Raw genomic sequence first — 57,428 nt, forward strand, 5'->3', positions numbered from 1 at the left:
TTTCTTGCGCTCAAACAATGGCGTGGTATTGCCACCCGCTATGCCAAGAACCTCTCTTCATTCATCGCCATCGTCCAGATTCGTTGTCTCGCACTATGGCTCAAAGTCTCGTGACGACACTATCTAGGAAAACCTAAGTATACTTTTTGAGAGGCTATATTGCGCTTTTTTCATAGCCATAACCTTTTTATGTATAGCAATATCCAATAACAAGGTGACAAAATTTACTTCCCTTAGCCAGAAGTCAAACTACCAATCATGCTTTGTCATAGCGAGTTTACCTAGAGACTCTGGGAAAAACGCCAGAATTAAAATTTCCCAATGCAAGTTGAGCAAGGTTCGATTCCATTAAATTAGGCAAATGGAAGCCTTGGCATCCCAGACCTGCCTTGATACTGGCTCATAGCTTTTAGTGCAATACTATGAAAAAACCCAGATGAATACCACTGAACAATGATCGACAACCATAGCCGGTACTGGTAAGAACTCAGGCCTAAATGATATGAATGAGATGACGCATTCTCTACATCCGGTATTTTATATATCAAGATAATTTATCATGAATCGGCTGAATCAATTGCGCTCCTTCATTGCTTGATCGCCCTACAGCCGGTGACACTGGCCATAGCTGCAACTGCTCCCCAGAATAGAACTGTAGAAGCGACAATAGAATATCGTCGGATTGCTGGGTTGGGGTCAGCCAGGCATTCCATACTTCAGGCGAAAGAATGACGGGCATGCGATTATGAATCGAGCGCATCAAGGCATTGCTTGCTGTGGTGATGATCGTGCAGCTATCGATAGTTACATCATCGACTATTGCAGTCTCCCATAGCCCTGCAAAGGAAAGTGGACCATCTTTAGCAGAGATATAGAACGGCTGTTTGCTTTTGCCATCTGGCAGCAACTTCCATTCGTAGAAGCCCGAAGCTGGAATGAGACACCGCTGACGACGGAAGGCATGTTTGAACATGGGTTTGATAGCCAGCGATTCAGCGCGGGCATTGAACAGCAAGGGCAGTTTCTTGGTATCTTTAACCCAATGAGGTATTAGCCCCCAACGCATCGTCGATCCCGCCCGACCCTGGTCACTATCACGAATGACCAGAATATCGTCGGTAGGCGCAATGTTATAACGTGGCTCGATCTCCGGTATAGACACCGCATGATACCAATCGGTCAGACTGGAACGAGGATAAGCTAGGGCAAAACGTCCGCACATATATCGTCACATTGTTATTCGTCAAATGAGTGTTTTATACTGTGACTCTCATCATGACCTAAAGCATACACCACGACAACCATTGTATCCCTCGATCCATCAAGTTCATCGACGCTGCCTTTCCTACAGCCAACTGTCATCGATCCGGCTGCAATTGAATCATTTTATGTGACTTAGGTTATATGACAATATTTTTGTTGAACGACTCTGGCGAACAGTTAAGTACGAACTTTTATATACCAGAGAATTCAATAACCTGAAGGAGATAAAACAGAATTTATCGACATGGTTTGAATGGTAGAATCTTGAAGGCTGGCCGTGGAATAGTCATCTGGCAATGACAGGTGATGCGTCAAGAGCTGAATGGTTAACAACGGACTGGATATTATCTTTGTTTGGTAAGCGAAAAAAGATTGCAATGGAGCAATACCGTCAATTCGTCCAGAAAGGCGTGCAGCATCAATCTGAAATATAGTCGAATTTGAAAGATCAGATTTATTTAGGAGATGAAGCTTTCGTCACTGAAATGCGGAAAAGAATTAGGAAAGAAAAAGACGATTTAAATATCCCCAAGCAGCAAAAACAGCCGATGACAAAACCTTTGTCTGAAATTGCAGCGCAATATAAAGACCGCAGCACGGCGATTATTGCTGCTTACAAAACAGGTGTATACAGCCAGCGAGAAATCGGAGCGTTTTATCAATTGCACCCAATGACAACTGGGGCTATTGTTCGTAAGAACAAGCATTCATGATTCTGGACGTGAACATCCCATCTGCGTGTACCCCTTCTGCGTGTTTATCCGGAAAATAGCCTTCCTGCTGCGCCAATCGATGGAATATTGGATAAAATATTTTCCTTGTTGATACAGGCCAAAAGGAACTGCAGCATGTGTAATCGACGTGACCTGACGGGCGCAAACATTCACCTGAATAAAAACCGGAACAAACAGCAGGAGCAGGCAGATTTGGATAAGCGTTCATTTCTAAAACTGGCAGGGGCTTCTGCCATCAGCCTGGGTTTTGCCGGTACAGGAATCGCCAGCGGCATGGAAAACAAAGCCGCAGAGACCCCTGCTCAGACCATTCCCAAACCCGAGAATGTCCTGACGCCTGATCAGGCATTGGAGCGGTTGATGGCAGGAAACGAACGCTATGTTTCAGGCAAATCAGAACCGCTGGATTTTCATGATGTCGAAACCGCGCTCATCAAGGGGCAGAACCCTTACGCAACGATTCTGAGTTGCTCCGATTCCCGGGTAAGTCCCGAACATTGTTTCGATGAAGCGCTGGGCGATTTGTTTGTGGCACGCGTCGCGGGAAACTACTTGACGCACGATAATCTGGCTACCCTGGAATATTCAGTGGCCGTGCTGAATACCCCATTGATCATGGTGCTGGGTCACGAAAGCTGCGGTGCAGTGAAAGCAGCGATCGATGCGGTCGATCATCACCGGGATTTCCCTGGCCACATCCAGCTACTGGCAAGCGCCATCGCACCCGCGGTCAGAGCCGTGAGCGACACCTCCTCCAGCCGCCTGATCAATGTCACCAAAGCAAATATCATCATGACCGTAGAAAAGCTGAGAACCAAAACGCCTGTGCTCGATTATTATCACGATCACAAGAAAATCCGTATTGTTGGCGGTTTATATCATCTGAGTACTGGTAAAGTCGAGTTAATCGCATGAAGTCATTAATCTCAACTATGCTGCAGAATTATGAATGCTTCAGCGCCTGAGGAATAGCTGCTTTTAAATAATAAATCATCGACCACAGCGTCAGAATTGCAGCCAGGTAAATAAGCCAGGTTCCTATTACCTGAGAATCAAACTGCTCTCCGATTTTTTCGTGATAAAGCAGGAGTGGAATCGCAACCATTTGTGAAGCTGTTTTTATTTTTCCCAAAAAAGAAACGGCGACGCTTTTGGCTTTACCGATATGCGCCATCCATTCACGCAAAGCCGAGACGGTAATTTCCCGGCCGATGATAATCAGCGCAATCGGCGCATCCAGCCTTTCCAGGTGCACCAGCACGATTAAGGCAGCTGCGACCATTAATTTATCTGCGACCGGATCAAGAAAAGCGCCAAAGGCCGACATCTGATTAAGCGTGCGGGCTAGATAGCCATCCAGCCAATCAGTGATGGCTGCACTGCTAAAAATGATAGTAGCCACCAGATTCTGGCCGAAGGGCGATAACCAGGTCGGCGGCAAATAAAAAATTCCGACAAATAAAGGAATAGCAAGTATCCGCAGCCATGTCAGCAGATTAGGAAGATTCATTGGCATAATATAAAAAATATCAGTTCTGTTTTTTTAATAAGCAACAGCCATTTCACTACATTTATTTTATGGGCAAGCTCAATGCAGCTCTCGGTATATCCTTTCTGCCAGCGCCCGGCTGATGCCCTCCGCCTGCTGCAACTCCTCCACGCTTGCCGTCAACACACCCTTCAGCCCTCCGAACCGGCCTAACAAACTTTGCCGCCGTTTGGCGCCAACACCAGCAATCTGTTCCAGGCTTGAAAGCGTACGTGCTTTATTGCGCCGAGCACGATGACCCTGAATGGCGAAACGATGTGCTTCATCACGAATCTGTTGGATCAGGTGCAAACCAGCATGATCAGCAGGTAATTTTAACGGCTTTTCAGCCAATGGAAAAATCAATTGCTCCAGACCAGGCTTGCGCCCTTCCCCTTTGGCCACCCCCAAAAAGGGAATATCATTGAGCCCCAGTTCAATCAGCACTTCCTGCGCTGCGCTGACCTGCCCTTTACCGCCATCGATCAGAATCAGATCAGGCAATTTACCCTCCTCTTCAGCCAGCTTGGCATAGCGCCGCAGCAATGCCTGACGCATGGCGCCATAATCATCACCCGGCATAATATCGGTGATGTTGTAACGGCGATACTCGTTGTTACGCAGAGAGAAGTTGTCATAAACCACGCAGGAAGCCACCGTCGCTTCACCCATGGTATGGCTGATATCGAAACACTCGATCCGGCCAAGACTGGGCAGATTCAGGGCAAACTGCAAAGCTTGCACGCGCTCTTCCTGATTGGCTTGCCTTTGCAGTCTCTGCTGCAGCGCCAGGCGTGCATTCTCAGCCGCCATCTTCAACCATACCCGCCGCTCACCGGCCGGATTGAGCACGATAGCGACCTTGCGCCCGGCCTGCTCCGTCAGCAAAGGTTGCAGAATATCCAGGCGGATGTTTTCACCGATGACAATCAGCGGCGGCACCGGCCGATTAAGATAGTGCTGAGTAATGAATGCTTCCAGAATATCCGGCAACTCATAACCCTGCACATTTTGTGGAAAAAAGCTCTTATCGCCCAAATGCCGTCCACCTCTGATCATGACCAGGTTGACGCAGACGCTTTCAATACTCTCATGCAGGGAAACACAGGCGATGACGTCCGCATCCAGCGCTTTGCCGCTATCCACAAACTGTTTCTCCTGGATTTTGCGCAGCGCCTGCATCTGGTCGCGAAAAATCGCGGCCTGCTCATATTCCTGTTGCTCGGAAGCGAGCTGCATTTTTTCAGCAATCTCTTTCAGCACTTCATTCTGCTTGCCTTGTAAAAAAAGGGAAGCACTTTTGACATCTTCACGGTAATCCTCCGGTGAAATCAGGTTGACACAAGGGCCGCTGCAGCGCTTGATCTGATAAAGCAGGCAAGGCCGGGTACGATGATTGAACACACTGTCTTCGCAGGTGCGCAAACGAAATACTTTTTGCAAAAGATGAATGCTTTCTCTGACAACGCCAGCATTGGGAAAAGGGCCAAAATACTGATGCTGGTTTTCCAGCGCACCGCGGTAAAAAGCCAAGCGTGGATAAGCGTGCTGGCTCAGCATCAAATATGGATAAGACTTATCATCCCTGAATAAGATGTTGTAACGAGGCGCCAGGCTCTTGATCAGATTGTTCTCAAGCAACAAGGCTTCTGCTTCCGAACGCGTGACAGTCGTTTCAATTGCCGCAATGTGCGAAACCATGAGCTGGATACGCGGACTCAGATTGGATTTCTGAAAATAGGATGACACCCGTTTCCTGAGATCAATTGCCTTGCCGACGTAAATGACTTCCCCGGCTGCACTCAGCATACGGTACACCCCCGGCAAAGCAGGTAAGGCCGCTGAAAAAACTTTGCCGTCAAACGCGGTTGCTGACAAAATGCTTATTTCCCGTTATTCGTCGTCACCAAGCAATGTTCCGGCAATTGCCCAGTTTTCATGCGGTATCTCATCAAAGGATATATAGGTATAGGACTTGGGTTTATTGCCTACCCGTTCCAAGGTATCGGTAATTTCCTCGGCAATCTGCTTTTTCTGTTCGCGGCTCCATGTGCCAGCAATACGGATATTGACATAGGACATCTTAATCTCTCTCAAAAAGTTAATCAGGTTGGTAATGCCAGATCTGCACACACTCTGGCAATGACTTGCTCGAACATTTCTGCTGTCAAGCGTTTAGTTTGTGTATTGTAACGGCTGCAGTGATAACTGTCATAAAGTCTCAGTCCATTGGGAAGGCTATGAACAGCGCCATGGCGAAAAGGAAAACTTTTCATTGTCAACCCTAAAGCCATCAAGCCAGCCTGATGGGCCACATTACCCAAAGCCAGTACGCCCTGCCCGCCATGCGCGGTAAAATCTGCCAGTTCGGCTGATAAATAGGCGTTACATTGCCGCACTTCGCGTGGCTGCGGCTTATTTGCAGGCGGCAGGCATTTGACAGCATTGGTAATACGACAATTGCGCAAACGTAAATCATCATTCACGGAAATGGATTCGTTATGACTGGCCAGGCCAAATTTGTGCAGCGTCTGGTATAGCAGAATACCGGCAAAATCACCGGTAAATGGTCTACCCGTGCGGTTTGCGCCGTGCATGCCCGGCGCCAGGCCGATGATCAGCAGCTTAGCGGACAAATCACCGAATGCTGGCACCGGTTTGGCATGGTAAGCCGGATATTGGATTCTGACAGTATCCAAAAATTCAGTCAGACGTACACACTGGCGGCAATTCTCGTCAAAGGAGGTTAAAGTGGGATTACAGGTTTTTTGGTGTAAAATGGTCATTTTTTAATAAAAAAACAATGGCAAAAGTTCTCGCAACTGAAATTCGCGTTGGTAACCTGATCGAATGGGACAAGCGCATCTGGCGTGTACTGAAATGTTACCATGTTCATGTTGGCGGCCGTGGTGGCGCATTCATGCAGGTGGAGATGAAAGATATCGAAGCAGGCACTAAAACCAATCAGCGTATACGTACTGAAGACAAGGTCGAACGCACCATTGTCGAGCCTCGTGAAATGGTCTTTCTTTATCAGGAAGGCAGCGATTATATCTTTATGGACAAGCAAACCTACGAGCAAATGAGTTTGTCACAAGACTTTCTTGAGGGGCAAAGCGAATATCTGCTGCCCAATACGGAGGTACTGGTTAACTTCCATCATGATCGCCCGATAGGCGTACAGCTTCCCCCTAGCGTGATACTCACCGTAGTCGATACCGAGCCGATTCTCAAAGGCGCAACGGCCACCAGCTCCTATAAACCTGCCACCACGGAGACAGGATTGGTCGTCATGGTACCCTCTTTTGTGTTACAGGGTGAAAAAATTAAGGTCAATACTGATAATGGTGAATATATCGAGCGCATTTAGATAATTCATCATTCATAAGATTGAAATATTAATCTGCCAAACTTGATATGAATGGCCGGGGATTAGGTTTAGGCGATATTGCATTGTTACCTCCTGTCAATGACAATCGATTGCTTAACCCGATCTCCTGTTAATTCCTCAATTTCCTTCCATGCTGTCCGCTGGACCCTGCTGGTGTTGTGTATTGCATTGAATTTGTTTTGCCACACGCCTGCTGCTGCACAGACGATACAAAATGCGGACAAACAATCAGAGCCGACTATCATCAAGCTCTCCGCACCCAAATCTGTCAAGAAACTCATAAAAAAACACCTCACATTTCCTGATGAACCTTTTGCCAGTGACACAGCGCAAGCAGCTTATGCCCGCAAGGCAAAACAGGAAATCAAAGAGCTACTCGCAACCGAGGGTTATTTCACTCCTGTCGTTACCCTGGAAAGTGGTGTAAATGGAGAAAAACTGATCCTGAAGGTAGTTCCGGGAGCGCAGACAAAAGTGACCGAAGTCACCATCGAATTTCAGGGTGATCTGGCCGTTGAAACACCCGAGCATCACCAGCGAGTAGAACAATTACGCAGGCATTGGCAACTGGGAGCGGGCGAGCCATTTCGCACTGCAGTCTGGGAAGAGGCCAAAGCAGCCTTGCTCGCCAGCGTTGCGGAAAGGGAATATGCTGCTGCCCAGATTACCAGCAGTCAGGCCGAAGTTGATCCTGCAACAGCCAGTGCCAAATTGCACATCGTGATCGATTCAGGGCCGGTATTCTACTTCGGCGACTTACAGATTAGCGGACTGACGCGGTACGATCAAAGCATAATAAGCAACTACGCACCTTTCCAAAAGGGCGATCCTTATCGCCGGGATAAACTGCTTGCTTTCCAGACCACGTTACAGAATATCCCTCACCTTAGTTCGGTCTCAATCAGTATCCACCCCGATATTGCGTCTCACCAGGCCATTCCGGTAGAAGTCATCCTGACTGAGGCTCGCTCGCAGCAAATCGCTGTAGGCGTTGGCTATAGTACCAACACGGGCGCCAGAGGAGAAATTAATTACCGTAATTACAATTTTCTGAACCGGGCACTGAGTATGAGCAGCCTGCTGCGTTATGAGCAAAAGCGCCAGCTCTTCTCGACAAGAATCGACACCATCCCGGATGAAAACAATTATCTCTATAGCCTGGGAGCAAAAATCGAACGGACCGACATCGAAGATTTGAAAACATTCAATCAGAGAGTCGGTCTTACCCGCGAACGCATCACCGAAAAAATGCGCACACAGGTCGGTATTGCCTGGCAAAGGGAAGAAAGACAGCCGGCAGGCGCACCCGATACCACAACCTATGCGTTAGCACTGGACACGTGGTGGCGCTACCATAATGTAGACAATCCGCTACATGCCAGACGGGGTCATATTTCAGAAATACGCATTGGCGGCGGCAGCCAATATATGCTCTCGAAACGGGATTTCGTGCGCACTTATGCGCGCCATCAACATTGGTGGCCAATTGGAGCGCGTGATGTGCTATTTCTGCGGGCAGAAATTGGCTATACCATAGCCTCATCCCGTGACGGCATTCCTCAGGAATATTTATTCCGTGCAGGCGGCATCAATTCAGTGCGGGGATATGATTTTCTCAGCCTGGGGGTGCGTGAAGGTAATGCTATTGTTGGTGGACGCGCACTTGGTACTGGCACCCTTGAATATGTACGCTGGTTTACCGAGAAGTGGGGAGCTGCCTTGTTCACAGATGTTGGTGATGCAGCAGACTCCTGGCAGTCTTTCAAACCATCATTCGGCTATGGTAGTGGTATCCGCTGGCGCAGCCCTGCCGGCCCGCTGGCACTCGATTTAGCCAGACGGCACGATACTGGCACACTACGGGTACATTTCTCCATTGCAGTCGCTTTCTAGTCAGTTGAAAAAATGAGCAAACAGCATACCGATGCCAACCCCAACCAGAACAAAGATAGCAAAAGATCGTGGTTACTGATTTTCGTCCTTTTTCTGACCATTACCCTGACTGCAGGCGGCATTTGGATAACAAGCAGTAACTCCGGCCTGCGGTTCCTGCTGTCCATAGTATCGCGCGTCAGCGGTGACAGTATTCTGTTTGAGCATGTTAATGGCACGCTACGCGCATTAAGCGTGCAAAAAATGAGCTATAACAGTGACGATCTCCGCGTCAACATTAACGGCATTGAGCTGCAGTGGCAGCCCCAGCTCCTATTTTCCAGGCAATTATCGATCACAATGCTGACAGCCAATGCGATCGAGATACAGTCGTCACCTGCTACAGAATCAACCGAGGAACCATTCACTCTGCCCGAGAGCTTGCAGCTGCCGCTGTCACTGTCGCTGCATAAACTGGAAATCGGCACCTTGCAAATGCTGACGATAGGCCAGGAAACACCTGATTTAACAGTTACCAACATTACCACCCAGCTGCAAAGTGATGCTCATCGCCATCTTCTGCAGCAAATCTCGCTCGAGCTGGAATTGGGAAAGCTGACTGGATCACTGCTGCTAAGCACAGAGCGGCCTTTTAATGTGAATGCCCAGGTGACGCTGGACAATCAGCAACATGCTGCCACCAATACCGAGATGCCAGTGACCGCCGTTTCAATCGATCTAACCGGCAGTCTTGAAGAAATCAATGGGAATATCACCGCAATGAGCGCAGGTGCTCAAGGCAAGGGAGAATTTATATTGCATCCGTTTGCGGCCATGCCGCTTGCCACGCTCCAATTATCAATAGCGCAACTGAATCCGCAAGCCTTTTTGGCTGATATGCCTAAAGCCAATCTGTCCATCCAGGCAGATTTAAACGAAGACACTGCTGGAAAGCTGCAAGGCAGCATGATTATTAAAAATAGTCTCCCCCAACCATTGGATCAAAACGGTTTACCTGTGATGGAAATACGGGCGCAACCTTGCATTTCGCCGCATGAAATCCGGCTTGATGAGATGGTTCTGAAAACGGCCGGTAACGCAACCATTAGCGGCCGTATCGCCTGGCAACGAGCGCAAGCAACAGGATCTGTCGATCTCAAAGTGAATCAGCTTAATCCTGCCGCCCTGGATACGCGTCTGCAAGCAGCAAAAATCAATGGTTATCTCAAACTCACTGGCGACACCGCAACCCAGCAAGGAACGATTTCACTCCGTGACAAGGCATTATCGCTTGAAATGAACTTGACTCGTACCGAAACTACCGTAAGTTTGGAAAAATTCACCCTGCGCCATCATGCTTCTACCCTGACTGGGCAAGGTCAGCTCGCTCTGAAAGAATCCCAATCCTTTCATTTTGAAGGCACGCTCAGCCGGTTTGATCTTGCTTCATTCATACAGGCGCCTCAGTCAAATTTGAACGCCACGCTCAAATTGACAGGGAACCTTGCGCCGCAAGTCAGCGGTGCCATTGATTTTACCATCGCAAAAAGCCAGTTCGCCAGGCAACCAGTTATGGGCAAAGGTCAAATATCATTTGATGCTGTCAAGCGCATCAAAAGTGAAATCAACTTGCAGATAGGCAGCAATCAACTCAGTACCAAAGGTGCTTTTGGTAACAAAGGTGACCAGCTACTACTGAATATTGCCGCACCTGCGCTGGCACAACTGGGGTTAGATATGCAAGGCGATCTTAATGCGCAGATCACCCTGGCAGACACGTTAGAGTCGCCTCGATTACTCATCGCAAGTAGCGCAAAACGCTTAACATTTAGCGGCAAGCAGCAACTATCAGATTTCACCATTACTGGCAACCTGCACAAAACAGCTGTGGCGCTTGCAATCAAAATGGCGAACTATCGTTCGAATAGTGAAGATTATCTGCAAAACTTAACAATCGCATTGGCTGGCAATCAAGCCCGGCATACGCTGAGCATAGAAACAGGTTTGCCGCAGGATTCGCATCTTGTATTCCAGACTACAGGCAAACTCGTTCTTCCTACAGAAAATCTACAGAATTTTCAGTGGCATGGTGCGCTGGAAAAATTATCGGCAACAGGCTTCCTGCCTTTTCACCTGCTTAATCAGCCTACACTTAGCATCAGTCAAAAACGGATTTCTTTAGAATCGACCCGCATCGCTGTCGCTGAAGGTGAAATCAGCATACTCGATGCCCATTGGACCCCGCAGCAGTGGTCAACTCGTGGCACATTAGCAGGCATTACCCTGCAATCAGAAAATGCGCCTGTGCAAAACGGTACAGCCCTGCAACTGGGAGGTGAATGGGATATCACTGCCAGCAAGCAATTGAAAGGTCATCTACGTATCGCCCGCGAAAAAGGCGATTGGGCGTTTTTACTGGATGATGCTCCTATTCAACTGGGCTTGCAGCAATTGCAATTCGATGCCCGTGCGCAGGATGGTAACCTGACGGCAGGTCTGGTGATTCGTGGTGAACGCACGGGAGAAACAATGGCAAATGCAACGCTCCCTTTAGTCCATAAAAATGGCAACTGGCAAATAGCACATGAGCTACCGTTGAGTGGCAAAATGAACTTCAGCATTGCCGATTTATCCTGGATTGGGCCGCTAGTGAACAGCAACTTAAAAAGCAGCGGACAGCTTTCCATGCAAGCCAATGTATCCGGCACTTTTGATCACCCTCGCTTAGACGGGACCATCCTCGGGGAAGAACTTGCGCTTGCCCTGCTGGATGAGGGCATCCATTTACAGCAAGGAAATCTTAAAGCCCATTTTGATCAAACCTCATTGCAAATCAATACCCTCACGTTCACTTCGCCTCATCAAGCCCCCCCCAAGGATCGCCTCTTGTCCAAGATAAAACTGGCCAAAGACTCGGGTCAGCTTGCGGTAACAGGTGCCATCGATTATCAAGATCAGCGCAGTTATTTAACCATTGCAATCGATCACCTGCCTTTGGCGCAACAGCCTGATCGATGGATCATTGTTTCCGGTAATGGCCAGGTAAGTTTGCATAAGCAACAACTTGCCATCGATGGCAAGCTAACTACGGATGCCGGCTTCTTACTCCAGCCTGAGGCTGGAAAACCGCAACTATCCGATGATGTCATTATTATCACTGGGGAGTCTGCTCCCCCTGCCGACGCTGAGAAACTCCTGGTCAATCTCAATGCCACCCTGGATTTAGGTGAATATTTCTACTTGCGTGCTTCCGGCTTGGAAGGCCGTCTAGCCGGGCAGTTGCAGTTAAGCAGCAAACCAGGGCGGGCACTGAGTGCAATTGGAACAATTAGCGCACGTGATACAGTCTTTAACGCCTATGGTCAGCAGTTAACGGTACAGCGTGGTATCGTCAGTTTTGACGGTCCGCTGGGCGATCCTGCCCTCAACGTCCTGGCAGTACGCAAAAATTTACCTGTCGAAGCAGGTGTTCAAGTGACCGGTTCAGTCCGCAATCCGATCATTAAACTGGTATCTACGCCTAACGTCCCTGATTCTGAAAAATTATCCTGGATTGTACTGGGACGTGCATCCGATGCCAGCGGGATGGATACTTCGCTATTGCTCGCTGCCGCCAGCTCCATCTTGAGCGGGCAATCCGGCGGTGGTGTGATTGATCAGATTGGCCAGGCGCTGGGTGTGGATGAATTTTCGATTAGGCAACAGACAACCAGCGGCACATTCGGCAGTCCAATCGGCAGTACAACCGGCAGTACAACCGGCAGTACAACAGACAGTGCATTAGGCAGCCAGATCGGTGTCATTGGCAAACGTCTTTCCACGCGCGCCTATCTGAGTTATGAACGAGGACTCACTACTGCCGCCGCTGGCATCACCAAACTCACCTATAGTCTGACGCGACATATTACTATCGTAACGCGTGCGGGTGACGATAATGCAATCGATCTGTACTATACCTTCCAGTATGATTGAGAATTTGCAAAAAACCTGGATTAAAAACATCCACCCCTCGCACGTACCTTGATAGCGCCTAGTTATGAAAAAACCCGTTAGCCGCATTCTCCTGATCAATGATGAAAAACTGATTCTGAAGGAACTTATCAAAGGACTCAGTATTGCTGCCAAGTCGATGGACAATCCGCTGGGGATCGCGTTTGCAGGAGTTACCACAGCGCATGAGGCCTTGCAAGCAATTGAACAAGATGGCGATATTCAGGCGCTGGTAGTCGATGATAAGCTGTATACCCTGCAAAGTGAACGAAAAGGCTCGCGCAATTTGCAAATGAGCGCATTAGAGCTGGTGCAAAAAATTTCCCGCTTCCGCCCCGAGCTGAATATTTATGTGTTAATCGCGCAGGAACAGGAAGATGAAGTGGTTGATATCCTCTTTTCCGAAACGGTGGATGGTTATTTCTACCGTGAGGAACGTGACTATCGCGGCATGTATCGCATTCTCAATGCGCAACTGCAGGATAAGGCGCGCACACCGTTCTATGACCAACTCAAGCACTATGTCTTGATGGCCAAGGATGCCTGGCATACACCTGGCCATTCTTCCGGCGATTCACTGCGAGATAGCCCGTGGGTAAGCGATTTCTATAAATTTATCGGTGAGCATATTTTCCGCGCTGATCTGTCTGTATCCGTTCCCATGCTGGATTCGTTGATGGAACCCACGGGAGTCATCGCAGAAGCACAGAAAATTGCTGCCAAAGCATTTGGCGCACGCCGTACCTTTTTCGCCACCAACGGTACTTCCACTGCCAACAAGGTGATTTTTCAGACCTTACTTGCTCCCGGTGAAAAATTACTGTTGGACCGGAATTGCCATAAATCGGTGCATCACGGCGTGGTGCTGTCAGGCGCCCATCCGGTTTATCTCGACTCATCAGTCAATAAAAAATTCAGTATCTACGGGCCGGTACCGAAACAAACTTTATTTGATGCCATCGAACAGCATGCTGATGCAGAAGCCTTGATCTTGACTAGCTGCACCTATGATGGCTTACGCTATGATCTGCCGCCGATCATTGAAGCTGCGCATGCCAAAGGGATCAAAGTCATTATTGATGAAGCCTGGTATGGTTTTGCCCGTTTCCACCCAGCCTTTCGCCCCACTGCGCTGGAAGCAGGCGCGGATTACGCCACGCAAAGCACCCACAAGGTGCTGTCTGCCTTTTCCCAGTCCAGCATGATTCATGTCAATGATCCCGATTTCAACGAGCACTTGTTCCGTGAGAATTTCAACATGCATACCTCCACCAGCCCACAGTACAGCATGATCGCGAGCCTGGATGTAGCGCGCAAGCAAGTCATGCTGGAAGGATATAAACTGCTCTCGCGCACGCTGGAACTTGCCAGAGAGGTACGTGCACAGATCAATTCCACCGGCGTATTTCAGGTGCTGGAACTGCCCGAACTGCTGCCTGATGACATCAAGCAAGACAATATCCAGCTTGATCCTACCAAGGTGACGGTGGATATTTCGCGCTGCGGCTTTACAGTGGAAGAGCTGATCCGGGAATTGTTCGAGCACTACAATATTCAGGTGGAAAAATCCACTTTCAATACCCTTACCCTGCTGCTCACCATTGGCACTACCCGCAGCAAGGTATCGCGTCTTTATGATGCGTTGATGCGCATTGCGCGCGAAGGCCGCGCGCCGCGGCGGCTCTACCAGACATCGGAAATCCCTCATTTTACGGAGCTGAGATATCTGCCGCGTGATGCCTTTTACTGCGGTGGGGAATTAGTGCCGTTACTGGACGAAGAAGACAAGGTCAATAAGAATCTGGAAGGAAGAATCTGCGCTGACCAGATCACACCCTACCCTCCTGGCATACCGGTATTAGTACCGGGGCAAACCATCACTAACGGCGTAATACACTATTTGGTCAGCATGCTGCGCTCACAAAAACGCGTGGAGGTACATGGCATCGTCTACGACGGCTATCTGCCATGCCTGAGGCTGCTCACCGCTGCCGAGGAAGGAAGTTTAAAACAGCTTTCTTAACAAGCATTACGGTAGCGGCGGAAGGGTTTGATCTGGCAATATTGAATCGGTGTCGCCGGCTGGCATGGGGCGTACTGTACTCTTTACCAAACGTTTTGCTGGAAACCAGGCTTTGAAAATACTCCCTTTGCCTGTTTCGCTGACAATTTCCATACGTGCCTGATGGCGGCCTAAAATATGCTTGACGATAGCAAGCCCCAAACCGGTACCACCGGTTTCACGGGAACGGCTGCGATCAATCCGGTAAAAGCGCTCCGTCAGGCGGGGGATATGCTCAGGGCTGATGCCAATGCCACTATCCTGGACATAAAACAAGCCTTGATCCTGTTCTTCCGTCCAATTCAATGATATCTGCCCGCCTGTAGGCGTATAACGCACGGCATTACTGACAAGGTTGCCAAATGCACTGCCTAGTTCATCGACACTGCCTAATAGTTGCGCATCCGTTAAAATATTCAACGTAATGTGATGGCGTCCTGCACTGAGCGATTGCGCCTCCTGAAACAGACTAGTCAGTAATTCTATAATATTGACGTTTTCTTCATGCAGGATATTCTGGGCATTTTCGAGCCGCGACAATGTCAGCAAATCTTCCACCAGACGTTGCATGCGCTTTGCCTGATCAGCCATTAAAACCAGTGCACGCTTTTCCATTTCGCTATCTTTGATTTCTTCTTCCAGCAGCGTTTCTAGAAACCCGCTGATAATGGTCAAAGGTGTACGCAGCTCATGGGAAACATTGGCGATGAAATCCCGGCGCATAATTTCCATCTTCTCAAAGCGGGTAATGTCTCGACTGATCAGCAGCTTCTCCTTATCTCCATAAGGCACCAGCTGGAATGAAAGCACCATCTCCTCGTAACGTGATTGCTTGATCACCAGTGGTTTGCTGTAATCCCTGGAAGCCAGATATTCTACAAATGGCGTCTGTCGCACCAAATGAGTGACATGCTGACCAATATCGAGTTCCAGATTCAAACCCAAGTGCTGCTCAGCGGAGAGATTACACCATTCAATTCGATCAGCTTCATCCAGAATGACAATGCCTTCCGGCATGGCTGATGTTGCACGCTGCAATCGCTCCAGCGCCTTGCTCAGACTTTGCCGGCTTCGATAATAACGCCGGATAAACCGCGCCAGGCGTATGAACACATCCCCCCATGCACCAAAACTTCTGGGTACATTAGGCATGGTGGATGAATCAAAAGCAGTGTGATTAAACCGTTGAAACCATTGATCCAGGATAGCAAGGCAATAGGTATGATATATTGTCAATCCCAGCAGCACAGAACTGGATAAAATCAATGCGGCCACTGTATCCAGCGCGACCCAGACAATGGCAGTCACACCTATCAGCAAAATAATACCGCTAAAACGTCGGCAGAGATCAAACACGTTAATATCACGGAGAGGGATAAAAAATTGCTTCTGGATATTCCTGAGATCCACATCTTTCCAGGCAGAAACCTTGGGAAAAGCTTTCGTGCTGCGTATTATGCTTGAAAAAGCAGACCGGTATGGAAGAAATATTCGAATAGAAGGAATATCTCAAGATAGACACTGTCTACAGCTATGTAAGATGTTGTATTGATTTGGTTTACTTATGAACTCATCAGTCCAGCGCACCTTTATTCAGCACCTGCCTCACATCGGGTAGAAAAACGATAACCTGCTCCCCTCACTGTTTGCACCAATTCATCTTTTCCTGCTTCTTCGAGCGCTCTGCGTAGTCTTCGTATATGAACATCTACTGTGCGGTCTTCGACAAAGACATGGTCTCCCCATACGCGGTCAAGCAGTTGCCCGCGTGTATGCACACGCTCGGTATGTGTCATCAGGAAGTGCAATAGACGAAATTCAGTCGGACCGAGTGCGATTTCTGATGATCTTGAGTCATCTTCCAGATCATTCACAGTTACCCGGTGTGTTGTCGGATCCAACCTTAATCCCCCCACTTCAACCAATTCATCTGATGCTTCTGGCAAGCGCCGACGTAGCACTGCTTTAATTCGCGCAATGAGTTCACGAGGCGAGAATGGCTTGATGATATAATCATCCGCACCAATTTCCAGTCCGGTTACTTTATCACTCTCCTCCACGCGCGCCGTTAACATGATGATAGGCACCATTTTGGTGCGTATTCCTTGCCGCAGCATGCGCGCAAACTCGATCCCGCTTATATTCGGCAGCATCCAATCAAGCAGCACCAGATCAGGCAGTACATCATTCACCATATCCTTTGCCTGTTCTGCGCTTCCTGCGCACAACACAGCGTATCCCGCATTACGTAAATTATATGAAATCAACTCCTGGATGGCGGGTTCATCTTCCACGATCAGTATTGTTGCAGCCATTAGTGACCTCACTCAAAATATTTTAAAAATATCTGAGATAATATAAAGGAAGCATTGCATTTTTGTGACAAACAGTACAATTGTCATATATCGTCAACCTCAATTTTTCAATAGACATCAATGGCAGGACTAAATAAACATACTCCCGTTCCTACTGAAATAAAGCTGCATAAAAAATCCAGGTTACTGGAAATCTCCTTCAATGACGGCAAGACTTTTCAGCTACCCTGTGAATTTCTGCGTGTCTATTCTCCTTCAGCGGAAGTGCGCGGCCACGGACCCGGACAAGAGATTCTGCAAACAGGCAAGCAGAATGTGTCCATCACCCATATTGAGCCCGTAGGCCGTTACGCCATCCAGTTGAATTTCTCTGACGGTCATAATACTGGACTGTACTCCTGGGATTTACTTTATAATTATGGCCTAAATCAGGATAAAATGTGGCAACACTATTTGCAACGGCTAAAAGAAGCTGGCATTAACCATGAAACAGCATAACGAATACATTAAACTAGCGTATCGTTTCATTAACGCCGTTCAGCCTGAATCTGTTAAAGACAAGGTGAGTTCTTAGCAGCTCGACAGGCTCACCGCAAACGGTAAGAGTTTTACTGGAACGAGATAGTAGTTCTCATGAAGCTTCATCATTCTTCAATTCTGTGATAATCATTTGAAATGACAAAAACTACCCATTTCGGCTTCAAAACTGTTTCAGAAACAGAGAAAGCACATAAAGTTGCCGATGTGTTTGACTCGGTTGCTGCACGCTACAATCTAATGAACGATATGATGTCGCTCGGACTGCATCGGCTCTGGAAGCGGTTTGCTGTGGAAACAAGCGGGGCAAAAGCAGGAGACCGGATTCTTGATATCGCGGGCGGCACAGCAGATTTGACCGCATTGTTTGTTGAAAAAGTGAGTGAAACAGGCCAGGTCTGGCTAACCGATATCAATAATTCCATGCTGACAATCGGGCGTGATCGTATGCTGAATGAAGGAATAACTATCCCGGCAGCACAGTGTGATGCAGAAAAACTGCCGTTCCCTGACAATTATTTTGATCATGTCAGTGTCGCATTTGGTCTCAGAAACATGACCCACAAAGATATCGCGCTCAAAGAAATGCTGCGTGTGCTCTGTCCAGGTGGGTCGCTGATCGTGCTCGAATTCTCGAAAGTATGGAGACCATTGCAGCCTCTTTATGATACTTACTCCTTCAAGGTGCTCCCGATCATGGGAAAATTAGTCGCTAAGGATGAAGGCAGTTATCGCTATCTTGCTGAATCAATTCGTATGCATCCATCGCAAGAAGAACTGAAACAACTGATGCAGCAAGTTGGATTTGAACGGGTGGAATATTTCAATTTAGCTGCCGGCGTGGTCGCGCTCCATCGGGGCTACAAATTTTAGGGCGCTGCTAAAAAACTATTTATTCCATTTCCAAATCAAAAATGACGCGAAGGCGAGCCGCAGACAGTATAAATAATACGGCAAGGTGAAGCCGACAATGTCAGTTCTGATTTGGAAATGGAATTACAGGTAAATCGCAGTGTCACGCGCCGTTCATGTTAACGGTTATCTGTCCTGATATGGCGTTTCGCTACCTGGCTGGGCAGCATTTTCACCATCTTCTGTGAGTGAACCCCCGACCTGCCCATCGACATCCACCCATAGATGGGGTAAATCAAGCTCTTTAAGCCAGTCTTTACTTTGATTGTCTTTAAGCATCCCGATCGTTGAAGCGCTGCCTGCAATGACGCAGAAATCACCAATCACACTAACTGCAGCCATCCGCTTGACTGGCCAGCCTGTTTTCGGATTCAGCACGTGACCGTAACGAATGCCATTTATGGTAATACAGCGCTCATAATCGCCGCTGCTGGCAAGTGCGCCTGAGTAGAGCTCCAGTGTCTGTAACAGGACATCCGGGTGACGAGGATGCCGTATGCCGATGCGCCAGGGGCTACCATCTGCATGCGGGCCAATAATCTTGATATCCCCTCCCAAGTTAACCATGCCGTGTTGAATGCCCATATCCCAGCATATCGTAGCAGCACGGTCGACCGCATATTCTTTGACCACGCCACCCAAGTCGATCTCCATGCCTGCCAGTGGAAATTCAAGCACAGGTGATCGCCAGTGCAATTTATTCCAGCCTATTCTAGCCAACAAAGTTTGAATAACTGTCTCATCCGGTAGCTGATTCGATGTGAAATCCCAGACCCGGCGCAGAATACCTGAAGTAATATCAAACAGCTCATCACTTTCCTCATAGCAAGTTTCAGCATAATCGAGCAAACCGGCTGTTTCGTTATCAACCGTAATACACCCTCCTTTCGCTGCCACACGATTAATTTCGGACAAAAAGCTACTTTCACGATAACGTGAATAGACCGACTCTAATCGCTGAATATCTGCAATTGCTGCATCCACAACACGCCCAGCTTTAATCTCGGTGATAGCATAAAGCTGTATCTCACAGGGCGTACCCATTGCCTTAAAGGGAAAACGGTAAAGTTTCATTAAAATGAGTACTCAAACAATCATTCTCAAGGTATCTGCATCCTTATTTTTGCCTAAATATCATCATCATACGGTCATAATCATCCAGACCTTTCAACGAATAAGTCGGGATAAGACTGGTAATTCTGTTAGTCAGCATATTTCTGATCAGGGATATCTGTCAGAAACTGTAGTGCCAAGTAGCTGACAGCGCCCCTTCTCGCTCAAGCTGGAAACCATTGACATCATCACGTAGCGGTTGCACCCATTCAAAAGCAAAGTGATTGCCAGCGAATTTGCCACTCGGCACAGAAGCATTCACGCCAATGCCTATATCCCAATATTGTCCGCCATGATTGGCAGGAAAATCCATCGGGCCAATTCGTGCGTTAAACTTATTGAAATCGCCATGTATCCTGTCACGGTAAGTATAAACACCCCGTACTGAAGCGGCCAGCCAATTAGACAGATGATAACCTCCCCAGGCAGATGCCTGAAAAATGTCACCAAGCCGATAACCTGATTCATTGCTGCTTTCCATCCGCTTGACCCCATAAAGCTGGCCCCCCCAGTACCAACGATTGCTTGTGCCGCTATAGGTCAGGTTAGGTAAAAAATCCCAGGTACCGCTTCCTAATTGCATGTCAAAGTGAAATAACCCCCCATCAACCTGAAACATGCGCCTCATTTTCAAGTCTACTTTTCCGGTCGGTGCGCTGATACCTAAACCCACATGCAGCCTGTGCCCGGGTATTTCATATAACTTAATGAGTGATGACAAGATGGTATCGCCAACACCGCCAGTCGTATGACCGCCGGTACCAGTATGCTCATGAACACCCGGGTCGCGTGGCGGACGCCCAGCAAGTTCACGCAAATTCATGTCCATATCCATGAATTGCGGCATAATCATCAGATTCAACCAGCGTGTAGGCGCATACATGATATCGAGCATGTGCATTTTCATATTCATCTCAGTGTGAGTAAAGCGGCACAAAATCACGTCACTACAGCCTTCGTTGACAATCGCCAGATCGCTGACCTGATGCGCACCACGCAACATATCACCCGCCTGGCGAGAATACATGAAACGATATCCCACCATCAGTTCGCCTGGATTATCCAGCATATGGCCAAACATGATGCCGGCTGGGACAGGGGACGCACCGTGGGCATGCTGCTGGCCATGATCATGGTGCGCATGGTCGCGTCCGGTTGCGACATTCATGCGCGAATGTATGGCTTCCATATCAACTTTAATTGCGGCATTGGCCACGTAAAAATCAAAATCAGCAAAACTGTTATGACCACTCCCGCCGAGCTTCAATGAACTGGCACGAGTGTAATATTCAAAAGCCGCCTCCAGCTCGACTCCTTTGCTGAATCTCTTATTGAGTATTACGCCCCCGCTTAATGCACCAAAGCCAGATAAACGATGATCACTGGAAAAGTTTTGGGGTAATTTAGCAGCATCAAACGATACCAGCTGGGGTTGTAGGTTAAGTTCAGTGGCATCAACCGGATTGCCGTCAGTATCAAAAAAATTACCATTGCCGTTACGAAAAAATTGTTCACTTGGATTATTCGCGTCAACCCAGATTTGCCGCCCTGAAGCATCGGTGGCCGTTTTACGAAATGCCTGATTGGAAATGAGATACGGCTGATAAAAATCAGCTGAATCCTGCGAGTAATAGCGGATTCGCGGAGTAATGGTCCAGCCATGACCCAACGGTTGCACCCAATCTGCTTCAAAGGTATGCGCATTAATTCCCCAATCACCGAAAGAAAATTGGTAATTCAGATGTAAAGCAGCATCCAAAGGACTGATATGCTGCACATATTTACTGCTTAAAGCCAATTGGTTGCGTATATTCGGCCGCTGCTCCAGTAAGGCGCGCGCATCGCCGACGATGGGCGTATTCGCATCAGGGTTAATGAATTCCGGGTTAATAAAAATAACCGTCATGGCTTTGTATGGATTTTCCATGAACCCACTGCTATGGGTATAACCGATGTTGGTATCGAACAACGAGTTCTTACCAAGAACTTGCGTCAATCCCAGCGTGGCTGTCCAGTCCTGACGATCGCCCCGTAATATTTCCGAGCCATCGCGCCGTTCAATTTGATTGGTGTAGGCAGTGCGTGTTAAATAAGGCAGAAGATCCGGGTCCAGGATGGCAGATGTTTGACTGCTGGTATAACCTGCTCCGAATTTCAAGCTGGTTAACTTCTGATTAAAATCCAGCCGGCCACTGAGATTGCCATAGCTGGATTCATAATCATTTTCTAAGGAAAAACCGCCACCTGCATTAACAGCCGCTTCATTCCATTCATAACCCAGTCTGAAATTTGCCTGATTACGTGTTTCCGGCGATGCAGACGAAAGAATTAGTACAGTGCGCGGATCGACTACCTGTCCCCCCTCGGGTGTCAGCTTGAGTGGATTCAGATTCTGATCCAGCAGCACCCGAGTATTGACGAGAGGAGATGCACCGACAGTAATCACTCCATCAGGTGAATTTGCCAGAATAGGCCGATTGCCATTGGCGACTAACGGTGCTGAAGTGACTGGCGTCGCACCTGACCAGGTATCCTGAGTGTAACTAAAAGAAAATTTTACCCGGTCATGAAATGTGAAATTGCCGCTGCCATGTACAACATCCACTCTAATGGGGTCCAGATTGCTGGACACGTTGTAAAGATTACGCTTCCCTTCCTGATAACGGTTATATTGAAAACTAACGCTGTCGGTACTGATACTTGCGGCCTGTGCCGGCGATAACAACAGACCCGGCAGGACAAGTGCTGCAGATGTCAATGCCTGCAGCGTTGTTTTCGCGGTAGCACCCGGACCGGTTTTTGAATCGCTACATTCTGGATTATTGACTGACTGGTGTGCCAGACCAGTTAAGCATGAATCGTTTAGACCTATCATCAAAACATCGCTCAGAAGCAGCCACAGCCACCGCCGCCTCCTGCAGAATTAGTGCTGGCAGCAGCTTCGCGGCTACCATAATTATGGGCCTGAACAGCACTTTGTAATGGATGAGGATCCAGCGCCATATGCGGTTTGGCAAGATTACCACGCTCCCAGGGAGCCACCTGCACACAACCCGCTAAAGCGAAGATAATCAATAACAGGATGAAAATAACAGCAAAACGGGTTATTTTCATCGCCATCATCAAACTGAGCATTTTTTGCAACGGCACCAACAGTATTTCTCTAAATTTTCTCTATCAGAAGCTGCTCAATCAAAATACGTAACTCGCCCGCTTCCCCCGCGCGGAAACCACGATGGATATGCCGCACCAAGCCTCTTTTATCAATGAGATAAGTGGATGGCATGGCTATCACTCCAAAATCTTGTGCGCACTGCTTGCTGGCATCGAGCAAAACAGGAAAATTGGCTGGATGCTTGGCAAGAAATCCCTTGGCATCTTCAACGTTCTCATCCAGATTGATCGCTATCACTTTCAGGCCCTTGTCTTCAAAATCGCGCATTAACTGACGCATGAAAGGGAATGATTTGACACAGGGCGGGCACCAGGAAGCCCAGAAATCCACATAAATCACTTCACCTTTCAGTGCTTCCCAATTTTCAGCCGATTTTCCATCCAAATGAGTCAACTGGCAAGATGGCGGCGGCGTATTTCCTTCCAGATGCGCCTGTACAGGGGTCACCATAGCAAGGCAGCACATGAGGCCAGCTGACAACAATAAATTGGCTAGCTTAATCATTTTCGAAAGACCTCCACCTGATTATCGCCAAAACAGCGGCTATTCGAATTGATCCACCACAATATCTGTCCCCGTATGCACACCGGTAGCCGTGTTGCAGTGCCATTCGACTTCAAAATTACGCGCACCGGCCACGGTTTTGTCTGCCATCATAAAATATACGCCATTACCTGCCTGCAGCGGAACGAACGGACTGAATTGGGCATCACCTGGTGTAGTATCGGTAATGCTGATCGCTTTGCTGCCTTTAAGTAACTGGAGGCTGACAAACATGCCAGGTACGGGGGCAGAGTTATCGCGAATACGCGCAATAAGATGATCTGCCGGCCCATTACCATCATCAAAACAAGTCACGCGCGCCAAAGCAGTAAATGTTGCTTTGTTGCCAGCAGGATCAAGCGTCGCACCTCCGCCATGTGCACTGATCGAGGCGGCATAACCAGTGGCAAGGATGATACTTGCCAACGTCAATATTTTTTGCAGAAATGGATGATTGTTTGTCATGTCGTATTCTCCTCTCTCTTACTTTCTTCCGGGTATTCAGTTTAAACGCGAATACCTCGGCAAACGTGTTATCAAATCATTTCTCTGCTTTCGCACACTATTTGCGCAACCCGCAAGCATACCCCTTTTCAGTGCTGTGAGAAATCATCTATTGTTGCTGCTGTGAACAGGATCATAAATCCTGTTCACAAATGTCAAGTATAACGCTTATTGTGGCCAGACTTGCTGACTGTTGAACTTGATCGGCATATCACGATTGATCTGAGCTGCAGAAGGCCTTACTTCAACATCGACACCCTCGCCACATGATCCCGGCAGCGGATTCTTGGTCACATCACGCGTAATTGTCAGTGAAGCAGGACCATCATCCGTGGTACTGACACGATCATACGGTGTTCCCAGGTTATTATGCGTCCACAGGTTGGCAACAGCACCCGCCTCCCCTTCACCGCTGCGTAATGCATCGACTCCGCTAATTTCACAAATATCAGCAATGGAAACAAAAAACTTCACACTCTTGGCGCAGGAAGTCGGTTCGATATTAGTCGCACTGACTCTGAAAGGAACAAATGCATTCATGTGAGCTGGCATACCTGATCCGCCGCCAGACCAGAACCCAACAACGTTACCCGTCGGCCCTTGCTTCTCATCCACAAAATCAAATACCGCCCGTGTCTGGAGAGGCTGAACGTTAGGTCCCCAGTTTGCAACAAAGTCAGTCAACGGTCCATTATGCGGCTGACCACCGACAGTAATAGTTGAATCAATGCCATCCGGAAAAACCACTGAAGTACCAATAATTGCTTTCTCACCACAGCCGTGCCCAATGGTAACATTGTTCGTCACCCTGACGCCTTCTGTGACTGTCGGCATTTCCAACCGGGTATGCGCCAGCGCACTCTGTCCTACGCCTGCCAGCATGGCTGCAGCTAAAGCCAGCGTTAGTGTTTTGAATTTATTTTTTTTCATTCTGACTCCCTTTTCTAATGATCTAAAATGATGAATGTGTGATTTATTCGAGACAACATTCAAAATGACATATCCCGATTACCCGGTTAATTTATCAACAAAGATAAATGCAATGCGTCTGTCCAACTCCTGTTCACAACGAATGGGTGAATAGTCGCAAACCATTATCTGGTCTAATCAAACAAATAACAATGTGGCAAATTGTCGCACCTGCTATTCCAGCTATATCGCAGAAACCATCATTGGTTTCCAAAATCATTTTGAAATCAAAGTGATCTGAACAAAACTTATTTGCTTAGAAGTGAAAGCCATTTATCAATGCTGGCAAGGCTGTTTTAAGTTTTTATCCGCAGGCCAATGCGTATGGATTTAATTTTATGAAGAAAAAATTTGAACTAGATGCTTGACAGCAAGCTTGTTGATTGTAGTTGCAGCGCTTTCTCTCATCCCGGATGAACTACAATAGACTCCACGGGAACACCCGCCCTGCTTACGACAAGAGGCGGGGTTTCTGCACAGAAAAAACCAACTCAGCATCCGCAAAATCCAGCTGATTTGGCATTGATCAATGGCTAATTAATTGTCGACTTTGACAAAAGCGCCATTCTGCTTGATCCATACCTCATTAGTAAACGCATCGTGAATCGTGCCGGCATTAGTAGCGAAACAGTCCGGAACCACCTTACTCGTGGAAGTAGATTTAGCTGCCAGCGTGATGGGCGGATCGACAGTAGCGACTCCCAGTACAATCAGATCCTTTAATGAAGCCTCGAGTTGTGTTGTCATATCCACGCAGACATCCGTGTTAACGACTAGATTGGCTTGTTCTGCAGGTGCATTGATGGTGCAATAGTCGGTACTAGGTGGTGAAAATTTCGATGGATCAACTGGTGAGTTAAATGTGACGCCACTTAATTTTATCAAAGGAATACCGCTGGTCCTGAGTACAGAAATGCCTGTCGCTGCAGGCTGTGCAGGTGTTTTGCAAAGATTGGTATCACCAGAAAACTCAATACATTTCCCATTGGTGGTGACATTGACGACGTTGTCACTTTGCGTGAAAACCATTTCGGCAGGAACATTGGCTATATTGCAAGCTGGAATGCTGCCATTGCCGCCTGTGTTGGCAATATGATTGATCAGACCGGGTAGTGTATCAATGAATGTTGGGTTATTGCCCCAAGATCCGCCCAATACATAAACGCCATTATCATTTTTATTGACGCCAGCATAAGTATTTGTTTCAGGATAGAACCGGTATAGCCAGGGTTCGGTGCTTTGCGTAGTCCGGTGATTAGGGAAGAATTCTGGATAAGTGTTCTCAGCCCAGTTGAGCAGCGTTTCAGTATCGCTCGTAACATCGGCGGAAGCAAAGCTGATGTTGCCAAGCAAAGTAATCGCGCAGGCAGATAACATTAACTGTTTCATACGGAATTTCATATTTTTATTAACTCCTGTTTTTATTTGATGAAATGAATTTTTAACTTAATTAGATGGCGTATCACATCCTTCTCAAGATGGGATACTGTAAAAATATTCTCATGTTATTCCATTTCCAAATCAAAAATGACGCGAAGGCGAGCCGCAGACAGTATAAATAATACGGCAAGGTGAAGCCGACAATGTCAGTTTTGATTTAGAAATGGAATTATATGTCGAATCACTACTGTCCGGTTAGCTATAACCCTCTGAGAGATAAAGCCTGAGTGAACTTGGAGATGGAGTAAGATTGATGTGCTCGAAACAGCAATTTTCCAACCCAAGGACTTAAGCCTGAAACATATTAACATTGTATTTCACTTATTTTTCTGCAGCATTTCAGCGGCATGCTGGCGTGTCGTGGCAGTAATATTCACTCCTCCCAGCATACGCGCGATTTCCTCCACCCGCTGCTGCTCATCCAACGCGCGGATAGCACTCAATACCGTCTTGTCAACTGCCGGCCCGGCTGCTTTGAACACCTGCCAATGCTGATCTCCCATTGAGGCAACCTGGGCTAAATGCGTAATGCACAGTACCTGCCGCGTTTTACCGAGTTGCTTGAGCAGCTTGCCGACAATTTCAGCGACTCGCCCGCCTATACCAGTATCCACTTCATCAAATATCAGAGTGGGTGCTGTACCAACCTGACTGGTAATCACCTGGATTGCCAGACTGATACGAGACAATTCACCTCCCGAGGCAACTTTTGCCAGCGGGCGCGGCGGTAGCCCCTGATGAGTGGAAACTTGAAATTCGATCTGCTCGAATCCATGTGCGCTGCCAGCAATATCGCGGTCATTAAGAGGCGTCAGCAAGATGTCAAAGCATCCCCCTGTCATTGCCAGCGTCTGCATTGCTGCAGTGACTTCTTTTGCCAGCATTCCGGCTGCCTTGCGGCGCGCTATGCTCAGCTTGCTGGCAAGTTCGTTATAAGCTTGCTTGGCTGCTGACTCTGCTTCAGCCAGGCTATCTGCATCTGCAATATCACCGAGCTCCTGTAAGCGTTGCATAGTGTTGTGCAATAACTCGGGGATCTCTTCCGGAGTGATGCGATATCTTCTGGCCAAGGCATGAATGGCTGCAATGCTCTCCTCAGCGATCTGCAGGCTTTGCGGATCAAGATCAAGACGCTGCTGGTAATGCTTCAATTCATAAATCGCTTCCTGCAACTGGACTTGGGCAGTTTCCAATAGATCATAAGAAGACTTGAGATTGCTATCGTAATCCAGCAAATGACGCAGGCGGGCAAGCACGCTATGAAGTTGTCCCGACGCAGCGGATTCACTCTCGGCTAATATTGCCAGACTTGATTCAGTCGCTTCCAGCAAACTTGCCGTATGAGACAAACGATTATAATCAGCCTGTAATGTTTGCCACGCTTCCATTGAAAAATTTAGCGCGGAAAGCTCCTGAGACTGCCATTCCAGTTGTTCGCGCTCCTGCAAGAAACGGGCAGCGTTCTGTTCCCGCGCCAAACGTTGCTGATGCAATTGCTGCCAATGTTGAAAAGCTGCTGCGACTGCCTTGGCAAGCTCGCCGTTACCCGCATAGCCATCCAGCAAATTCCGCTGTATATCACTCCGTAACAAAGATTGATGTGCATGCTGTCCATGAATATCAACGAGCTGCTCACCAGCGGCACGAAGCTGCTGCAAGGTGACGGCGCAACCATTGATATAGCTGCGGGAGCGTCCATTGGCGTCAAGTATGCGGCGCAGCAAGCAGATGCCGGGATCAGCCTGCAGATCATTTTCCCGCAGCCAATTTTGCATCATGGCGAACTGACTGATATCAAACTCGGCAATGATTTCTGCACGTTCACAGCCATGCCGTACCTGACCGGCCTCGCCACGCCCTCCCAGTGCAAGCATCAAGGCGTCAATCAGGATTGATTTGCCAGCGCCCGTTTCACCAGTCAGCACGGTAAAGCCTGGTCTGAACGTCAGCTCCGCCAAATCAACAATCACAAAATCACGAATAGTCAAATGAACCAGCATGTCAGCCTATCATTGATTTTTTTGAGGAATTTCACTCCAGCCCAGCTTCTCCCGCAGCATGCGGTAATAGCTGTGATTAACCGCATGTAACAATTTGACTGCCCTGGAGAAACGTTGCACGATAATTTTGTCACGCTCACCCAGATCAAACCAGGAATGGCTATCTGCATATATTTTTGTTTCAGTGGTATTAAGCACCTCGATTTCGATCAATGCATCCGGCTCAACCACAATGGGGCGATTACTCAAGGTATGAGGGCACACCGGCACGAGTTCAATCAAATCAAGACCCGGATGTAAAATGGGCCCTCCGGCAGACAGGGCGTAGGCTGTCGAGCCTGTGGGGGTTGCCACAATCAGGCCATCAGAGCGTAAAGAGTAGACATACTCATCATTGATGCGCACCTCAAATTCAATCATGCCGGTGCTGATGCCACGGTGAACCACCACATCATTAAACGCTAATGCCTTGAATACACTGACCTCATTGCGCAGTACCTCGGCAGACAGCAGCATCCGCTTTTCTATGACAAACTGCCCATCCAGTATGGCGCCAAATGTTTCTACCATGGTATCAACCGTCAAATCAGTCAGAAAACCAAGCCGCCCTTGATTGACCCCAACCAATGGCACATTGAACGGCGCCAGAATCCGCGCAATATTGAGCATGGTGCCATCCCCTCCCAATACAACGGCAAGATCAGCCTGCGCACCAATCTCTTCCAATGTCAGCACTGGATAGTCAATTTTTCCGATATGCGATGCAGTCAACTGGTCAAGTATCACTTCAAAGTCCCGGCTAGCCAAATACTGTGCCAGGCTCAATAACGGCGCAAGGATATCTGGGTTTTTGTGCTTACCAATCAATGCAATTTTGTTGAAAAAGGCGCTCATTGAAACAAATCTATATTTGAGATATCAAATGTCTTCTGAAAACTAGTGAATATTAACGCAGCATATCTGAAAGGTAAAAAGATATTGCTCAAACAACCTTTGGGAAGATCAGGAGAGATCATCAGATTCCTGCCGCCGCTGGCTAAAAACAAGCAGAACTTTTCTCTTAACATCCTCTCCAGCAGGGTTGAATCGTGTAGAATAAACAGATGCTTAACGAACGTGCCAAAATTCTGCTCAAAACACTGGTTGAACGCTATATCCATGAAGGCGAGCCGGTGGGATCACGTTCGCTTTCCAAATTCTCCGGACTGGATCTGAGCCCTGCCACGATACGCAACGTTATGGTTGATCTGGAGGAAATGGGTTATGTCACCAGCCCTCATACCTCAGCCGGGCGGATACCGACCGCAGTGGGTTATCGTTTCTTTATCGATAGCTTACTGGTGGTCAAATCCTTGGATAGCAAAGAAGTATCCCACCTGGAAAACCAGATGCATCCGGATAACCCATCACGACTTATCAACGTGGCATCACAACTGTTATCCGAACTGACGCAATTTGCAGGTGTGGTGATTACACCTAAACGGGCTGGCGGCGCCGTGTTCCGCTATATAGAATTTATGGCATTGTCTGAAAAGCGCATTCTTCTTATTATGGTGACGCCAGAAGGCGATGTGCAGAACCGTATTATTTTCACTGAAACGGTTTACAGTCAATCAGACCTGATTGAAGCGAGCAATTTCCTCAATCAGCACTATGCCGGCTGCACGCTGGAAGAAATCCGCAGTCGGCTGCAAGTGGAGCTGAGGCAATTGCGCCGCGATATGACCAGTCTCATGAATACAGCGATCGAGCTCAGCAGTGATGCCATCCGCGAGAGCAGTGAAGCAGTCGTGCTGGCAGGCGAACATAAACTGCTCGATGTGAAGGATCTCTCTGATAATCTGACTAATTTAAAAAAATTATTCGAATTATTTGAACGTAAAACCAAGCTATTAAAGTTAATGGAATTAAGCCGCCAGGCGCATGGCGTAAAAATTTTCATCGGCGGAGAATCGGACGTGGCCGCACTGGATGAAGTAAGCGTGGTGACAGCGCCTTATGAAATCGAAGGAGCAGTAGTCGGCACTGTCGGCGTCATCGGCCCGAGGCGCATGGCTTATGAACGCATTATCCCGATCGTGGACATTACAGCCAAACTACTCACGAGCGGTCTGTCAAAAAATTGACAGGCAATTTATACATAGTTTAAGCGGATATAAATTTTCATGTTACCTGAACCAGCCTATCAACACGGAACGCAGAGTAAAATCGGCGTACTGCTGATTAATCTGGGGACACCTGATGCCCCCACTGCCAAAGCGCTGCGGCCATACCTGAAACAGTTTCTCAGTAATCCGCGGATCATCGAAATTCCACGCTGGATCTGGTGGTTGATATTGAATGGCATCATCCTCAATACGCGCCCCAGAAAATCAGCTGAAAAATATGCGCAAATCTGGATGCCAGAAGGCTCTCCATTAAAGGTCCATACCGAACATCAAACCAGACTATTGGCGCGCGCGCTGGAAGAACGCATCAAGCCCGCCCCTATTGTCGAGTTTGCCATGAATATCGGCCAACCCTCTATCGCGGATACACTGCACCGTATGAAAGAACGCGGCTGTGATCGCATCCTGGCATTGCCGCTTTTTCCGCAATATGCGGCTAGCAGCACGGGTGCAGCCATGGATAATCTTTTTTCAGAACTGCAAAAAATGCGCAATATTCCGGCTATTCGCACGGTTAAGCATTTTCATGATCATCCAGGCTATATTGCTGCATTGGCACAAAATGTCCGCGACTACTGGGCGGAGCATGACAAACCCAGTAAACTCATCATCAGCTTTCACGGCGTACCAAGGAAAACGCTGGATAAAGGCGATCCTTATCATTGTGAATGCCAGAAAACTGGCAGGCTGCTGGCAGAAGCGCTAGAGCTGGAAGCAGAGCAATATCAGATATGTTTTCAGTCACGATTCGGTAATGCAAAATGGCTGACACCCTATACCGCAGCGATCCTCAAGGAGTTGGGCAAACTCAAAACGCAGCGGGTGGATGTCGTTTGTCCTGGCTTTGTTTCAGATTGCCTTGAAACATTGGAAGAAATCGCCATCGAAGGAAAAAAGATCTTCATTGAAGCTGGCGGACAGGAATTCCATTTCATCCCATGCCTCAATGAGCATCACGATTGGATTAAAGCGCTGAGCGACATGACTTACACCCATCTGCAGGGCTGGCTGGGTACAGAGCTATCCGACGCAGAAGCTGAACAATCGCGCAAACTGGCGCTGGAAATGGGCGCGCCCGAGTAGTCCTCGCTTATCTGCGGATGACTATCTGCTTTTATCACCTGTGCACTCCCAAGCATTTCGAATCATCCTGGCAGGTTGTTTCAGTGGAACATTCACAAAAACGGCCGTTCGGCCTGAGCCTGTCGAAAGCCAATCCAGCAGTTATTCAGCGGCTCGACAGGCTCACCGCAAAGCGGGAAAGGGCTTTGCTGAAACAATCCACTAGAACCGCTTCCAGCATAATGCACTTACCTTAATAACCGCTCCATCGTTAATCGGTAGATCTCCGATAATCGCTCGATGTCGTCTACCTCCACATATTCATTGAGCTTGTGGATAGTAGCATTGCGCGGCCCGAATTCGACCACTTGTGGACAGATGTCCGCAATGAAGCGGCCATCAGAAGTGCCACCTGATGTTGATAGCATTGCATCGATGCCCGTTACACTTTTAATTGCCGCACTAAGCGCATCGGCTAATTTACCTTTCGCTGTCAAATAAGGCTTGCCGGAAAGCTGCCAGATTAAATCGTAATCCAGGCCATGCCGGTCAAGAATTTCATGAAACCGCTGCTTGAGTGACTCAACCGTACTGGCGGTTGAAAAGCGGAAATTAAACAACAGGTTCACCGCGCCGGGAATAACATTGGTCGCGCCAGTACCACCGTGGATATTGGAAATATGCCATGTGGTGGGCGGAAAGTACTCATTGCCTTGATCCCACTCCGTTTGCGCCAGCTCAGCGATAGCAGGTGCCGCCAGATGAATAGGATTTTTGGCAAGATGCGGGTAGGCGATATGCCCCTGGATTCCTTTGATGGTTAAATTCCCCGATAGAGAACCACGCCGTCCATTCTTGATGGTATCGCCCAGTTTATCAGTGCAGGTCGGTTCACCGACAATGCAATAATCAATCAATTCATCACGTGTCTGCAGCGCTTCGACCACTTTAACAGTGCCATCTACCGCCACACCCTCTTCATCCGAGGTGATCAATAATGCAATCGAGCCATTATGCTCAGGATAGGTGCGGACAAAACGCTCTATGGCAGTAACACACGCAGCCAGGGAAGTTTTCATATCGGCTGCTCCACGCCCGTAAAGTTTGTTATCGCGGATGGTAGGCGTAAACGGATCGCTTTCCCATTGTGCGAGTGGGCCGGTTGGCACCACATCGGTATGGCCGGCAAAACAGACTAGCGGCTGGCTTGTACCCCGGCGCGCCCATAAATTGTCTACTTCACCGTAACGCATACGTTCAATGCTAAAGCCAATATCTTTGAGTCGATTGATCAATATTTCCTGGCAGCCATCGTCCGCAGGCGTGAGTGAACGGCGGGCAATCAGCGTTTGTGCAAGTATCAGTGTGTCACTGGACATGAAAATTTTCCTTGAAGTGATGATTTATTCAGATGCATGCTGCTGATTCCATTTCAAGAATGGGTCAACAGCTTGCCTAGCGCATTCTGGCCACGTTTGCCCAGAAAGAAATCCTTGATAAAAGGATGATCAATTTTGATGATATCAGCCAGTTTGCCCAAGGCAACGAGACGCTGGTCAGCCAAAACTGCGATACGCGTGGATATTGCAGCCAATGTATCCAGATCATGTGTCACCATCACAATCGTCAGGGTAAGCTCCTGGCGTAACGCTTGGATCAGCTCAACAAAACTCTCGCTCAGCGCCGGGTCCAGGCCCGCAGTAGGTTCATCCAGAAACAACAGTTCCGGGTCCAGCGCAAGCGCGCGCGCTAATGCCACCCGCTTGATCATTCCTCCGGACAGTTCCGCCGGCATTTTGTTGGCATGCTGCGCTGCCACCTCAACCATATCAAGTTTTAACATGACTAGATCGCGAATCATTTCTTCATCCAGACAATGTAGTTCGCGCATTGGTAGCGCAATATTGTCAAATACAGTCAGCGCGCTAAACAGTGCGCCTTGCTGAAATAAAACTCCTGAGCGGTTCCGCAAGCTTTTTAATAAATCAAAATCACAGTCGTATCTGGAATAGCCAAAGATCTTCACACTGCCTTGTGCTGGCGTTTCCAGGCCGAGCATCTGGCGCAGCAGCGTTGTTTTGCCACTGCCAGATCCCCCGACCAGCGACAGGATCTCCCCTTTATATACATTCAAGCTAATGTTCTCATGGATAACAGTACTGCCGAAATGCGTATGCAGTCCTTCTATCTCTATAATGCAATCGCTAGCCATTATCTTGGTATCTTAAGTCCTACATTGGAGAAAACCACTGCAAAAACCGCATCAATGAGAATGACTGCCGTAATGGAGGTCACCACAGAATTGGTTGTGCCTTCTCCAAGACTTTCAGTATTGGGTTTAATGCGCAAGCCAAAATGACACGCGATCAAGGCAATCATCATACCGCAGACCACACCCTTTCCCAGCCCTATCCATAAATTAGCAACCGGAACGGCGTCAGGCAAGCTGCTTAGCGCATATTGAAAATTCAATCCTATTTGTAAATCAGCCGCCAGGATTCCTCCCAGCAGCGCGATTGCGCTGGTCCACAGCACTACAAGCGGCATGGCAAGACCCAAACCGATGATCTTGGGTAACACCAGCCGCAAGCTATGCGGGATACCCATGACAGTCAGCGCATCCAGTTCCTCGGTAACACGCATCACCCCAAGCTGGGCCGTCATCGATGAACCAGAGCGTCCCGCCACCAGGATCGCGGCCAGCATCGGACCCAGTTCACGGATGATACTCATCCCTAAAATATTGACGATAAAAACATCAGCGCCAAAGGTATGAAGCTGTTCAGAAGTCAGATAGCTCAGGACGATGCCGATGAGAAAACCGACCAGTGCGGTAATTCCAAGCGCTTGCGCTCCTGTTCTGAATAAATTCGCAGAAATCTCGCGCAAGGGAATCTGCCTGGGATGTTTCAGCAGATAAAAGACATTCAGCAATACCAGGCCAGAGAGCGTAATGATGCCAAGCAAATGATCCCAAAATAAGAAGTAACGCCGTCCAAGCGTCAGGATGGGCCAAAGTATGTCGCGGCGCACCGGTTTAGGCGCCGGATGCGCCTTTTCCAGATGCATAAACAATCTTTCCTGCTCGGGCCGTATCAATAAATGTGCCGGACGACGCCTTCCCCAGGCTCGCCAGATTAATACGGCACCTGCATGATCCATTTGCTGAATACCAGTCAAATCCCAGTAAAGATCTGATTGAGCAGCAAAACGAGCAAGCTTGGCTGCCACTTTCCGTAACTGCCGGTCTAATGCAGACAGCGTATAACTGCCTGTGAGCCTGATGCAAGGCCCATCTTGCCCGGTAATCACTTGATACCAGGGTGATGCATCATCATTCAGATTACTGGGTGACATAATTATTTTTTTGCGATATTGGTGGCAGCGCCATAAAAATAAAGGCAAACTTACTTATTATAGACCACCATGAACAGATGAACCGCTGCAAAAAAGAGTTATGGTGATTCGCACCGATGCGGCAAAGAAGTAATTCCATTTCCAAATCAAAAATGACGCGAAGGCGAGCCGCAGACAGTATAAATAATACGGCAAGGTGAAGCCGACAATGTCAGTTTTGATTTAGAAATAGAATAATGACTGTAATGATTACAAAAACGACACACTGTCCTTGTGGCAGCAATAAGAAATATTCGGGCTGTTGTGGTCGCTATCTGGAGGCAGGCGAAATTGCCCCCACAGCAGAAGCATTGATGCGTTCACGCTATACTGCCTATACTCTTGGCCAGGAAGATTATCTTTTGGCGACTTGGCACCACAGCACGCGTCCGCCCTCTCTGGAATTGGCAAGTGCACCACACCGTAAATGGCTGGGCCTTGAAGTAAAACGCCATGAACAACTGGCATCTGATCAAGCGTTAGTCGAATTCATCGCACGCTGCAAAGTAAATGGGCGCGCTCACCGCCTGCATGAAATCAGCCGGTTTGTATATCAGACAGAACAGTGGTTCTACCTGGATGGCGATATCCGCTCATGAACTTCTCTCTGTGTTGGCAATAAAAAACTGAAACACAGGCTACGATAGCTTATTTATGGACAGCAAACTGTCCATCCACATCAGCATCATGGCGTTCCATTGCGTCTTTTGCCATTTTCTGGTGGATGGCCGCTTCTTTTAAATTCTCTTTTATAGATTTTTCATAATGACGAATATTGGCTACAGTATGGAATTGGAGCTCCTGTCCTTTTCTTCCATAGTAATAGCTGTGATTGTCGTATTTCTGAAGCAATTTCTTCTCTTCCAGCAATTTTTCCTGCATCGCTTTAGCTATATTTTCGTAATACCTGGCTAACGCATCATGATCGCTTTGCTCGATGCCATTTTGATCGGCATGATAAAACCCGTCAGCTTGAACGGATTCCGCCGAGCTTATTTGTGCATATGCAGACGAGATACCAATTGTCATCATAACCAGCAAAGAAATCTTTTTCACAATAACACCTCCACCAAACAATTTTAAATTTGCTCCTTTTCTTCGTTAAAACGCTCCTGCAAATTTTTTTCTGACCATCATCCTGCAACAAGACGTTCCTTTCAGGAAACATTCCCACGTGGCCTGCTCATGCGGCATATTAACGGCCTGAAATTAACCACAATTGAAATTGCCTACAATAAGACTATTATTTTTAAGACATTACCTCTTATTCCATGATGTGCTCAGAGACTTTATTTTTCTGATGAGATCTATGGTATCGGTTAAATGTCAAAAAATAAGTACCCAGAAAGGAATTACATTGTTGATGTTATGAACACAATCAGAAAAATTCCAGACCAGCAACTAATGGCACAGCCTAACTTGCACTTCTACAAATGTGTAGCCTCCCTTATTGCTGTTATCCCGGCATTCCCGCCGGAAAATGCTATGCTTCCTTCCAGGAAAATATTGATGCCAAATTCTGAAAATGGATTTTTCAGAAATGGCTAACTGACAGGAATCTACTATGTGGGAACTTAAGCTTGCTGTATGCATTCTCTACGATTTACTCGATCTAACATTAGGGCGAACGCTTTTTGTCATTCCTTTTGGTGGAGAACTGGTAGGCTGTGCGCTTTGCGCTGCCATGTTTGGCACAAGCGGGCTACTCTATGGACTAGAAGCGCTTGATGTCACAGAGCAGATCGATGGATTCATTCCAACTGCCACAATCATTGCTCTTATGAACAAACCAAAATCCGGCAGTTAATCCATGGCATTCTGGTAATCGGACACATGCCCGGAATAAAGTTGTTGCCCTCTCTCTTCTTCCCGCCACATGCTTCACCATAAAATCACCATTGCAGGCCGCCTGGCACACGACTACCGAGTATCAACGCATTAACCAGGCTGTTTAAGAAACGCGCTTTCCGCTAGTGGAATCATCAGCAGAGTCATTTGCCAGCGCTTGATCGATCATGGCCGCAAGCGCCTTGCAATCGATCAGCTCGATATTCTGTCCCCTGGCAAACGATTGCGCTTCGGCTGTAAATACGCCGGAAGTGACAATGAATCCACCCGCAGCACCTTTTGCCGCCATCACGCCAAGCAGCTCGCGCACAACATTGACTGACACCTTGTAAGTTCGCCACTGTTTGCATTGGACGAGAAAAATTTTACCTTCTTTTTTGAGGATAAGATCAATACCGCCATCAGCCCCACCCCCGCCAGTTTCAGTTACAGAAAATCCACGCATGCGAAAAGCTTCTCCCACCAGCAACTCAAAATCCCTCCAGGTGAGGTTGCGCAGCGCATCATCAGTTTTTCCGCTGCCAACAGTGTCAATAAGATTTCTACGCTTGCGCCGCTTGAGAAATGAGGCTGCTGCACCCGTTAAAAAGAGCAGCGGCAAAATGTATTGCCCGTAATAAGCAAAAGCCCGGGCCATCTGTTCACCCACCATGTAACCCCTGTGGCCAGAAGCAGCATTGATTGGCATTCCAAGTGAAGCATACTGATGCAGCACGCCATAGGCGATAATTGCAAGAACTACCCCCATCCACCAGGGTAACGCCGCCGTGATTTCAAGCAAATCTTCCACAATACTGCTTTTTCTTCTTGCCATCATTTTCTCCATCAGTTTGAAACCAGCTCATGCAACAAGGATTCTGATTATAAAAAAAGCATTTTTTGCGCTACAAGTCACGGAAAATTAACATTCTGTAATAAATGCTGAATTCCATTTCCAAATCAAAAATGACGCGAAGGCGAGCCGCAGACAGTATAAATAATACGGCAAGGTGAAGCCGACAATGTCAGTTTTGATTTAGAAATGGAATAACTCCCCAGGATTTTGTAAATTCATGCACACTATCGATAACGGCATTAACCGCTCCGCACTTAATCCTGATTTCGGGATGGGTTATACCAAGCCTTGATTATTTCCAGTGATCTGTTTCAGTAAAATATTTATAAATACAGCCGTTCGGCCTGAGCCTGCGGAAGGCCAATGCCAGTAGTTAATGTCCAATATATCGGGACACGAGGCGCAACAATTGCAAACGATACGCCTCACTACGTTCAACACCCTGCGATACTGTAGCTTTTGCTATACTTGTATTAACTCTGTCAATACAAGTATAAAATGCCTGTTGTGAATACTTATTACGAATTTAACGGCGAGCTGTCTGTATGGAATACGGGCAAAGCAGATAAAAATCTACGCAAGCATGGCGTTCGCTTTGAGGAGGCAGCGACAGTCTTTTTTGATCCAATGTTTGTGCTGATGGATGCTTCCCGCTCCGATGAAACACGTCATGCCGCTATCGGCTTTGATCTGGCCGGACGTCTGCTCTACGTAGTTCATATTGAGGTTAATGAGTCTTTTATTCGCATCATTTCTGCCCGCCGCGCCGAACCTAAAGAGGAATCTATTTATGACTTCTGAGCGCTTAAAAAAACGCCTGCAAAAAGACCGCCCCATGACATCCATCACGATACGTATTCCGGTTGATGTTGTGGAATCCATGAAGAAGATTGCTCCGCTCAAGGGCTTCTCTGGATACCAAACATTGCTGAAGTCATACATTAGCGAAGGGTTGCGCAAAGATGAGGAACGCTATTCCAGTGTGTCAACAGCACGATTGATCGAAGCGTTAAAAAAACATGGGGTATCCGAAGCCATCATCGAAGAAGCGACACGTGATCTAATTCCATTTCCAAATCAAAAATGACGCGAAGGTGAGCCGCAGACAGTATAAATAATACGGCAAGGTGAAGCCTGCAATGTCAGTTTTGATTTAGAAATGGAATAACATCGGCATAGCCGGATTCAGCACTGCAGGAGTGCCGAAGCGCGAGGCGCATCTCTTACGAGACTACTTCTGCCACCGTTCCGTCAGACTTGCTCATTCCTGTTTAAACAGGAACAAAGCTGACTTCCTGCTTCACCGAGGCCGGTTTCACCAGGTCTTGCGATCCGAGCCAGAGCCTTCCTCTCCACATGACGTGGTGGCCAGGGTGGATGACGCGCTGCTTATCTACCCGTGCTGCCATATTGGAATAGAGCGATCGTAAAGTGTCTCCGGTGCAATGTCGATATTGCCCGGCCATATAACCGTACCCTGTTCGACGCGAGCGCAGTTGAACAAAGGTGAATCTTTGAGCCGGTTAAAGGGTTTTTTATCCATGTAAGAAGACATATCAAAAATACGGCATTCTCCGTTCTCAAATTGAAGCTCCAGTTTATACCCCGCATGAACCTTTACGCACACCACATCAAGCAAATTATCCATATCGTTTACCTTTATTGCAGCGGAGCAATTCGAAAAGGCTCCTCACCATTAGCGACAAGATCCCAGTTAGCGAAAAGTTAAAAATATGGTAAGTGGTGACCATCATTATCCTCATAAAACAGCATGACTAAAATGTCATAGAACATGCTGATGGTAGGCACCGCACTCCTCCTGATGGCTGGAAAGAAACCATTACTCTAGTACAAAATATAGGAACCATGCCCATTCCCTTGTTATGTATGTATCATAAATTGTCCAGCAATAGTTATTAATAACTATCTGTTTATCAGGTCATTTTATTAGAGTTCTGCTACTAAAATCTTTCTCTGCTTATGATGGGAGAAGGCGCATCAATCGCAAACGATGCGCTTCACTGCAGTTCAACCCAGCCTGCGATACTGGGCAGATCTACTTGCCAGAGGCTACTTGCTCAAGTCGCTCAGCTAGCCAAATCTTGATGATGGGCTACCCCCTGCAAGCAAGATGATAATTTCAATACCCCGCTGCGCAAAATACATATATATTGGATAAAATTATGTCCATTGATGGAAAGAAATTATTCCCATGAAAACACATATCGATTTGGATGAAGAATTACTCAAACAAGTGATTACGCTGGGGAATTTTCCGACAAAAAAAGCAGCTATCCAGGCAGCTCTCACCGAATTTGCCAAAACGCTCAAACGCCGGGAATTACTATCCTTACGCGGTCAGATTTCCTGGCATGGAGATCTTGATCAATTACGCGCTACTCGAAATATTGAAGCAGACTAATGCTGGTCGATACCTCGGTCTGGATCGATTTTTTTAATGGCTATGCTTCCCTTGAGGCCGATCGTTTGGCACAGGCGCTGGAAGAGGGTGAACCGATCGCTCTCCCCGGCCTGGTCTGGACTGAAATCCTGGCGGGTTTGCGCAGTGAATCGGAAGCAGCCAGGATTCACGGTTTACTGAACGCTTTCGATTATGTCCAAGACCCTACATGGCAGGATCACATCGAGGCTGCAAGAATTTACCGAACTTGCAGAACCAAGGGTTTCACTATCCGTTCAACGATCGATTGTGTCATTGCGCAGCTCTGTTTACGCGACGACCTGCCATCGCTATGTAAAGACCGCGATTTCCAGACTATCAGCCAATACTTTCCTTTACGTCTGATCAAAGTTTGATGTGCAATGTCACATCACTCCCTCTATGCCGGCATGGTGAGGTGGATAAGCAGCGCGTCATCCACCGTATTTGAGATTTGAGCCAAATCCAAATGATGATTCAAAACTGGAATCAGAATAAGGTGCATTGCTCAGAGCTGTAGGATGTGCCGAAGCGCGAGGCGCATCAATCGCGAACGATACACTTCACTGCGGTTCAACCCAGCCTGCGATACTGGGTAGATCTATTTGCCAGAGGCTACTTGCTCAAGCCGTTCAGCAAGCCAAATCTTGATGATGGACTGGCGCGTCACGCCGAGCCGGCTGGCTTCCCGGTCCAGAGATTCGATCATCCAGTCTGGAAAATCCACATTGATTCTTCTCTGTTTTTGCAGGGGCCTGCGCACCCGTGAAAGGTCCAGGACTGCAGTCATATCCTTGCCGCTATCAAAGTCTGCGTCAAATTTCTTAGCTTTCATATGAAACCTCCTCCTCTGGACGTGAACGACGAACAGAAATAATCCAAATATTTTTGCTGCGATGAGTGATGATTGCCGACCAGTACTTACCTTTTATGCGGCCAATAACCAGAAACCTTGGTTCATCAATCGTCTTTGCCGGAATCTCAATAAGGTACGGATCATTCTAGAGTTCCTGAGCTTGAACGAAGTCAATCCCGTGTTTCTCTAAATTAGCCAGGCTTTTCTGTTCATCAAATTTGAATAAAAACATGGTATAGAAAATATACCATTATTATAGGATATGAAAATTATTGGATCATTCCAGTAAAACCATTTCCATTCGCGGGAGTCTGCTAAATCTAGCGTGGTAGGGTGGATAAGCAACGCGCCATCCACCGCATTTGAGCCATAATTAAAAACCGGAATCAGAATAAGGTGCATGGCTGAACCGGCACGTTTCCAGGTTTTCAGTCTATAATCCAAACCCACCTGTTTTAGCCGATGGTTGTTTGGTTTTTGGGTGGATGACGCGTTGCTTATCCACCCTACCGTGCTATATCTCCCTTGAGGCCGATCGTTTGGCACAGGCGCTGAAAGAGGACTTGAATAGGTTTCACTATCCGCTCAACGATTGATTGTGTCATTGCGCAGCGCTGTTTGCGCGACGGCCTGCCGTTGCTATGTAAAGACCGCGATTTCCAGACCATCAGCCAATACTTTCCTTTACGTCTGATCAAAGTTTGATGTGCAATGTCACATTACTCCCACTGTGCCGGCATGGTGAGGTGAATGACGCAGGCTTATCCACCCTGCCACTTTAGCGCATACATCCTGCGATCCAGTCAAATGACAGAATAAAACCTGTTTTACTGATTTATTCCAGGCTTCAATCCAACAGCAAGTTATATACATTCGCGTATCGCGTTGTTCCGCTAGCACACTGTACCAAAGTACCATGCACCAAAGTACGATGTACCACAGTCCGATAGGCGCGGCATACGTGATTTGTCACAATGACATCCGTGGCGTAACAAAACAGAGTCACTTTTTGCAAGAGAGCTTTTTTAACCGTAACTGGAGACATAGCATGAACAAACTGATTCAATCTGTAAAACAATTTATGAACGACGAGCAAGGGATGGGCGCAGTGGAATATGCATTGATCGTTGCTGTGATGGCTGCAGCGATTATAGCTGGATGGGAACCTCTCTCAAACGGAATAAAAAATGCCTTCACTACAATCCAAGGCACAATTGAAACTAAAGCTGCTGCAGCTAAGTAATTAACTGGTGTGGCTCTATTTAGATAGTAGTTAATTTAGCTAAACCCGCCACCCGGTCACTACCGGGTGGCGTTGATGGAAAAAAGCATGCATATATTACAGATTGCCATTCTGACAGGATTGTTAATCTTTGCCGCCTGGCATGACAGCCGTCATTTTCGTATTCCGAATGCGCTGGTTTTTCCTGGCGCTGTCATCGGCGTCCTACTCAATAGTCTACTGCCGCACGACATGGGCGGACTTGGCATACTTACTGCTTTAGCAGGATTAGGTGTTGGCCTGATTGTGCTGCTGCCGCTCTATCTGCTGCGCGCTCTAGGCGCTGGCGACATCAAACTGATGGCCATGATCGGCGCATTTGCCGGACCAGCCAGCATGTTGATGATCACAGCCTATGTCCTATTGGCGGGCGGGGTGCTGGCGATCGGCGTGGTATTGGTGCGCGGCAAGTTATCCAAGCTGATGGATAATTTCAGGTTCATGCTGCTCATGCGCCTGGCCGGATCGAGCAGCATCAATCTGCCGACAACGGAAACCATCAATCAATCCGCTGGCAAGCTCCCATATGGCGTCGCCATTGCCGCTGGGACGCTGATCTATCTGGTGAAGATGCAGTGGGGATAGCATGCAACGTAAAGCAATTATCGGCAACAGCTACTCCCCTGCTTATATTTAGCCACAGTCCACTCACACTCAACCGGATGTCATAGCCATTCACTGTTTAACCGTCAATCAGGGGATGAACTAAGGCCGTTTTGCCGTTCTGTTCCAATCATCACAATAGCATTATTTTCAATATAGTCGGCTTAGGGAGGCCATCGCGATCACGTGATGATGAAATACAGAATTCATAATCAGATTAAAAAACAAGAGGACGATCAATGAGAAATACAGGCGCGATTGGAATGATCGCAGTATCGCTATTGTTAGGCGTGGCAGCAATGGTCGTGGCAGGAAAATGGATTAACCAGCAAGTGAACATTGATGCCTCCAGAATCGTGGTGGCTGCGCAGGATATCAATGTCGGTACGCGGCTCACACCGGATCTGCTGAAAACCATCGACTGGCCGAGCGGCAGTGTTCCGGCTGGATCATTCCATGAGATCGAGCCGCTTACCAGCCGCGTGATCAAGGTCAACCTGCATCGCGGTGAGCCGCTGCTGGAAGCCAAACTTGCGCCCGAAGGCACAGCAGGCGGATTGTCAGGTGCCATTCCCGAGGGCAAGCGCGCCATTACCGTACGGGTCAATGATGTGGTCGGCGTGGCCGGTTTCGCCCTCCCCGGCAATCTGGTGGATATTCTGGTCAATATCAAGGAAGACTATAAAAACCCTGTCTCCAAAATCGTGCTGGAACAAATACTGGTGCTGGCGGTAGCGCAGGATCTCGGCCGCGATGAAACCAAGCCCAAAGTAGTCAATGCCGTTACGCTCGAAGTCACGCCCGAGCAGGCAGAGCGGCTTGATCTGGCGCGCAGCGTCGGCACGCTCTCGCTGGTGTTGCGCAATCAAATCGATAAAACAAGCGGTTTAACTGCTGGCGTACGCACGCAGGATCTGCTCGGCGCCAAAGTCGCCACGGTCGAAGCGAAGCCTGAAGAGAAAAAAATTATTTACAAATCTGCTGGCGTAGCGAAGCCATCGGTCGAAATTATCCGGGGACTTGAGAAAACCAATGCGCATTAATAAAGGGGATATTCAATGAAATCGCAACAACCATCTGATTTGACCACGATCCTGCTCGGCATGATCGCAGTGTGGACAATCAGTATTTCAGCAGCGCTGGCAAATAATGTCGCCTCCATTCCCGCCAGTCTCACGGCGGCGGAGATGCCGGAGATGGCGTCCAGCATGGATGTGACGCTGGGTAAATCCACTTTGCTGAGGCTGCCCTCGCCGATTGCGCGCATATCGGTCGGCAATCCGGGCGTGGCTGATGTCACCATGATCAACCCGAGCGAAGTGTATATCCTCGGCAAGATGATCGGCACCACCAACATCATCCTGTGGCCGCGCAGCGGGCACACCAGAGTGGTCGATGTGACCGTGCTGATGGATGCCGCAGCATTGCAAAGCAAATTGCTGGAAATCATGCCGGAAGAGAAAGACATCAAAGTCAAGGCTGCGGGCGATTCACTGGTGCTTTCCGGCACGGTCTCGGACACCATCAAGGTCGATCGCGCAGTTGCGCTGGCGGATACCTATATCCGCACTTCCGTGCTGGGCATGATGATGAGCATGCAAAACAGCCAGGGAAATGGCGGGCAAAATGGTCAGGGTGGTTCAGGTAGTCAGGGCGGGCAAGGAATGCAGATTCTGCGGCAAGGGCTGCAAAGTGATGAGGATTCGCCCGGTGCGGGCGCAGGCCTAGGCAGCGTCAAGATCGTCAACCTGCTGCGTGTGCGCGATAACCAGCAAGTCATGCTGGAAGTCAAGGTGGCCGAGGTCAACCGCACTATTGCGGAAAAACTCGGCTTTGATTTCGCCCGCGCCGCTCAAAAAGCCGGCAGCGCCTGGACGCAGGTGATGGCGGGCGTGATTGGCGGCGGCGCTGCCAATTTTTTGACGGCGAAAAACTTGAATGCAGATGTCAATCTGGGTTTACCCAGAGTCTCAAACGCCACCTTCCAGGAAGGCACTGCTTTTCTCATGGATGCCGAGAAAAGCGACGAACTGATCAAAGTTCTGGCTGAACCCAACATCGTTGCGATCAGCGGACAAGAAGCAAGCTTCCTGGTAGGCGGTGAAATCATGATTCCCATCCCCAGCGCCAATCAGGTCAGGTTACTGCCGAAGGAATTCGGTATCGGCGTGCGCTTTACCCCCACTGTGCTGGAAGAAGGCCGTATCCACCTGAAAGTCAGTCCGGAGGTGTCTCAACTGGTCAGCATCACCAATGTGGCCTCAACCGGCCTGGGTCAGGTGCTGGCGGTGCCAACCTTCACCACGCGGCGTGTCTCCACCACAGTGCAGCTCAGCGATGGCCAGTCACTCGCCATCGGCGGCTTGCTGCAGGATGACTTCAAGGAGCAGGTCAAGCGTTTTCCAATGTTGGGGGAAGTACCAGTACTGGGTGCATTGTTCCGCAGCAGTAACTTCGAGAAGAAGAAATCGGAACTCATGGTGATTGTCACACCGCGCTTGATCAAACCGCTCGAGCCAGATTATCCGTTACCAACCGATGCCTTCATCGCGCCTGACCGCGGTGAATTCCTGCTCCATGGCAGAATGGAAAGCGCATCCGAACCAGCCCAGTCTGGCAGAGGGAATTTGCCGCAGATGGAGTATGGCGGTTTTCAGATGAAATAAGGAGAAGATTGACATGAACCCAATAATCACTGGCAATAAATCATGGCTGCTGCTCATCGTAGCCGCTCTGGCTGGCTGCGCACCGATCACGCCCCGCCTGGATGCGCGCTTTGGCGAAGCAGTCGGCGTTGCCAAAGCACAGCAGACCATCAACCCCGAGGCCTCGCTCAATACCGAACCGGTCAAAGGCATTAACGGCCAGGCAGGGGATGCCATTTTTGACAATTACCGCAATTCGTTCATTAATCCACGGCCACCAATGAGAGGCGTGCTCAATCTCGGAACCGGCGGGGGCGGCAGCAGCCAGAGCGGCAATGGCAATTAAGTCTGGAGAATACGCATGAATCATTTGCCAACCCGATCCTTCACTCGCCGTCATGCTCAAACGCCGCGCAAACAAAGCGGCGCGGTCGCCGTGATCGTCGCGCTCTCACTGGTCGGGCTGATCGGTTTTGTCGGCTTGGCGCTCGATCTGGGCAAACTGTTTATCGCCAAGACCGAGCTGCAAAACAGCGCAGACGCCTGCGCACTGGCCGCAGCGCGCGAGCTGACAGGCGCCAATACTAATCAGCTAAAACTGGCGGAAGCCGCTGGTATTGCCACCGGCGAACGACACAATGTCTATTTTCAGAATGAGCAAATTAAAATCAGCAGTGTCACCTTCAGCGACACCCTGGCAGGAAACTATGGCACCGCTGACGCTTTTACTGGAACAAAAGCAACTGAACAACGTTACGCCCGCTGTGAAGCCAGCAAAAGCGGAATCGGCAACTGGTTCATCCAGGTGCTGAATTTAGTGCCAGGTGTAGCTATTGGTGATCAGACCGTTGCTGCGGCTGCGGTGGCCACCCTCTCACCAAGCCAACAAACTTTTTCTTCCTGCCCGTTACCTGTGGCAGTGTGTGAATCCAGTCTTGAAAAGAAAAAGCCTGGCGATTGGGTAGGATCGTTGCTTGACCCAGGAGAAGGGATGACGGGTGATTTTTTATGGGCACCGTTCCCTAATGATCAAGACAATGGCACAAAAGATATTAAGGACATCTTAACTGGTAAAGAGGAGTGTAGCACCCCAATTGACAACCAAAAGGTTCAAAAGGTAGGTGATCCAGGAAGAAAGCAAGGTGCTTTTGATGCTTGGAATACTCGTTTTGGTTTATACAAAAGTGAAGGTAATGGTAACGGTACATATAATGCATCCAATGCTAAGCCCGATTTGACAGGGTTTGCTTATACCGCGAAATCTTGGCCGAGCTGTGAAAAAGCATTTGCTAGCGGGGATTTTAGTCTGCAGCGTGAAAAGAATGTGCCATTTCAGGATAAGAAAAACGAATCAGACTCCACTGGTCTTAAAATTCCTGTAGACCCATCGGATTCATTAACCCATAGCAAAGGTGCGGATCGCAGGCTTGCTATTGTACCGGTAGTTAACTGCGATGAATTTGAGAGCGGGAGCGGAAATGGGAAAGGGAAAGGGAGCGGAAGCGGTCATGAAGCCACAATTACGAAATGGGCATGTGTATTAATGCTGCATCCTCTTGATTCTGGTGCAAAATCCACAGATCCTGCTTTTGCCTGCCCGACTGCAAAAGGGATAAAGGATAGCACGATGCTTCTTGAATTTATCGGCTTGGCAAACGACCCGCTCAGTCCCTGTGCATCGAATGGAGTAGTTGGCGGCCCTGGCAGTGCTGGTCCATTAGTCCCGGTTTTAGTGAGGTAATGATCATGTATCAACAATGCAAACTCAAACTACAAAAAACGATGCGCGGTGCAGTCGCGGTAGAGCTCGCGTTGCTATCGATTCCGCTGCTGGTACTCGCGCTGGGGGCAGCAGAATTTGGCCAGGCGCTGTATCAGTACAATACGCTGGTCAAGACCACGCGCGATGCAGTACGGCACCTTTCGCAACTGAACCCAGCGGGAAAGGGTTATGCAGAAGCACAAAGCGAGGCCAAATGCCTCGCGGTATACGGCAATACTAAGTGCGAGGGAGATCCTTTGGTGTCAGGATTAACCACCGACCTGGTTTCTATCAAACATTACGCAAATGTAACTACTGATCCTGATTCAACATCTAGTCCAACAATCAGCCTGGTTGAGGTAGGCATTAGCGGCTACAGCTTTAATTTCCTGTTCGATCCAGGCGCTTTTCTCTTCCTGGGTGGCGGTGAAAAATCAATCACGTTTGGTGATATACGCGCAACGATGAGGCAATCATGAGAGCTTCCCGGCAATCATATATGCAATGTGCCAATCAGCATGGGATAGCGGCTGTTGAATTCGCTTTGATCGCCTCGCTGTTGTTCACGCTGCTGTTTGGCGTCATGGAAATGAGCCGGTTGCTGTTTTACTGGAACACGGCGACGGAAGCAACCCGGCTGGGTGCACGCCTGGCAGTCGTGTGCGATAAAGACGATAGCGCGATCATGAGCAAAATGCAGTCTCTGCTCGGTGTACTGGGAGACAACAATATCAATATTGATTATTTACCCAGTGGCTGCAGCGTTGACACCTGCAGATCGGTCACCGTCAGCATCACCGGTTTAACGATATCCACCGTCATTCCGCTGGTGCCGCTCAATGTCACCATGCCGCCGTTCAGCACGACGCTGCCGCGCGAGAGCATGGACAGCGCTAATCCGGATTGCGCTGAATAATGATGAATCAGCCAATTTCCAGAACATTGAGTGGTTGTTCAGACCGAAGTGTTACCGTTCGCGGTGAGCTGGTCGAACCGCCTGCTCGAATGAACATCGTCTTTCGACAGGCCCAGGCCGAACAGTTAACGATGCAAACAATCCGTATAGCAAAGCAGCAAAAAAATATCTGGTGATTTAGCAATGGAAAGAAAATCTGTACCCGTAAGCAGAGGAGCTAACAAGTGAAAGTCGCAATCATTGCCCAAGATCAGCAATGTCTGAATGATATTCAGAAACATCTTGCTCACACCAATGTCTCGCCCCAACTGGTCGCGATCACGGGCGGTGTTCAGCAAATTCAGGCGGTCATGGAGCAAAGGCATCCGGATTTGCTGCTGCTGGAAGGTATCCAGCTCAATTCAGGTGAGCAGCAGGTTCTCAGCCGCATCACGTCGCGCTTTCCTGATTTGGGTGTCATTATTCTGTGCCCGCCGCAACCGCAGGAATTTCTGCTCGAGGCGATGCGCGTAGGCGTGCGCGAAGTGATTCCCACGCCGGTCAGTCAGCCTGTGCTGATCGACGCGGTCGAGCGTTTCCAGCAAAGGATGGCGCTGGCCAAAGCGCCCCTGCGTGAAGGCGAAGTGCTGGCTTTCGTGCCATGCAAGGGAGGAAGCGGCGCAACCTTTCTGGCCAGCAACATCGCCTATGCCCTGGCCTCGCTGGAGAATAAACGGGTCATTCTGTTCGATTTCAATCTCCAGTTTGGCGATGCCGCTTTGTTCGTGCATGATGGCGCACCGACGACTTCCATCGCTGATGTGACCCGGCAGATTCAGCGGCTGGACGGCTCGTTTCTCTCGTCCAGTTCGATTCAGGTGCTGTACAATTTCGATGTGCTGCCTGCTCCGAACGAGCCAGACAAGGCAGCGGAAATCAAGCCGGAGCATATCAAGCCGTTGCTGCAGGTCGCGAGAAAGCACTACGATTTCGTCATTCTGGATATCGGACGCTTGTTCGATGCCATTTCAATCCAATGCCTGGATCAGGCTGATCTGATCTTCCCCATCGTCCAGCAGACATTGCCATTTATCCGTGATGCGAAGCGTGTCATCGATACCTTCAACTCATTAGGCTATCCTGCTGACAAAATCCGCTTGATCGTAAACCGCTTTGGCAAAAAGGATGAGATTACCCTGGCCGATGTCGCTAACACATTGCAACTGGAAGTATTCAAGGCAGTGCCGAATGACTATAGCGCTGTGGCTGAATCAGTCAATCAGGGCATACCCGTCACCAAACTGGCGCGGCGCAGCGCAGTGGCAAAATCACTCCAGGAAATTGCGCATGAACTGGCGCGCAGCAGTGCCGGCAACGGGTTGCTCAAGAAACTATTCTCTTTTTAGCGCAGCAACAGGCCATGCCATGCAAAATCACTGATCAATTTTTATGGAACATTCACCATGTCAATACGAGATCGTCTTCAAGGAGTCATCGCAACCAGTACTGCAGTATCCAATGCGGCAGTCGCTGCGGCAGTCAATAACCGCAGCGCCTTGCATGAGCATACGGCTTATCATGACCTGAAATCCCGCATCCACGAGGGGTTGCTCAAGCGGATGGACCTGGCCGTGATGGAAAGCCTGCCGCAGGAGCGGCTGCTGTCGGAAATCAAGAGTCTGGTGGAACGGTTATTGGTCGAGGAACGCACGCCGATCAATGATACCGAGCGCCAGCGCATCATCCAGGATGTTCAGCATGAAATCCTGGGGCTGGGTCCACTCGAACCGCTGCTGGCTGATCCCACTATTTCCGATATTCTGGTCAACACGCACCGGCAGGTTTATGTCGAGCGGCGTGGAAAACTGGAAATCACCGATACGCATTTTGCCAACGAAGCCCACCTGAGAAAAATCATCGACCGCATCGTTTCGCGGATCGGACGACGCGTGGATGAATCAAGCCCAATGGTGGATGCGCGGCTGCCGGATGGCTCCCGCGTCAACGCGATTATTCCGCCGCTGGCGCTTGATGGTTCATTGCTTTCGATCCGGCGTTTCGCCGTGGTTCCGCTCAAAGTGGATGATCTGATCCGCTACAAATCGATGACGCCCGAAGTAGCGGAAATCATCAGCGGACTGGTCAAGGCGAAGTGCAGCATCCTGATTTCAGGCGGCACCGGCAGCGGCAAGACGACATTGCTCAATATCATGTCCAGTTTCATTCCTTCTTCGGAGCGGATTATCACCATCGAGGATGCCGCCGAGCTGCAGTTACAGCAACCGCATGTGGTCCGCCTGGAAACACGCCCGCCCAACGTGGAAGGCAAAGGGGAAGTATCCCAGCGCTCGCTGGTGCGGAACAGCCTGCGGATGCGCCCCGACCGGGTGATCATCGGCGAGGTGCGCGGCGCGGAAGCAATCGATATGCTGCAAGCCATGAATACTGGTCATGAAGGATCGATGGCGACAGTGCATGCCAATACCCCGCGTGATGCACTGAGCCGCGTGGAAAACATGGTCGGCATGGCGAACCTCAATCTGCCGCCGAAGGCAGTCCGCCAGCAGATCAGCTCGGCAATTACTGCGGTGATCCAGGTGTCGCGCCTGCCGGATGGCAAACGCAAGATTCTAAGCATCCAGGAAATTACCGGTATGGAAGGCGATGTCATCACCATGCAGGAAATTTACACGTTCGAACAATCGGGTGTCACAGCAGATGGCACCGTGCAGGGGCATTTCCGCGCGACGGGCATTCGTCCCAAATTTGCCGAGCGTTTACGGGTATTCGGTGTTCCCTTGCGCGACGATTTGTTTGACCCTAGCAGGCGGTATGAATGATTTCATTTACTGAAACTGATCACTGGCTTTGAGGTTGAATTAGCATAAGGAAAGCTTATGGATTATCTTTATTACCTGTTTATCGCGCTTGCATTTCTTGCAGTAGTGTTATTGCTGGAAGGGGGATACCTGACTTGGCGCTCCAGCCAGGGACCGGCGGCAAAGCGTCTCAAGAAACGCTTGCTGCAAGTTTCCGCAGGCTGGAGCGATGCTGCCAATGCCCCCCTGCTCAAGCAACGGTTAATGAGCGAGTCCCCTCCCCTGCAAAAACTGCTGCAGCAATTTCCGCGCATGCGCGGTCTCGACCAGTTATTGCTGCAGTCGGGCATGCAGTTGATGGTTGCGCAATTCCTGAGCTATAGCGCCATGACCGCAATCGGCGCCATGGCCTTTGCCGTATTGCTGAACTGGTCATTCCCTGTTCTGTTGCTATGTGCTGTTGGCGGCGGCCTGATTCCTTATTTTTTTGTGGTCAGGGCAAAAAACAAGCGCCTGAAAATCATCGAGCAACAATTGCCGGAAACCATTGATCTGATGTCGCGCGCCTTGAAAGCGGGGCATGCTTTCCCGGGCGCATTGCAAATGGCGTCAACTGAAGGCGTGGAACCTTCTGCCAGTGAATTTCGCCTGGTATTCGATGAAGTCAATTTTGGTGTTCCCATGCAGCAGGCGCTGATGAATCTTGCGGCGCGCGTGCCGATTACCGATTTGCGCTACTTTGTCATTGCAGTGCTGATCCAGCGCGAAAGCGGCGGTAACCTGGCGGAATTGCTCGACAAAATCAGCAGCCTGATTCGCGCCAGACTGACCTTGTTAGGCAGAGTTCGCGTACTGTCAGCGGAGGGACGGCTATCCGCCTGGATTCTTTCCTGTCTGCCTTTCGCAATGGCATTATTGCTCAACACGATCAACCCAGGCTTCATGAGCATCTTGTGGACTGATCCAGTGGGGCCGGTCATCATTGCAATTGCTCTGGGCATGATGGTTACCGGCATTTTTGCCATGTCGCGCATTATCAAGATTCGCGTCTAAATGATGTTATAGGTCAATAAAAAATGGCCATGTATTCACTCCCTTCTCATTTCTATCCGTTCTAGAGGCAATCAAACGATGATTTCTGTACAAACTGCTTTTTTGATCATGATTTTTCTGGCGGTGGCAGGCGTTACGTACGCAATCATGCTCGTATTCGCGCCTCGCGCCACCAAAACGCGTCTGAAGAAGATCGTTGCCCAGGATAACGTGCTGAATAATGGCGATAAAACAGAGAATGAATGGAAAGAAGCAGTGGTCAAGATATCGCAGCCATTGGCGAAGCTTTCCCTGCCCGACAAGGATTGGGAAAAATCTGCATTACGGACTCGCTTTTTACATGCGGGCTACCGCTCCAGTTCGGCGCCAACGATCTTTTTTGCTGCCAAGACATTGCTGACGCTGGTGTTCCCGGCAATCTTCCTATTGTCAGCTGGTATTGGCCGGCTGGAGCTGAGCACCAATGCGGCCATTTTGGTACTGCTGCTGCTGGCAGCAATTGGTTACTACTTACCCAATGTGGTGCTGGCGCGCCAGATTGCCGTGCGCCAGCGCGAGCTGTTCGAGAGCTTTCCCGATGCGATCGACCTGATGACTGTGTGCGTCGAAGCCGGTCTCGGCCTGGATGCGGCGCTGGCTAAGGTGGGAGAAGAAATCCAGCTTGGCAGCAAGATTCTGGCCGAAGAAATTTATCTGGTGGGGTTGGAGTTACGCGCGGGCGCATCACGGGAAAAAGCATTGCGTAATCTCGCTTTGCGCACCGGTGTCGAGGAAGTGGAAGCGCTGGTCGCCATGCTGGTGCAGGCTGACCGCTTTGGCACCAGCACCGCCGCCTCGTTGCGCGTGTACTCGGATACCCTGCGCACCAAGCGCCGCCTGCGTGCGGAGGAAGCAGCAGCCAAAATCGCGCTGAAGCTGCTTTTCCCGCTTATTTTTTTCATTTTTCCTTCATTGATGGTCGTGGTATTAGGACCAGCCTTAATCAGTATGTATCGCAGCCTGCTGCCTGCACTGGCAGGCCAATAACGGAGACTATGTCATGTTCAATTTAACACAGCTATCGTGGCTACTGGCCAGCCTGTTGCTGCTGGCAGGATGCGCCGCCCAGCCAGGAAAAAGCTCGCTAGAATCAACCAGCGTCAGCGGAAAAGACAACCAGCAGATCGCCCGCGATCTTGAAAAAATGTACCGGCTGGCGCGCAAATATCAGGATGAAGCGCAATTCGCAGAAGCCATTACCACCTACGAAAACATGCTGGCAATCGATCCCAACTATGCCGAAGCGCACAATGGACTGGGCGTCATTTACTCCATTCAGGGGAATTTTGATCCGGCATTACAGCACTTGCAGCAAGCAGTCGCATTAGCGCCGCTGGCATCTCATTTACATAATAATCTGGGTTATACCTATTTATTGCTGGGACGGAAGCCTGAGGCCATCAGTGCATTCGAACAAGCATTGCGGCTCGATCCCGAAAACCTGCACGCACGCGCCAATCTGACCGCTATTCGTAACCAGACAGAAACCACAGGAGAATAAGCCATGCGCATGAACAGACAAAAACTCATATGGACCTTGGGCTGTCTCTCTGCTCTGACTGGCTGCTCGTCCCTTTATTCAAGCAAAGAATACTCGGCGCTGCACGTCAAACCAGTGATGCATGTACAACATGCAAATACCAGCGCGCAGAATCTGTATCATCTGGCACGCTACCACCACTGGAAAACCAGCCATGCAAAAGCGATCGCGCTTTATCAGAAAGTGCTTGCCGTGAATCCTGATCATGTGGAAGCGCACAATGGCCTGGGCGTGATCTATTCCACGCAGAGGCAGCATCAATTAGCGTTGCAGCATTTTCAGAAAGCAATCGAAATTACACCGGCAGCGACCTATCTGTATAACAATCTCGGCTATGCCCATCTGCTACAGGGACAGCATAGCGAAGCAGCAGTGGCATTCCAGGAAGCGCTCCGTTTTGATCCCCACAATCATAAAGCGCGCCGCAATCTGGCAACCGCCCATAAACAAATGGGCATCACCGGGCAGATCGCGGATTCTTCAACTGCTGCGGCTGCCGCAGTCACCTCTGCTGCTACCAAGGAGAAATCTGAAGCATATACCGCCGCAGTTGCACAGGCATTGCCCGTTCAACCGAATGCCCGCCAGCAACTCGTGCAGATTGCGCCTAACGTTTATGAATTCAGGGTCAATCATGAAAAACCCAAAATAACGCCGGCGGCAACACCCGTGACAGCGCCACTTGCCGCGGCACCTGCTGTCTCCTCTCCCCGCCCGACCTCTATCGCGCATGCTCATTCAGAAAAGCCAGCTCCTGAGAAAACAGCATCTGTAGCAGAAAATAAGCGCATTGAAATCTCCAATGGCAATGGCGTGACCGGCATGGCCAGAAACATCGCGACTTTTCTGAAGCAATTCGGCTTTGACAACGCACGCCTGACCAATCATCAAACATTCCAGCAAGCGCAAACTGAAATACATTACCACCCAGGCGCTTATACGTTCGCTGAACAAATCAGCCAGATCATGCCAGGTCAGGTGAAAATAATTGAGAACAATGAATTACGTGCTGATATCAAGCTAAAAATACTGCTCGGTAAAGACATCGCAAGCGAAATTGCCTATTTCACCACCAAGAAGAATATTCAACTTGCGCAACATATCTCGCCGCAGTAAGTGGATAAGCAGCGCGTCATCTGCCCTGCTGTACTCACAATGCCGCCCGGTAATGCGGTAATGACATGCAAGTGAAGCAAGGCGCAACGCTATATCCACTTCTTTTTTCTGACATAGACACCCATGGTCACGCCTAGCGCGATCATGACTGTCCATATCAGCGGATAGCCGTATTCCCATTCGAGTTCAGGCATATGCCTGAAATTCATGCCGTATACGCCGGCAAGAAAAGTTAATGGCATAAAAATGGTGGCAATGATTGTCAGCACTTTCATAATTTCGTTTGTGCGATTACTGACGCTGGAGAGATACAGGTCCAGCATGGTCGTGAGCATATCCCGGTAAATCTCGACACTGTCAATGGCTTGCGCGACATGATCGTATACATCGCGTAAATAGGGAGTGGTCGACTCATGGATCAAAGGCGATTCCCGCCGCACCAGGGATGAGATGACTTCACGCAATGGCCACACTGCTTTATGCAGAAACAAGTGTTCACGTTTCAACTGATAAAGCTGTCCCATGGCAGTCTTGCCAGGGCGGGTCATCAACTCTTCCTCCAGCAAATCTATCTGGTCACCCAATTTCTCAAGAATGATGAAATAGTTATCCACCAAAGCATCCAGCAGTGCATACGCTAGATAATCAGCCCCCATCTTCCTGATTTTTCCTTTACCGCTGCGGAGGTGACTACGGATTAAATGGAAAACATCTTGCTTGACATCTTCCTGGAAGGACAACAGGAATTTTTCTCCCAGAATAAGACTGATTTGCTCCGGTACAATTTTGTTTTCCTTCTCGTCATAGGAAAGCATTTTGAGCACAACAAATAAATAATCGCCAAAATCTTCACATTTTGGCCGCTGCACGATGCTCATCAAATCCTCAATAACGAGGCGGTGAATACCAAAGCTTTCACCTAATTTCTCCAGCATGACAGGATCATGCACGCCATTTATATTGATCCAGGTGATGGTGGGTTTAAGTTTATAAGGCAAGCATTCATCCACCCGCTTTAGTGTATGCTCTTCGAAATTGTGTTCATCGTAAGCGGTGAGCTTAATGCTGATGCCGTCTTTTATCCGCTCCCCGGTGTACAGCAAGGTTTCGGCAGGTAAGCCGATCTTTTTGACTCTGCGTTTAGTTGTTCTGGATATATGCATCAGAATATCGTCCAATTATGACTATTTGAATCATCACTATAAACTCAACCTTTACCATCGAATCTTTTCATACGCCCGCTTCCCAGGTTTGCTAAGGAATAGCATGCACTACGATATGAGTAAATACGTGCAAACACGTAAGGACTAACCGCCATGATAATTCACTCACATATTTGACAATACATCATGCTTTCAATACATTTCAGTCAAAGCATGAATGATTTCTATATTCACTAGAGGCAATGGTATGCGCGCAGTTTTTCTTGATTTTGGTTCCGTCACGCGTGGCGATATGGACCGTTCGACACTGGAACGGGCGATCTCACCCTGGCATTTTTATAATGACACCACGCCAGAACAAGTCGTGGAAAGAATTAAAGAGGCCGAGGTGATTGTCAGCAATAAAATGCTGCTTGACCGCACAGTGCTGCTTTCTGCAAGTCACCTGAAATTGATTTGCATTGCTGCCACTGGTTATAACAATGTCGATCTTGCGGCAGCGGCTGAGCGCAATATCCCCGTTTGCAATGTACGAGGCTACGCCACAAATTCTGTGGTACAGCATGTTTTTATGCTCATGCTCAATCTTTCACGCCGTTTTGTGGAATATCAGCAACTGGTGAAAAATGGCGGCTGGCAGAAAAGCACTTATTTTTGTCCTCTTGAGTTCGGTATCACCGAGTTATCGGGCAAGACGCTCGGCATCATCGGCTACGGTGAACTGGGTAAAGCAGTCGCTGATATCGCTAAAGCGTTTGGCATGCAATTGCTGATCGCCGAGCATAAGGGCATGCCCGCCCGCCCGGGGCGGAGCACATTTGACGAAGTCATGCGGCAGGCGGATTTCATCACCTTGCATTGCCCGTTGTCGGAGGACACCCGTAATCTGATCAGCCAAAGAGAGTTCGCATTGATGAAACCGACGGCCTATCTGATTAACACCGCGCGTGGTGGACTGGTGAATGAAGCGGATTTGCTGCATAGCCTTTCTTCTGGACGTATTGCCGGCGCAGCCACTGATGTCTTGCTAAAGGAACCCCCTGTCGATGGCAACATCTTATTAACCTACCCGCAGCCAAATCTGATTGTCACCCCGCATATTGCCTGGGCCAGCAGGGAATCCAGACAGCGCGTGCTTGACCAGGTGGCAGAAAATATTCAGAACTTTTTTCAGAACAAACCATTCAGCCAAATTAAGGATGCTTTAATCTCGCCCGATACGCATAATTAAGCGGAATATTTCTAACGTTCTCAGGATGGAAGCACGCTTATTTCCTTGATTCCTGCCGATAATCACTTTGCGCTCATGGCGGTGCTGTTCGCGCTCGCCACATTGGGCATACTTGCGGAGAAAACCCGTACCGGCGCGCAGCTTACAGGCGCCGTCATCGCTATTCTCGGCGCCATCATTGCAGCGAACCTTAATATCATTCCACATGCTGCGCCTGCCTATGATTTCGTCCTCGAATATTTTGTTCCTGTCCTGATTCCGCTGTTTCTCTATCAGGCTGATCTCCGGCGGATCTTTTTTGAAACCACTCGCATGACGATGGCGTTT

General features: G+C 48.8%; 59 protein-coding genes and 2 pseudogenes (1 of these 61 running past the window's edge). 36 read left to right on the top strand and 25 right to left on the bottom strand.

What is annotated here, in order from left to right; translation table 11 throughout:
- Positions 1-114 (top strand): annotated as a pseudogene (locus tag J5I83_RS10025) (IS5/IS1182 family transposase); the annotation flags it as partial.
- 430 nt (positions 115-544) lie between these two features.
- Here the strand turns inward: J5I83_RS10025 and J5I83_RS10030 are convergent.
- Complete coding sequence (locus tag J5I83_RS10030) at positions 545-1,222, bottom strand: SOS response-associated peptidase (RefSeq protein WP_304055580.1); 678 nt, start codon at positions 1,220-1,222, stop codon at positions 545-547.
- Positions 1,223-1,412: 190 nt separating this feature from the next.
- On the opposite strand from J5I83_RS10030, the gene J5I83_RS14570 reads away from it, so the two are divergent.
- The 3 genes from J5I83_RS14570 to J5I83_RS10040 all read left to right on the top strand — a co-directional run bounded on the left by J5I83_RS14570 (position 1,413) and on the right by J5I83_RS10040 (position 2,912).
- Positions 1,413-1,523: an integrase core domain-containing protein gene (locus tag J5I83_RS14570; protein WP_369683419.1), complete on the top strand. Its 111-nt coding sequence runs from the start codon at positions 1,413-1,415 to the stop codon at positions 1,521-1,523.
- Between the two features lie 180 nt (positions 1,524-1,703).
- Positions 1,704-1,976, top strand: coding sequence for a hypothetical protein (locus J5I83_RS10035; protein ID WP_304055582.1), 273 nt, complete (start codon positions 1,704-1,706; stop codon positions 1,974-1,976).
- Positions 1,977-2,111: 135 nt separating this feature from the next.
- The gene (locus J5I83_RS10040; protein WP_304055584.1) at positions 2,112-2,912 is read left to right on the top strand and encodes a carbonic anhydrase; all 801 of its coding nucleotides are present in this window, start codon (positions 2,112-2,114) and stop codon (positions 2,910-2,912) included.
- Between the two features lie 28 nt (positions 2,913-2,940).
- On the opposite strand, the gene pgsA is transcribed toward J5I83_RS10040, so the two are convergent.
- The 4 genes from pgsA to J5I83_RS10060 all read right to left on the bottom strand — a co-directional run bounded on the left by pgsA (position 2,941) and on the right by J5I83_RS10060 (position 6,311).
- On the bottom strand, positions 2,941-3,513 hold the full coding sequence (gene pgsA, locus J5I83_RS10045) for a CDP-diacylglycerol--glycerol-3-phosphate 3-phosphatidyltransferase (RefSeq protein WP_304055586.1): 573 nt from the start codon (positions 3,511-3,513) through the stop codon (positions 2,941-2,943).
- 72 nt (positions 3,514-3,585) lie between these two features.
- The gene (gene uvrC / locus J5I83_RS10050) at positions 3,586-5,403 is read right to left on the bottom strand and encodes an excinuclease ABC subunit UvrC (RefSeq protein ID WP_304055588.1); all 1,818 of its coding nucleotides are present in this window, start codon (positions 5,401-5,403) and stop codon (positions 3,586-3,588) included.
- A 15-nt stretch (positions 5,404-5,418) separates the two neighbouring features.
- On the bottom strand, positions 5,419-5,607 hold the full coding sequence (locus J5I83_RS10055; RefSeq protein ID WP_304055590.1) for a 4-oxalocrotonate tautomerase family protein: 189 nt from the start codon (positions 5,605-5,607) through the stop codon (positions 5,419-5,421).
- A 23-nt stretch (positions 5,608-5,630) separates the two neighbouring features.
- On the bottom strand, positions 5,631-6,311 hold the full coding sequence (locus tag J5I83_RS10060) for a uracil-DNA glycosylase (protein ID WP_304055591.1): 681 nt from the start codon (positions 6,309-6,311) through the stop codon (positions 5,631-5,633).
- A gap of 17 nt (positions 6,312-6,328) precedes the next feature.
- Between J5I83_RS10060 and efp the strand changes: the two genes are divergently transcribed.
- The 4 genes from efp to J5I83_RS10080 all read left to right on the top strand — a co-directional run bounded on the left by efp (position 6,329) and on the right by J5I83_RS10080 (position 14,801).
- Positions 6,329-6,895, top strand: a complete 567-nt coding sequence (gene efp / locus J5I83_RS10065; protein ID WP_304055592.1) for an elongation factor P — start codon at positions 6,329-6,331, stop codon at positions 6,893-6,895.
- Between the two features lie 99 nt (positions 6,896-6,994).
- The gene (locus J5I83_RS10070; RefSeq protein ID WP_304055593.1) at positions 6,995-8,809 is read left to right on the top strand and encodes an autotransporter assembly complex family protein; all 1,815 of its coding nucleotides are present in this window, start codon (positions 6,995-6,997) and stop codon (positions 8,807-8,809) included.
- A gap of 12 nt (positions 8,810-8,821) precedes the next feature.
- Positions 8,822-12,760: a translocation/assembly module TamB domain-containing protein gene (locus tag J5I83_RS10075; protein WP_304055595.1), complete on the top strand. Its 3,939-nt coding sequence runs from the start codon at positions 8,822-8,824 to the stop codon at positions 12,758-12,760.
- A 64-nt stretch (positions 12,761-12,824) separates the two neighbouring features.
- Complete coding sequence (locus J5I83_RS10080; RefSeq protein ID WP_304055597.1) at positions 12,825-14,801, top strand: aminotransferase class I/II-fold pyridoxal phosphate-dependent enzyme; 1,977 nt, start codon at positions 12,825-12,827, stop codon at positions 14,799-14,801.
- A 6-nt stretch (positions 14,802-14,807) separates the two neighbouring features.
- Here J5I83_RS10080 and phoR read toward each other — a convergent pair whose 3' ends face one another.
- Both phoR and phoB read right to left on the bottom strand, forming a co-directional pair.
- Positions 14,808-16,196: a phosphate regulon sensor histidine kinase PhoR gene (gene phoR / locus J5I83_RS10085; protein ID WP_304055598.1), complete on the bottom strand. Its 1,389-nt coding sequence runs from the start codon at positions 16,194-16,196 to the stop codon at positions 14,808-14,810.
- Between the two features lie 233 nt (positions 16,197-16,429).
- Positions 16,430-17,155, bottom strand: a complete 726-nt coding sequence (gene phoB / locus J5I83_RS10090) for a phosphate regulon transcriptional regulator PhoB (protein WP_304055600.1) — start codon at positions 17,153-17,155, stop codon at positions 16,430-16,432.
- 120 nt (positions 17,156-17,275) lie between these two features.
- Between phoB and J5I83_RS10095 the strand changes: the two genes are divergently transcribed.
- The gene (locus J5I83_RS10095; RefSeq protein ID WP_304055602.1) at positions 17,276-17,653 is read left to right on the top strand and encodes a DUF971 domain-containing protein; all 378 of its coding nucleotides are present in this window, start codon (positions 17,276-17,278) and stop codon (positions 17,651-17,653) included.
- A gap of 177 nt (positions 17,654-17,830) precedes the next feature.
- A complete protein-coding gene (gene ubiE / locus J5I83_RS10100) occupies positions 17,831-18,565 on the top strand; it encodes a bifunctional demethylmenaquinone methyltransferase/2-methoxy-6-polyprenyl-1,4-benzoquinol methylase UbiE (RefSeq protein WP_304055604.1) in 735 nt (244 codons plus the stop codon).
- 165 nt (positions 18,566-18,730) lie between these two features.
- Here the strand turns inward: ubiE and J5I83_RS10105 are convergent, their stop codons facing one another.
- From J5I83_RS10105 to J5I83_RS10145, 9 genes are all read right to left on the bottom strand, one after another.
- Positions 18,731-19,678: an FAD:protein FMN transferase gene (locus J5I83_RS10105; RefSeq protein ID WP_304055606.1), complete on the bottom strand. Its 948-nt coding sequence runs from the start codon at positions 19,676-19,678 to the stop codon at positions 18,731-18,733.
- Positions 19,679-19,838: 160 nt separating this feature from the next.
- Positions 19,839-22,592: a DUF3570 domain-containing protein gene (locus J5I83_RS10110; RefSeq protein ID WP_304055608.1), complete on the bottom strand. Its 2,754-nt coding sequence runs from the start codon at positions 22,590-22,592 to the stop codon at positions 19,839-19,841.
- A gap of 11 nt (positions 22,593-22,603) precedes the next feature.
- Complete coding sequence (locus J5I83_RS10115) at positions 22,604-22,831, bottom strand: DUF4266 domain-containing protein (RefSeq protein WP_304055609.1); 228 nt, start codon at positions 22,829-22,831, stop codon at positions 22,604-22,606.
- Between the two features lie 49 nt (positions 22,832-22,880).
- Positions 22,881-23,396 carry a TlpA disulfide reductase family protein gene (locus J5I83_RS10120; RefSeq protein WP_304055612.1) on the bottom strand — a complete coding sequence of 172 codons (516 nt, stop codon included), beginning with the start codon at positions 23,394-23,396 and terminating at the stop codon, positions 22,881-22,883.
- A 39-nt stretch (positions 23,397-23,435) separates the two neighbouring features.
- Complete coding sequence (locus tag J5I83_RS10125; RefSeq protein ID WP_304055613.1) at positions 23,436-23,900, bottom strand: hypothetical protein; 465 nt, start codon at positions 23,898-23,900, stop codon at positions 23,436-23,438.
- Positions 23,901-24,107: 207 nt separating this feature from the next.
- Positions 24,108-24,869, bottom strand: coding sequence for a hypothetical protein (locus J5I83_RS10130; RefSeq protein WP_304055614.1), 762 nt, complete (start codon positions 24,867-24,869; stop codon positions 24,108-24,110).
- Positions 24,870-25,445: 576 nt separating this feature from the next.
- Positions 25,446-26,297: a hypothetical protein gene (locus J5I83_RS10135; RefSeq protein WP_304055616.1), complete on the bottom strand. Its 852-nt coding sequence runs from the start codon at positions 26,295-26,297 to the stop codon at positions 25,446-25,448.
- Positions 26,298-26,665: 368 nt separating this feature from the next.
- The gene (gene recN, locus J5I83_RS10140) at positions 26,666-28,348 is read right to left on the bottom strand and encodes a DNA repair protein RecN (RefSeq protein ID WP_304055618.1); all 1,683 of its coding nucleotides are present in this window, start codon (positions 28,346-28,348) and stop codon (positions 26,666-26,668) included.
- A 9-nt stretch (positions 28,349-28,357) separates the two neighbouring features.
- Positions 28,358-29,242 (bottom strand): NAD kinase, encoded by an 885-nt coding sequence (locus J5I83_RS10145; protein WP_304055620.1) that lies wholly within the window; start codon positions 29,240-29,242, stop codon positions 28,358-28,360.
- A gap of 209 nt (positions 29,243-29,451) precedes the next feature.
- Between J5I83_RS10145 and hrcA the strand changes: the two genes are divergently transcribed.
- Both hrcA and hemH read left to right on the top strand, forming a co-directional pair.
- A complete protein-coding gene (gene hrcA, locus J5I83_RS10150) occupies positions 29,452-30,474 on the top strand; it encodes a heat-inducible transcriptional repressor HrcA (RefSeq protein WP_304055622.1) in 1,023 nt (340 codons plus the stop codon).
- A 39-nt stretch (positions 30,475-30,513) separates the two neighbouring features.
- Positions 30,514-31,599 carry a ferrochelatase gene (hemH, locus tag J5I83_RS10155; protein WP_304055625.1) on the top strand — a complete coding sequence of 362 codons (1,086 nt, stop codon included), beginning with the start codon at positions 30,514-30,516 and terminating at the stop codon, positions 31,597-31,599.
- Between the two features lie 227 nt (positions 31,600-31,826).
- Here the strand turns inward: hemH and dapE are convergent, their stop codons facing one another.
- From dapE to J5I83_RS10170, 3 genes are read right to left on the bottom strand one after another with little or no spacing between them, the layout of a single operon-like run.
- Positions 31,827-32,957 (bottom strand): succinyl-diaminopimelate desuccinylase, encoded by a 1,131-nt coding sequence (gene dapE / locus J5I83_RS10160; RefSeq protein WP_304055626.1) that lies wholly within the window; start codon positions 32,955-32,957, stop codon positions 31,827-31,829.
- Between the two features lie 53 nt (positions 32,958-33,010).
- Positions 33,011-33,793 (bottom strand): ABC transporter ATP-binding protein, encoded by a 783-nt coding sequence (locus J5I83_RS10165; protein WP_304055749.1) that lies wholly within the window; start codon positions 33,791-33,793, stop codon positions 33,011-33,013.
- The gene (locus J5I83_RS10170; protein WP_304055629.1) at positions 33,790-34,935 is read right to left on the bottom strand and encodes an ABC transporter permease; all 1,146 of its coding nucleotides are present in this window, start codon (positions 34,933-34,935) and stop codon (positions 33,790-33,792) included. Before J5I83_RS10170 ends, J5I83_RS10165 begins: the two co-directional genes overlap by 4 nt.
- 245 nt (positions 34,936-35,180) lie before the next feature.
- Between J5I83_RS10170 and J5I83_RS10175 the strand changes: the two genes are divergently transcribed.
- Positions 35,181-35,573 (top strand): YchJ family protein, encoded by a 393-nt coding sequence (locus J5I83_RS10175; RefSeq protein WP_304055750.1) that lies wholly within the window; start codon positions 35,181-35,183, stop codon positions 35,571-35,573.
- A gap of 49 nt (positions 35,574-35,622) precedes the next feature.
- Here J5I83_RS10175 and J5I83_RS10180 read toward each other — a convergent pair whose 3' ends face one another.
- The gene (locus J5I83_RS10180) at positions 35,623-36,030 is read right to left on the bottom strand and encodes a hypothetical protein (protein WP_304055632.1); all 408 of its coding nucleotides are present in this window, start codon (positions 36,028-36,030) and stop codon (positions 35,623-35,625) included.
- 267 nt (positions 36,031-36,297) lie between these two features.
- Here J5I83_RS10180 and J5I83_RS10185 point away from each other — a divergent pair, with 267 nt between their 5' ends.
- Together J5I83_RS10185 and J5I83_RS10190 are read left to right on the top strand one after the other, a co-directional pair.
- A complete protein-coding gene (locus J5I83_RS10185) occupies positions 36,298-36,522 on the top strand; it encodes a hypothetical protein (protein WP_304055635.1) in 225 nt (74 codons plus the stop codon).
- Positions 36,523-36,538: 16 nt separating this feature from the next.
- On the top strand, positions 36,539-36,781 hold the full coding sequence (locus J5I83_RS10190) for a hypothetical protein (RefSeq protein ID WP_304055637.1): 243 nt from the start codon (positions 36,539-36,541) through the stop codon (positions 36,779-36,781).
- Between the two features lie 144 nt (positions 36,782-36,925).
- Here the strand turns inward: J5I83_RS10190 and J5I83_RS10195 are convergent, their stop codons facing one another.
- On the bottom strand, positions 36,926-37,636 hold the full coding sequence (locus J5I83_RS10195; protein WP_304055639.1) for a restriction endonuclease: 711 nt from the start codon (positions 37,634-37,636) through the stop codon (positions 36,926-36,928).
- A gap of 519 nt (positions 37,637-38,155) precedes the next feature.
- Between J5I83_RS10195 and J5I83_RS10200 the strand changes: the two genes are divergently transcribed.
- Complete coding sequence (locus J5I83_RS10200) at positions 38,156-38,458, top strand: BrnT family toxin (RefSeq protein ID WP_304055643.1); 303 nt, start codon at positions 38,156-38,158, stop codon at positions 38,456-38,458.
- Positions 38,448-38,744, top strand: coding sequence for a hypothetical protein (locus J5I83_RS10205; RefSeq protein ID WP_304055645.1), 297 nt, complete (start codon positions 38,448-38,450; stop codon positions 38,742-38,744). The genes J5I83_RS10200 and J5I83_RS10205 overlap by 11 nt, the downstream gene beginning before the upstream one ends.
- A gap of 306 nt (positions 38,745-39,050) precedes the next feature.
- Here the strand turns inward: J5I83_RS10205 and J5I83_RS10210 are convergent, their stop codons facing one another.
- On the bottom strand, positions 39,051-39,305 hold the full coding sequence (locus tag J5I83_RS10210) for a DUF2442 domain-containing protein (RefSeq protein ID WP_304055648.1): 255 nt from the start codon (positions 39,303-39,305) through the stop codon (positions 39,051-39,053).
- Between the two features lie 564 nt (positions 39,306-39,869).
- On the opposite strand from J5I83_RS10210, the gene J5I83_RS10215 reads away from it, so the two are divergent.
- Both J5I83_RS10215 and J5I83_RS10220 read left to right on the top strand, forming a co-directional pair.
- Positions 39,870-40,079, top strand: coding sequence for a type II toxin-antitoxin system VapB family antitoxin (locus J5I83_RS10215; protein ID WP_304055651.1), 210 nt, complete (start codon positions 39,870-39,872; stop codon positions 40,077-40,079).
- Positions 40,079-40,474 (top strand): PIN domain nuclease, encoded by a 396-nt coding sequence (locus tag J5I83_RS10220; protein ID WP_304055654.1) that lies wholly within the window; start codon positions 40,079-40,081, stop codon positions 40,472-40,474. The genes J5I83_RS10215 and J5I83_RS10220 overlap by 1 nt, the downstream gene beginning before the upstream one ends.
- Positions 40,475-40,698: 224 nt before the next feature.
- Here J5I83_RS10220 and J5I83_RS10225 read toward each other — a convergent pair whose 3' ends face one another.
- Together J5I83_RS10225 and J5I83_RS14575 are read right to left on the bottom strand one after the other, a co-directional pair.
- A complete protein-coding gene (locus J5I83_RS10225) occupies positions 40,699-40,932 on the bottom strand; it encodes a type II toxin-antitoxin system BrnA family antitoxin (RefSeq protein ID WP_304055656.1) in 234 nt (77 codons plus the stop codon).
- Positions 40,922-41,086 (bottom strand): annotated as a pseudogene (locus J5I83_RS14575) (BrnT family toxin); the annotation flags it as partial. The pseudogene J5I83_RS14575 and the gene J5I83_RS10225, both read right to left, overlap by 11 nt.
- Before the next feature lie 915 nt (positions 41,087-42,001).
- Between J5I83_RS14575 and J5I83_RS10230 the strand changes: the two are divergent.
- From J5I83_RS10230 to J5I83_RS10300, 15 genes are all read left to right on the top strand, one after another.
- On the top strand, positions 42,002-42,196 hold the full coding sequence (locus J5I83_RS10230) for a Flp family type IVb pilin (RefSeq protein WP_304055658.1): 195 nt from the start codon (positions 42,002-42,004) through the stop codon (positions 42,194-42,196).
- 87 nt (positions 42,197-42,283) lie between these two features.
- Entirely contained in the window at positions 42,284-42,820 is a 537-nt protein-coding gene (locus J5I83_RS10235; protein WP_304055661.1) for a prepilin peptidase, read from the top strand.
- A 257-nt stretch (positions 42,821-43,077) separates the two neighbouring features.
- A complete protein-coding gene (gene cpaB, locus J5I83_RS10240) occupies positions 43,078-43,881 on the top strand; it encodes a Flp pilus assembly protein CpaB (RefSeq protein ID WP_304055662.1) in 804 nt (267 codons plus the stop codon).
- Between the two features lie 15 nt (positions 43,882-43,896).
- A complete protein-coding gene (locus J5I83_RS10245) occupies positions 43,897-45,504 on the top strand; it encodes a type II and III secretion system protein family protein (RefSeq protein WP_304055663.1) in 1,608 nt (535 codons plus the stop codon).
- 13 nt (positions 45,505-45,517) lie between these two features.
- Complete coding sequence (locus tag J5I83_RS10250) at positions 45,518-45,829, top strand: tRNA dimethylallyltransferase (protein ID WP_304055666.1); 312 nt, start codon at positions 45,518-45,520, stop codon at positions 45,827-45,829.
- Positions 45,830-45,844: 15 nt separating this feature from the next.
- Positions 45,845-47,224: a Tad domain-containing protein gene (locus J5I83_RS10255; RefSeq protein ID WP_304055668.1), complete on the top strand. Its 1,380-nt coding sequence runs from the start codon at positions 45,845-45,847 to the stop codon at positions 47,222-47,224.
- A gap of 5 nt (positions 47,225-47,229) precedes the next feature.
- The gene (locus J5I83_RS10260) at positions 47,230-47,724 is read left to right on the top strand and encodes a pilus assembly protein (protein ID WP_304055670.1); all 495 of its coding nucleotides are present in this window, start codon (positions 47,230-47,232) and stop codon (positions 47,722-47,724) included.
- Positions 47,721-48,161, top strand: a complete 441-nt coding sequence (locus J5I83_RS10265; RefSeq protein WP_304055672.1) for a pilus assembly protein — start codon at positions 47,721-47,723, stop codon at positions 48,159-48,161. The genes J5I83_RS10260 and J5I83_RS10265 overlap by 4 nt, the downstream gene beginning before the upstream one ends.
- A gap of 2 nt (positions 48,162-48,163) precedes the next feature.
- The gene (locus tag J5I83_RS10270; RefSeq protein ID WP_304055674.1) at positions 48,164-48,337 is read left to right on the top strand and encodes a hypothetical protein; all 174 of its coding nucleotides are present in this window, start codon (positions 48,164-48,166) and stop codon (positions 48,335-48,337) included.
- Between the two features lie 48 nt (positions 48,338-48,385).
- Entirely contained in the window at positions 48,386-49,546 is a 1,161-nt protein-coding gene (locus tag J5I83_RS10275; RefSeq protein WP_304055677.1) for an AAA family ATPase, read from the top strand.
- 57 nt (positions 49,547-49,603) lie between these two features.
- Complete coding sequence (locus J5I83_RS10280) at positions 49,604-50,980, top strand: CpaF family protein (RefSeq protein ID WP_304055679.1); 1,377 nt, start codon at positions 49,604-49,606, stop codon at positions 50,978-50,980.
- A 57-nt stretch (positions 50,981-51,037) separates the two neighbouring features.
- Entirely contained in the window at positions 51,038-52,012 is a 975-nt protein-coding gene (locus tag J5I83_RS10285) for a type II secretion system F family protein (protein WP_304055682.1), read from the top strand.
- 78 nt (positions 52,013-52,090) lie between these two features.
- Positions 52,091-53,038 carry a type II secretion system F family protein gene (locus J5I83_RS10290; protein WP_304055685.1) on the top strand — a complete coding sequence of 316 codons (948 nt, stop codon included), beginning with the start codon at positions 52,091-52,093 and terminating at the stop codon, positions 53,036-53,038.
- A 13-nt stretch (positions 53,039-53,051) separates the two neighbouring features.
- Positions 53,052-53,552 carry a tetratricopeptide repeat protein gene (locus tag J5I83_RS10295; protein ID WP_304055688.1) on the top strand — a complete coding sequence of 167 codons (501 nt, stop codon included), beginning with the start codon at positions 53,052-53,054 and terminating at the stop codon, positions 53,550-53,552.
- 9 nt (positions 53,553-53,561) lie between these two features.
- Positions 53,562-54,707 (top strand): LytR C-terminal domain-containing protein, encoded by a 1,146-nt coding sequence (locus J5I83_RS10300; RefSeq protein ID WP_304055690.1) that lies wholly within the window; start codon positions 53,562-53,564, stop codon positions 54,705-54,707.
- 89 nt (positions 54,708-54,796) lie between these two features.
- Here the strand turns inward: J5I83_RS10300 and corA are convergent, their stop codons facing one another.
- The gene (gene corA / locus J5I83_RS10305; protein WP_304055693.1) at positions 54,797-55,870 is read right to left on the bottom strand and encodes a magnesium/cobalt transporter CorA; all 1,074 of its coding nucleotides are present in this window, start codon (positions 55,868-55,870) and stop codon (positions 54,797-54,799) included.
- 247 nt (positions 55,871-56,117) lie between these two features.
- Here corA and J5I83_RS10310 point away from each other — a divergent pair, with 247 nt between their 5' ends.
- The gene (locus J5I83_RS10310; RefSeq protein WP_304055695.1) at positions 56,118-57,101 is read left to right on the top strand and encodes a 2-hydroxyacid dehydrogenase; all 984 of its coding nucleotides are present in this window, start codon (positions 56,118-56,120) and stop codon (positions 57,099-57,101) included.
- Positions 57,102-57,146: 45 nt separating this feature from the next.
- Positions 57,147-57,428, top strand: the start of a protein-coding gene (locus J5I83_RS10315; RefSeq protein ID WP_304055697.1) for a DUF819 family protein. 876 nt of this gene lie beyond the right edge of the window; only the first 282 of its 1,158 coding nucleotides appear in the window; its start codon is at positions 57,147-57,149; the stop codon falls past the right edge of the window.

The sequence above is a fragment of the Nitrosomonas communis genome (genome assembly GCF_024102715.1).
GTDB classification, from domain to species: Bacteria; Pseudomonadota; Gammaproteobacteria; order Burkholderiales; family Nitrosomonadaceae; genus Nitrosomonas; species Nitrosomonas communis_B.

Bases quoted from the DNA above. Each gene is read 5' to 3' on its own strand.
- J5I83_RS10030 (WP_304055580.1), bottom strand. From the start codon at position 1,222: ATGTGCGGACGTTTTGCCCTAGCTTATCCTCGTTCCAGTCTGACCGAT.
- J5I83_RS10040 (WP_304055584.1), top strand. From the start codon at position 2,112: ATGTGTAATCGACGTGACCTGACGGGCGCAAACATTCACCTGAATAAA.
- pgsA (WP_304055586.1), bottom strand. From the start codon at position 3,513: ATGCCAATGAATCTTCCTAATCTGCTGACATGGCTGCGGATACTTGCT.
- J5I83_RS10055 (WP_304055590.1), bottom strand. From the start codon at position 5,607: ATGTCCTATGTCAATATCCGTATTGCTGGCACATGGAGCCGCGAACAG.
- J5I83_RS10060 (WP_304055591.1), bottom strand. From the start codon at position 6,311: ATGACCATTTTACACCAAAAAACCTGTAATCCCACTTTAACCTCCTTT.
- efp (WP_304055592.1), top strand. From the start codon at position 6,329: ATGGCAAAAGTTCTCGCAACTGAAATTCGCGTTGGTAACCTGATCGAA.
- J5I83_RS10070 (WP_304055593.1), top strand. From the start codon at position 6,995: ATGACAATCGATTGCTTAACCCGATCTCCTGTTAATTCCTCAATTTCC.
- J5I83_RS10075 (WP_304055595.1), top strand. From the start codon at position 8,822: ATGAGCAAACAGCATACCGATGCCAACCCCAACCAGAACAAAGATAGC.
- J5I83_RS10080 (WP_304055597.1), top strand. From the start codon at position 12,825: ATGAAAAAACCCGTTAGCCGCATTCTCCTGATCAATGATGAAAAACTG.
- phoB (WP_304055600.1), bottom strand. From the start codon at position 17,155: ATGGCTGCAACAATACTGATCGTGGAAGATGAACCCGCCATCCAGGAG.
- J5I83_RS10095 (WP_304055602.1), top strand. From the start codon at position 17,276: ATGGCAGGACTAAATAAACATACTCCCGTTCCTACTGAAATAAAGCTG.
- ubiE (WP_304055604.1), top strand. From the start codon at position 17,831: ATGACAAAAACTACCCATTTCGGCTTCAAAACTGTTTCAGAAACAGAG.
- J5I83_RS10105 (WP_304055606.1), bottom strand. From the start codon at position 19,678: ATGAAACTTTACCGTTTTCCCTTTAAGGCAATGGGTACGCCCTGTGAG.
- J5I83_RS10110 (WP_304055608.1), bottom strand. From the start codon at position 22,592: ATGATAGGTCTAAACGATTCATGCTTAACTGGTCTGGCACACCAGTCA.
- J5I83_RS10115 (WP_304055609.1), bottom strand. From the start codon at position 22,831: ATGAAAATAACCCGTTTTGCTGTTATTTTCATCCTGTTATTGATTATC.
- J5I83_RS10120 (WP_304055612.1), bottom strand. From the start codon at position 23,396: ATGATTAAGCTAGCCAATTTATTGTTGTCAGCTGGCCTCATGTGCTGC.
- J5I83_RS10125 (WP_304055613.1), bottom strand. From the start codon at position 23,900: ATGACAAACAATCATCCATTTCTGCAAAAAATATTGACGTTGGCAAGT.
- J5I83_RS10130 (WP_304055614.1), bottom strand. From the start codon at position 24,869: ATGAAAAAAAATAAATTCAAAACACTAACGCTGGCTTTAGCTGCAGCC.
- J5I83_RS10135 (WP_304055616.1), bottom strand. From the start codon at position 26,297: ATGAAACAGTTAATGTTATCTGCCTGCGCGATTACTTTGCTTGGCAAC.
- recN (WP_304055618.1), bottom strand. From the start codon at position 28,348: ATGCTGGTTCATTTGACTATTCGTGATTTTGTGATTGTTGATTTGGCG.
- J5I83_RS10145 (WP_304055620.1), bottom strand. From the start codon at position 29,242: ATGAGCGCCTTTTTCAACAAAATTGCATTGATTGGTAAGCACAAAAAC.
- hrcA (WP_304055622.1), top strand. From the start codon at position 29,452: ATGCTTAACGAACGTGCCAAAATTCTGCTCAAAACACTGGTTGAACGC.
- hemH (WP_304055625.1), top strand. From the start codon at position 30,514: ATGTTACCTGAACCAGCCTATCAACACGGAACGCAGAGTAAAATCGGC.
- dapE (WP_304055626.1), bottom strand. From the start codon at position 32,957: ATGTCCAGTGACACACTGATACTTGCACAAACGCTGATTGCCCGCCGT.
- J5I83_RS10170 (WP_304055629.1), bottom strand. From the start codon at position 34,935: ATGTCACCCAGTAATCTGAATGATGATGCATCACCCTGGTATCAAGTG.
- J5I83_RS10175 (WP_304055750.1), top strand. From the start codon at position 35,181: ATGATTACAAAAACGACACACTGTCCTTGTGGCAGCAATAAGAAATAT.
- J5I83_RS10185 (WP_304055635.1), top strand. From the start codon at position 36,298: ATGTCAAAAAATAAGTACCCAGAAAGGAATTACATTGTTGATGTTATG.
- J5I83_RS10190 (WP_304055637.1), top strand. From the start codon at position 36,539: ATGTGGGAACTTAAGCTTGCTGTATGCATTCTCTACGATTTACTCGAT.
- J5I83_RS10195 (WP_304055639.1), bottom strand. From the start codon at position 37,636: ATGGCAAGAAGAAAAAGCAGTATTGTGGAAGATTTGCTTGAAATCACG.
- J5I83_RS10200 (WP_304055643.1), top strand. From the start codon at position 38,156: ATGCCTGTTGTGAATACTTATTACGAATTTAACGGCGAGCTGTCTGTA.
- J5I83_RS10205 (WP_304055645.1), top strand. From the start codon at position 38,448: ATGACTTCTGAGCGCTTAAAAAAACGCCTGCAAAAAGACCGCCCCATG.
- J5I83_RS10210 (WP_304055648.1), bottom strand. From the start codon at position 39,305: ATGGATAATTTGCTTGATGTGGTGTGCGTAAAGGTTCATGCGGGGTAT.
- J5I83_RS10215 (WP_304055651.1), top strand. From the start codon at position 39,870: ATGAAAACACATATCGATTTGGATGAAGAATTACTCAAACAAGTGATT.
- J5I83_RS10220 (WP_304055654.1), top strand. From the start codon at position 40,079: ATGCTGGTCGATACCTCGGTCTGGATCGATTTTTTTAATGGCTATGCT.
- J5I83_RS10225 (WP_304055656.1), bottom strand. From the start codon at position 40,932: ATGAAAGCTAAGAAATTTGACGCAGACTTTGATAGCGGCAAGGATATG.
- J5I83_RS10230 (WP_304055658.1), top strand. From the start codon at position 42,002: ATGAACAAACTGATTCAATCTGTAAAACAATTTATGAACGACGAGCAA.
- J5I83_RS10235 (WP_304055661.1), top strand. From the start codon at position 42,284: ATGCATATATTACAGATTGCCATTCTGACAGGATTGTTAATCTTTGCC.
- cpaB (WP_304055662.1), top strand. From the start codon at position 43,078: ATGAGAAATACAGGCGCGATTGGAATGATCGCAGTATCGCTATTGTTA.
- J5I83_RS10245 (WP_304055663.1), top strand. From the start codon at position 43,897: ATGAAATCGCAACAACCATCTGATTTGACCACGATCCTGCTCGGCATG.
- J5I83_RS10250 (WP_304055666.1), top strand. From the start codon at position 45,518: ATGAACCCAATAATCACTGGCAATAAATCATGGCTGCTGCTCATCGTA.
- J5I83_RS10255 (WP_304055668.1), top strand. From the start codon at position 45,845: ATGAATCATTTGCCAACCCGATCCTTCACTCGCCGTCATGCTCAAACG.
- J5I83_RS10260 (WP_304055670.1), top strand. From the start codon at position 47,230: ATGTATCAACAATGCAAACTCAAACTACAAAAAACGATGCGCGGTGCA.
- J5I83_RS10265 (WP_304055672.1), top strand. From the start codon at position 47,721: ATGAGAGCTTCCCGGCAATCATATATGCAATGTGCCAATCAGCATGGG.
- J5I83_RS10270 (WP_304055674.1), top strand. From the start codon at position 48,164: ATGAATCAGCCAATTTCCAGAACATTGAGTGGTTGTTCAGACCGAAGT.
- J5I83_RS10280 (WP_304055679.1), top strand. From the start codon at position 49,604: ATGTCAATACGAGATCGTCTTCAAGGAGTCATCGCAACCAGTACTGCA.
- J5I83_RS10285 (WP_304055682.1), top strand. From the start codon at position 51,038: ATGGATTATCTTTATTACCTGTTTATCGCGCTTGCATTTCTTGCAGTA.
- J5I83_RS10290 (WP_304055685.1), top strand. From the start codon at position 52,091: ATGATTTCTGTACAAACTGCTTTTTTGATCATGATTTTTCTGGCGGTG.
- J5I83_RS10295 (WP_304055688.1), top strand. From the start codon at position 53,052: ATGTTCAATTTAACACAGCTATCGTGGCTACTGGCCAGCCTGTTGCTG.
- J5I83_RS10300 (WP_304055690.1), top strand. From the start codon at position 53,562: ATGAACAGACAAAAACTCATATGGACCTTGGGCTGTCTCTCTGCTCTG.
- corA (WP_304055693.1), bottom strand. From the start codon at position 55,870: ATGCATATATCCAGAACAACTAAACGCAGAGTCAAAAAGATCGGCTTA.
- J5I83_RS10310 (WP_304055695.1), top strand. From the start codon at position 56,118: ATGCGCGCAGTTTTTCTTGATTTTGGTTCCGTCACGCGTGGCGATATG.